General features: G+C 46.4%; 63 protein-coding genes, 2 tRNA genes and 1 other annotated feature (1 of these 66 cut by a window edge). Of the genes, 45 read left to right on the top strand and 20 right to left on the bottom strand.

The window, feature by feature from the left end:
- Window positions 1-340 carry the 5' portion of a methyltransferase family protein gene (locus LCM29_RS13190; protein ID WP_224863334.1) on the bottom strand. It extends 215 nt beyond the left edge of the window, so 340 of the gene's 555 nt are visible here — the first part of the coding sequence; it begins with the start codon at window positions 338-340; its stop codon lies off the left edge, out of view.
- Between the two features lie 179 nt (window positions 341-519).
- On the opposite strand from LCM29_RS13190, the gene LCM29_RS13185 reads away from it, so the two are divergent.
- On the top strand, window positions 520-1,566 hold the full coding sequence (locus LCM29_RS13185; protein ID WP_224863332.1) for an NAD(P)/FAD-dependent oxidoreductase: 1,047 nt from the start codon (window positions 520-522) through the stop codon (window positions 1,564-1,566).
- 12 nt (window positions 1,567-1,578) lie between these two features.
- On the opposite strand, the gene LCM29_RS13180 is transcribed toward LCM29_RS13185, so the two are convergent.
- Window positions 1,579-1,992, bottom strand: coding sequence for a VOC family protein (locus LCM29_RS13180; protein ID WP_412093991.1), 414 nt, complete (start codon window positions 1,990-1,992; stop codon window positions 1,579-1,581).
- Between the two features lie 102 nt (window positions 1,993-2,094).
- On the opposite strand from LCM29_RS13180, the gene LCM29_RS13175 reads away from it, so the two are divergent.
- Window positions 2,095-2,466 carry a hypothetical protein gene (locus LCM29_RS13175; protein ID WP_074033021.1) on the top strand — a complete coding sequence of 124 codons (372 nt, stop codon included), beginning with the start codon at window positions 2,095-2,097 and terminating at the stop codon, window positions 2,464-2,466.
- 66 nt (window positions 2,467-2,532) lie between these two features.
- On the opposite strand, the gene LCM29_RS13170 is transcribed toward LCM29_RS13175, so the two are convergent.
- Entirely contained in the window at window positions 2,533-3,402 is an 870-nt protein-coding gene (locus LCM29_RS13170; RefSeq protein WP_224863328.1) for a hypothetical protein, read from the bottom strand.
- A gap of 274 nt (window positions 3,403-3,676) precedes the next feature.
- Here LCM29_RS13170 and LCM29_RS13165 point away from each other — a divergent pair, with 274 nt between their 5' ends.
- Window positions 3,677-3,904, top strand: a complete 228-nt coding sequence (locus LCM29_RS13165; protein ID WP_214785729.1) for a hypothetical protein — start codon at window positions 3,677-3,679, stop codon at window positions 3,902-3,904.
- A gap of 185 nt (window positions 3,905-4,089) precedes the next feature.
- Here the strand turns inward: LCM29_RS13165 and LCM29_RS13160 are convergent, their stop codons facing one another.
- Window positions 4,090-5,004 carry a hypothetical protein gene (locus LCM29_RS13160; protein ID WP_224863326.1) on the bottom strand — a complete coding sequence of 305 codons (915 nt, stop codon included), beginning with the start codon at window positions 5,002-5,004 and terminating at the stop codon, window positions 4,090-4,092.
- A 196-nt stretch (window positions 5,005-5,200) separates the two neighbouring features.
- Here LCM29_RS13160 and LCM29_RS13155 point away from each other — a divergent pair, with 196 nt between their 5' ends.
- The 3 genes from LCM29_RS13155 to LCM29_RS13145 all read left to right on the top strand — a co-directional run bounded on the left by LCM29_RS13155 (window position 5,201) and on the right by LCM29_RS13145 (window position 7,450).
- Window positions 5,201-6,424, top strand: a complete 1,224-nt coding sequence (locus LCM29_RS13155) for an LCP family protein (RefSeq protein WP_224863324.1) — start codon at window positions 5,201-5,203, stop codon at window positions 6,422-6,424.
- Window positions 6,425-6,503: 79 nt separating this feature from the next.
- On the top strand, window positions 6,504-7,211 hold the full coding sequence (locus tag LCM29_RS13150; RefSeq protein WP_074033026.1) for an NAD(P)-binding oxidoreductase: 708 nt from the start codon (window positions 6,504-6,506) through the stop codon (window positions 7,209-7,211).
- Between the two features lie 20 nt (window positions 7,212-7,231).
- Window positions 7,232-7,450, top strand: a complete 219-nt coding sequence (locus LCM29_RS13145) for a PspC domain-containing protein (protein WP_074033027.1) — start codon at window positions 7,232-7,234, stop codon at window positions 7,448-7,450.
- A 37-nt stretch (window positions 7,451-7,487) separates the two neighbouring features.
- Here the strand turns inward: LCM29_RS13145 and LCM29_RS13140 are convergent, their stop codons facing one another.
- A complete protein-coding gene (locus tag LCM29_RS13140) occupies window positions 7,488-8,342 on the bottom strand; it encodes an aldose 1-epimerase family protein (RefSeq protein WP_224863323.1) in 855 nt (284 codons plus the stop codon).
- A gap of 74 nt (window positions 8,343-8,416) precedes the next feature.
- On the opposite strand from LCM29_RS13140, the gene LCM29_RS13135 reads away from it, so the two are divergent.
- Window positions 8,417-8,983, top strand: a complete 567-nt coding sequence (locus LCM29_RS13135; RefSeq protein ID WP_224863322.1) for a TlpA family protein disulfide reductase — start codon at window positions 8,417-8,419, stop codon at window positions 8,981-8,983.
- Between the two features lie 48 nt (window positions 8,984-9,031).
- Here LCM29_RS13135 and LCM29_RS13130 read toward each other — a convergent pair whose 3' ends face one another.
- From LCM29_RS13130 to LCM29_RS13115, 4 genes are all read right to left on the bottom strand, one after another.
- The gene (locus tag LCM29_RS13130) at window positions 9,032-9,238 is read right to left on the bottom strand and encodes a DUF3006 domain-containing protein (protein WP_015880796.1); all 207 of its coding nucleotides are present in this window, start codon (window positions 9,236-9,238) and stop codon (window positions 9,032-9,034) included.
- Window positions 9,239-9,645: 407 nt separating this feature from the next.
- Complete coding sequence (locus LCM29_RS13125) at window positions 9,646-10,446, bottom strand: MBL fold metallo-hydrolase (protein ID WP_224863321.1); 801 nt, start codon at window positions 10,444-10,446, stop codon at window positions 9,646-9,648.
- A 156-nt stretch (window positions 10,447-10,602) separates the two neighbouring features.
- A tRNA-Gly gene (locus LCM29_RS13120) sits at window positions 10,603-10,676 on the bottom strand.
- A 14-nt stretch (window positions 10,677-10,690) separates the two neighbouring features.
- Window positions 10,691-10,764, bottom strand: a tRNA-Gly gene (locus LCM29_RS13115).
- 130 nt (window positions 10,765-10,894) lie between these two features.
- Here LCM29_RS13115 and LCM29_RS13110 point away from each other — a divergent pair.
- From LCM29_RS13110 to LCM29_RS13100, 3 genes are read left to right on the top strand one after another with little or no spacing between them, the layout of a single operon-like run.
- The gene (locus LCM29_RS13110) at window positions 10,895-11,254 is read left to right on the top strand and encodes a hypothetical protein (RefSeq protein ID WP_224863320.1); all 360 of its coding nucleotides are present in this window, start codon (window positions 10,895-10,897) and stop codon (window positions 11,252-11,254) included.
- A gap of 2 nt (window positions 11,255-11,256) precedes the next feature.
- Window positions 11,257-11,811: a hypothetical protein gene (locus LCM29_RS13105; RefSeq protein WP_224863319.1), complete on the top strand. Its 555-nt coding sequence runs from the start codon at window positions 11,257-11,259 to the stop codon at window positions 11,809-11,811.
- The gene (locus tag LCM29_RS13100; RefSeq protein ID WP_224863318.1) at window positions 11,808-12,221 is read left to right on the top strand and encodes a DUF3805 domain-containing protein; all 414 of its coding nucleotides are present in this window, start codon (window positions 11,808-11,810) and stop codon (window positions 12,219-12,221) included. The genes LCM29_RS13105 and LCM29_RS13100 overlap by 4 nt, the downstream gene beginning before the upstream one ends.
- 51 nt (window positions 12,222-12,272) lie before the next feature.
- Here LCM29_RS13100 and LCM29_RS13095 read toward each other — a convergent pair whose 3' ends face one another.
- Together LCM29_RS13095 and LCM29_RS13090 are read right to left on the bottom strand one after the other, a co-directional pair.
- Window positions 12,273-13,175, bottom strand: a complete 903-nt coding sequence (locus LCM29_RS13095; RefSeq protein ID WP_224863317.1) for an alpha/beta fold hydrolase — start codon at window positions 13,173-13,175, stop codon at window positions 12,273-12,275.
- A 14-nt stretch (window positions 13,176-13,189) separates the two neighbouring features.
- Window positions 13,190-14,875, bottom strand: a complete 1,686-nt coding sequence (locus LCM29_RS13090) for a formate--tetrahydrofolate ligase (protein WP_224863315.1) — start codon at window positions 14,873-14,875, stop codon at window positions 13,190-13,192.
- 242 nt (window positions 14,876-15,117) lie between these two features.
- Between LCM29_RS13090 and LCM29_RS13085 the strand changes: the two genes are divergently transcribed.
- From LCM29_RS13085 to LCM29_RS12965, 25 genes are all read left to right on the top strand, one after another.
- The gene (locus LCM29_RS13085) at window positions 15,118-16,023 is read left to right on the top strand and encodes a carbohydrate ABC transporter permease (protein WP_412093990.1); all 906 of its coding nucleotides are present in this window, start codon (window positions 15,118-15,120) and stop codon (window positions 16,021-16,023) included.
- A complete protein-coding gene (locus tag LCM29_RS13080) occupies window positions 16,020-16,922 on the top strand; it encodes a carbohydrate ABC transporter permease (RefSeq protein WP_224863313.1) in 903 nt (300 codons plus the stop codon). Before LCM29_RS13085 ends, LCM29_RS13080 begins: the two co-directional genes overlap by 4 nt.
- A gap of 105 nt (window positions 16,923-17,027) precedes the next feature.
- Window positions 17,028-17,268 (top strand) — a binding site (T-box leader).
- A 69-nt stretch (window positions 17,269-17,337) separates the two neighbouring features.
- Complete coding sequence (gene asnA, locus LCM29_RS13075; protein ID WP_224863311.1) at window positions 17,338-18,318, top strand: aspartate--ammonia ligase; 981 nt, start codon at window positions 17,338-17,340, stop codon at window positions 18,316-18,318.
- 160 nt (window positions 18,319-18,478) lie between these two features.
- Window positions 18,479-19,771, top strand: a complete 1,293-nt coding sequence (locus LCM29_RS13070; protein WP_214785719.1) for an ABC transporter substrate-binding protein — start codon at window positions 18,479-18,481, stop codon at window positions 19,769-19,771.
- A gap of 146 nt (window positions 19,772-19,917) precedes the next feature.
- Window positions 19,918-21,102, top strand: coding sequence for a NosD domain-containing protein (locus tag LCM29_RS13065; protein WP_224863308.1), 1,185 nt, complete (start codon window positions 19,918-19,920; stop codon window positions 21,100-21,102).
- Window positions 21,089-21,649, top strand: coding sequence for a nitrous oxide reductase accessory protein NosL (locus LCM29_RS13060; protein ID WP_224863306.1), 561 nt, complete (start codon window positions 21,089-21,091; stop codon window positions 21,647-21,649). The genes LCM29_RS13065 and LCM29_RS13060 overlap by 14 nt, the downstream gene beginning before the upstream one ends.
- Window positions 21,650-21,667: 18 nt before the next feature.
- Window positions 21,668-22,444: a hypothetical protein gene (locus tag LCM29_RS13055; RefSeq protein ID WP_224863303.1), complete on the top strand. Its 777-nt coding sequence runs from the start codon at window positions 21,668-21,670 to the stop codon at window positions 22,442-22,444.
- Window positions 22,441-23,160, top strand: a complete 720-nt coding sequence (locus tag LCM29_RS13050; protein WP_224863301.1) for an ABC transporter ATP-binding protein — start codon at window positions 22,441-22,443, stop codon at window positions 23,158-23,160. The genes LCM29_RS13055 and LCM29_RS13050 overlap by 4 nt, the downstream gene beginning before the upstream one ends.
- Window positions 23,161-23,223: 63 nt before the next feature.
- A complete protein-coding gene (locus LCM29_RS13045; RefSeq protein WP_214876513.1) occupies window positions 23,224-24,684 on the top strand; it encodes an MDR family MFS transporter in 1,461 nt (486 codons plus the stop codon).
- Between the two features lie 37 nt (window positions 24,685-24,721).
- The gene (locus LCM29_RS13040; RefSeq protein ID WP_224863299.1) at window positions 24,722-25,819 is read left to right on the top strand and encodes a PQQ-dependent sugar dehydrogenase; all 1,098 of its coding nucleotides are present in this window, start codon (window positions 24,722-24,724) and stop codon (window positions 25,817-25,819) included.
- 97 nt (window positions 25,820-25,916) lie between these two features.
- A complete protein-coding gene (locus tag LCM29_RS13035; protein ID WP_224863297.1) occupies window positions 25,917-27,134 on the top strand; it encodes a M48 family metallopeptidase in 1,218 nt (405 codons plus the stop codon).
- Between the two features lie 101 nt (window positions 27,135-27,235).
- Window positions 27,236-28,987, top strand: a complete 1,752-nt coding sequence (locus tag LCM29_RS13030; protein WP_224863294.1) for a sensor histidine kinase — start codon at window positions 27,236-27,238, stop codon at window positions 28,985-28,987.
- Window positions 28,984-29,694 (top strand): response regulator, encoded by a 711-nt coding sequence (locus LCM29_RS13025; protein WP_214696432.1) that lies wholly within the window; start codon window positions 28,984-28,986, stop codon window positions 29,692-29,694. The genes LCM29_RS13030 and LCM29_RS13025 overlap by 4 nt, the downstream gene beginning before the upstream one ends.
- 15 nt (window positions 29,695-29,709) lie before the next feature.
- On the top strand, window positions 29,710-30,423 hold the full coding sequence (gene deoD / locus LCM29_RS13020; RefSeq protein WP_074033044.1) for a purine-nucleoside phosphorylase: 714 nt from the start codon (window positions 29,710-29,712) through the stop codon (window positions 30,421-30,423).
- Window positions 30,424-30,544: 121 nt separating this feature from the next.
- Window positions 30,545-31,690, top strand: a complete 1,146-nt coding sequence (locus tag LCM29_RS13015; protein ID WP_412093989.1) for an MFS transporter — start codon at window positions 30,545-30,547, stop codon at window positions 31,688-31,690.
- 149 nt (window positions 31,691-31,839) lie between these two features.
- Window positions 31,840-33,225 carry an aldehyde dehydrogenase gene (locus LCM29_RS13010; RefSeq protein ID WP_224863292.1) on the top strand — a complete coding sequence of 462 codons (1,386 nt, stop codon included), beginning with the start codon at window positions 31,840-31,842 and terminating at the stop codon, window positions 33,223-33,225.
- Between the two features lie 153 nt (window positions 33,226-33,378).
- On the top strand, window positions 33,379-34,089 hold the full coding sequence (locus tag LCM29_RS13005) for a Crp/Fnr family transcriptional regulator (protein WP_214790605.1): 711 nt from the start codon (window positions 33,379-33,381) through the stop codon (window positions 34,087-34,089).
- Window positions 34,090-34,267: 178 nt separating this feature from the next.
- Complete coding sequence (locus tag LCM29_RS13000) at window positions 34,268-34,387, top strand: cytochrome c oxidase subunit 2A (RefSeq protein WP_224863290.1); 120 nt, start codon at window positions 34,268-34,270, stop codon at window positions 34,385-34,387.
- Window positions 34,388-34,411: 24 nt separating this feature from the next.
- Window positions 34,412-34,882 (top strand): cytochrome c oxidase subunit II, encoded by a 471-nt coding sequence (locus tag LCM29_RS12995; protein ID WP_074033048.1) that lies wholly within the window; start codon window positions 34,412-34,414, stop codon window positions 34,880-34,882.
- Complete coding sequence (locus LCM29_RS12990) at window positions 34,883-36,568, top strand: b(o/a)3-type cytochrome-c oxidase subunit 1 (RefSeq protein WP_214696425.1); 1,686 nt, start codon at window positions 34,883-34,885, stop codon at window positions 36,566-36,568.
- 51 nt (window positions 36,569-36,619) lie between these two features.
- Window positions 36,620-37,210, top strand: coding sequence for a kinase (locus LCM29_RS12985; RefSeq protein WP_224863288.1), 591 nt, complete (start codon window positions 36,620-36,622; stop codon window positions 37,208-37,210).
- Between the two features lie 139 nt (window positions 37,211-37,349).
- Window positions 37,350-37,742: a GntR family transcriptional regulator gene (locus tag LCM29_RS12980; RefSeq protein WP_224863286.1), complete on the top strand. Its 393-nt coding sequence runs from the start codon at window positions 37,350-37,352 to the stop codon at window positions 37,740-37,742.
- A complete protein-coding gene (locus LCM29_RS12975; protein WP_214747250.1) occupies window positions 37,720-38,400 on the top strand; it encodes an ABC transporter ATP-binding protein in 681 nt (226 codons plus the stop codon). Before LCM29_RS12980 ends, LCM29_RS12975 begins: the two co-directional genes overlap by 23 nt.
- The gene (locus tag LCM29_RS12970; RefSeq protein WP_224863283.1) at window positions 38,397-39,203 is read left to right on the top strand and encodes a hypothetical protein; all 807 of its coding nucleotides are present in this window, start codon (window positions 38,397-38,399) and stop codon (window positions 39,201-39,203) included. The genes LCM29_RS12975 and LCM29_RS12970 overlap by 4 nt, the downstream gene beginning before the upstream one ends.
- A gap of 9 nt (window positions 39,204-39,212) precedes the next feature.
- A complete protein-coding gene (locus LCM29_RS12965; protein WP_224863281.1) occupies window positions 39,213-40,319 on the top strand; it encodes a hypothetical protein in 1,107 nt (368 codons plus the stop codon).
- Between the two features lie 22 nt (window positions 40,320-40,341).
- On the opposite strand, the gene LCM29_RS12960 is transcribed toward LCM29_RS12965, so the two are convergent.
- The 3 genes from LCM29_RS12960 to LCM29_RS12950 are packed head-to-tail and all read right to left on the bottom strand — an operon-like array spanning window position 40,342 to window position 42,625.
- A complete protein-coding gene (locus tag LCM29_RS12960) occupies window positions 40,342-40,986 on the bottom strand; it encodes a hypothetical protein (protein ID WP_224863279.1) in 645 nt (214 codons plus the stop codon).
- Window positions 40,983-42,149: a DEAD/DEAH box helicase gene (locus LCM29_RS12955; RefSeq protein WP_224863278.1), complete on the bottom strand. Its 1,167-nt coding sequence runs from the start codon at window positions 42,147-42,149 to the stop codon at window positions 40,983-40,985. The genes LCM29_RS12960 and LCM29_RS12955 overlap by 4 nt, the downstream gene beginning before the upstream one ends.
- A gap of 53 nt (window positions 42,150-42,202) precedes the next feature.
- Window positions 42,203-42,625, bottom strand: coding sequence for a hypothetical protein (locus tag LCM29_RS12950; RefSeq protein ID WP_214696410.1), 423 nt, complete (start codon window positions 42,623-42,625; stop codon window positions 42,203-42,205).
- 361 nt (window positions 42,626-42,986) lie between these two features.
- Between LCM29_RS12950 and pflB the strand changes: the two genes are divergently transcribed.
- Window positions 42,987-45,233: a formate C-acetyltransferase gene (pflB, locus tag LCM29_RS12945; protein WP_224863276.1), complete on the top strand. Its 2,247-nt coding sequence runs from the start codon at window positions 42,987-42,989 to the stop codon at window positions 45,231-45,233.
- A 56-nt stretch (window positions 45,234-45,289) separates the two neighbouring features.
- On the top strand, window positions 45,290-46,006 hold the full coding sequence (gene pflA / locus LCM29_RS12940; RefSeq protein ID WP_026826768.1) for a pyruvate formate-lyase-activating protein: 717 nt from the start codon (window positions 45,290-45,292) through the stop codon (window positions 46,004-46,006).
- A 40-nt stretch (window positions 46,007-46,046) separates the two neighbouring features.
- On the opposite strand, the gene rsgA is transcribed toward pflA, so the two are convergent.
- Window positions 46,047-47,012 carry a ribosome small subunit-dependent GTPase A gene (gene rsgA / locus LCM29_RS12935; protein WP_224863274.1) on the bottom strand — a complete coding sequence of 322 codons (966 nt, stop codon included), beginning with the start codon at window positions 47,010-47,012 and terminating at the stop codon, window positions 46,047-46,049.
- 245 nt (window positions 47,013-47,257) lie between these two features.
- Here rsgA and LCM29_RS12930 point away from each other — a divergent pair, with 245 nt between their 5' ends.
- The 7 genes from LCM29_RS12930 (at window position 47,258) to LCM29_RS12900 (ending at window position 52,298) form a co-directional block, all read left to right on the top strand.
- Window positions 47,258-47,647, top strand: a complete 390-nt coding sequence (locus tag LCM29_RS12930) for a hypothetical protein (RefSeq protein ID WP_224863272.1) — start codon at window positions 47,258-47,260, stop codon at window positions 47,645-47,647.
- Window positions 47,648-47,669: 22 nt separating this feature from the next.
- Complete coding sequence (locus tag LCM29_RS12925) at window positions 47,670-48,314, top strand: PspA/IM30 family protein (RefSeq protein WP_214696394.1); 645 nt, start codon at window positions 47,670-47,672, stop codon at window positions 48,312-48,314.
- 78 nt (window positions 48,315-48,392) lie between these two features.
- Entirely contained in the window at window positions 48,393-49,082 is a 690-nt protein-coding gene (gene liaF / locus LCM29_RS12920) for a cell wall-active antibiotics response protein LiaF (RefSeq protein WP_015880836.1), read from the top strand.
- On the top strand, window positions 49,079-50,101 hold the full coding sequence (locus tag LCM29_RS12915; protein ID WP_074033063.1) for a sensor histidine kinase: 1,023 nt from the start codon (window positions 49,079-49,081) through the stop codon (window positions 50,099-50,101). Before liaF ends, LCM29_RS12915 begins: the two co-directional genes overlap by 4 nt.
- Window positions 50,102-50,103: 2 nt before the next feature.
- Window positions 50,104-50,739, top strand: a complete 636-nt coding sequence (locus tag LCM29_RS12910; RefSeq protein WP_015880838.1) for a response regulator — start codon at window positions 50,104-50,106, stop codon at window positions 50,737-50,739.
- Window positions 50,736-51,275, top strand: a complete 540-nt coding sequence (locus LCM29_RS12905; RefSeq protein WP_224863269.1) for a GNAT family N-acetyltransferase — start codon at window positions 50,736-50,738, stop codon at window positions 51,273-51,275. The genes LCM29_RS12910 and LCM29_RS12905 overlap by 4 nt, the downstream gene beginning before the upstream one ends.
- Before the next feature lie 93 nt (window positions 51,276-51,368).
- Window positions 51,369-52,298 (top strand): NADP-dependent oxidoreductase, encoded by a 930-nt coding sequence (locus tag LCM29_RS12900; RefSeq protein WP_224863267.1) that lies wholly within the window; start codon window positions 51,369-51,371, stop codon window positions 52,296-52,298.
- An 83-nt stretch (window positions 52,299-52,381) separates the two neighbouring features.
- Here the strand turns inward: LCM29_RS12900 and LCM29_RS12895 are convergent, their stop codons facing one another.
- From LCM29_RS12895 to LCM29_RS12875, 5 genes are all read right to left on the bottom strand, one after another.
- A complete protein-coding gene (locus LCM29_RS12895) occupies window positions 52,382-54,280 on the bottom strand; it encodes an ABC-F family ATP-binding cassette domain-containing protein (RefSeq protein WP_224863265.1) in 1,899 nt (632 codons plus the stop codon).
- The gene (locus LCM29_RS12890) at window positions 54,277-54,978 is read right to left on the bottom strand and encodes a lysophospholipid acyltransferase family protein (protein WP_214696387.1); all 702 of its coding nucleotides are present in this window, start codon (window positions 54,976-54,978) and stop codon (window positions 54,277-54,279) included. Before LCM29_RS12890 ends, LCM29_RS12895 begins: the two co-directional genes overlap by 4 nt.
- A 78-nt stretch (window positions 54,979-55,056) precedes the next feature.
- Window positions 55,057-55,317 carry a hypothetical protein gene (locus LCM29_RS12885; RefSeq protein WP_026826759.1) on the bottom strand — a complete coding sequence of 87 codons (261 nt, stop codon included), beginning with the start codon at window positions 55,315-55,317 and terminating at the stop codon, window positions 55,057-55,059.
- Window positions 55,318-55,404: 87 nt separating this feature from the next.
- A complete protein-coding gene (locus LCM29_RS12880; protein ID WP_074033069.1) occupies window positions 55,405-55,647 on the bottom strand; it encodes a hypothetical protein in 243 nt (80 codons plus the stop codon).
- A 129-nt stretch (window positions 55,648-55,776) separates the two neighbouring features.
- Window positions 55,777-55,929: a hypothetical protein gene (locus LCM29_RS12875; protein WP_015880844.1), complete on the bottom strand. Its 153-nt coding sequence runs from the start codon at window positions 55,927-55,929 to the stop codon at window positions 55,777-55,779.
- Between the two features lie 288 nt (window positions 55,930-56,217).
- Between LCM29_RS12875 and LCM29_RS12870 the strand changes: the two genes are divergently transcribed.
- The gene (locus LCM29_RS12870; protein ID WP_224863263.1) at window positions 56,218-57,069 is read left to right on the top strand and encodes a S1 RNA-binding domain-containing protein; all 852 of its coding nucleotides are present in this window, start codon (window positions 56,218-56,220) and stop codon (window positions 57,067-57,069) included.
- Window positions 57,070-57,093: the final 24 nt, after the last annotated feature.

The raw sequence follows: 57,093 nt of genomic DNA, 5'->3' as shown, positions 1-57,093 counted from the left end.
AGAAACGATAGGGGCCAGAGCTGACGAGCTCGTCTTGAGGACGAACGACAACGTGTCGGGTGAATTGATGACGAAGGTGGAAAATTCCCCAATACCGTAATGATACACCCGCTATGTAAAACGAAAGAGCAAGTATGCGTTGAGCCATTGATGGACGCGCCTCAACAAAGATTGAATAGATGATAGACAAAGAGAACATGACAATCATCGTCGACGCTACGAAATAAAAGCTTTTTCGCTCGACGGAACCGTCCGTTGCCTCTTTTCGATTACGAAATTTCCATGTCTCCACAAGCCAAAAACAGGACACGATGATCAATGCAAGATCCATCCACTCCATAGCGCACATCCTTCCTTTTGATTCATCTTTCCTTACCCGACCTTCGATGAAGAAAAACCAAAGGCGAATGGTGTTGGGAAAAAGTTTGTCAAAGACAAAGAAACGGGTTATCATCTAATGAGAATGATTATCATTTTTAAGGTGAGTAGATCATCTACATAGAAGGGAAGGATACGACGATGGGCGAAGAACAATTCGACGTGACGATTATCGGTGGGGGTCCGGCAGGGTTATATGCTGCTTTTTATAGTGGATTACGAGGCATGAAAACAAAAATAATCGAATTTCAACCTCAACTAGGTGGAAAGCTGCACGTTTATCCAGAAAAAATGGTGTGGGATGTAGGGGGGCTCCTTCCGACGACGGGAGCAAATCTGATCGATCAACTCGTCCAACAAGGCCTCACCTTTTCGCCGACAGTCATCCTAGGGGAGAAAGTGGAGTCGATTTCAAAACGCCAGGATGGATTATTCGGGATCGACACGTCGAATGGTCATCACGTATCCAAAACGGTGATCGTCGCAACCGGGAGCGGTATTTTGAAACCACACAAGGTCGAAATCAGCGGTGCAGAGCGATTTGAATTGTCAAACCTTCATTATACGGTCAAGTCACTAGAACGATTCAAAGGGAAGCGGGTCTTGATTTCAGGTGGCGGAAATAGTGCCGTTGATTGGGCCAATGCGCTCGAGCCGATTGCGGAGCAAGTCATTTTGGTTTACCGAAAAGAAGAGCTCGGAGGTCATGAAGCGCAAGTCGACAAGATTAAAGAAAGCCGAGTCGATTGTTGCCCCCAGTCAAAAGTCACGGACTTGATTTCTCATGATGGGCAATCGATTCAGCAAGTGCTGTTAACACAGATTGACACGGGAGAAACGAGTGTGGTCGATGTCGATGAGGTCGTCATCAATCATGGGTACGAACAAGATGCAGAACTTCTTCGAAACAGTGAATTAAACGTAGAAATGGTCAATGGATTTTATGTGAAAGGGAACGCGGGGAGTGAATCGTCCGTTCCGGGATTATATGCTGCAGGTGACATTCTGACGCATGAAGGAAAGGTCCATTTGATTGCAGGGGCATTCCAAGATGCGGCGAATGCGGTGAATCGGGCCAAAACGTATATTGACCCGAATGCGACCGCTACGGCAATGGTCTCTTCTCATAACGAACGTCTAAAAGAAAAGAACCGTCAAATCATAGAAGATACTTTATTGAAGCAGTAAGAGAGACGTCTCTTACTGCTTTTGCGTAGGATAATCACAAAGCTCGGTGATGACACCACCTGAATGACGTGGGTCCATATAGATCAAACGTCGACCTTTTGCGGTCGTACGTAGTGTATCTTCTAAAAAAGTGATGCCATTTTGTTTGTGTGTAGCGATGGCGATGTCTAAATCTTCTACACGATATGCGATATGATGGACGCCTTTTCCTCGTGCTTTCATGAAACGCGCGATCGGACTCGTATTACTTGTTGGTCGCAACAATTCGATGACATCTTCACCGATGTGAATGACAGCTAGCTCGGTTTCCACCCCAATGGCTGTATTCGTATAACGGTCAATCAGTTCTCCACCAAGCGCAGTTGTATAAAATGTGATCGCTTCGTCTAAATCACGGACGGCGATTCCAGTATGATCGATTTGCATAAACATTCCTCCTCAATCTTCAGTTTGCCTAAAGTTGAACAAAATGTCACTTCACAACGTTTCGACCATATCCGATATAATAAGAGAGGGAGGGACAGCGAAATGAACGGAAAAATCACAATGGGATTGGTGGGCATGTTCGCCCTAGTATCATTTGTGTTTGGACTCTCGCTTGCGACGTTTGTCGATTATCGCATCAATGAAGAGCAAGTTGTGCTCGAACGGTTAACCACCCATAAACAGATTGGTCCGACAGAGTTGCTGTCTACCGAGGTCGATTTTCATTTGAATGGATCGAATTATGCGATTCGTTTCAAGGATGAACCGAACATCACGTATTGGTTCAGTGTCGTAGATCGCCAAATCAAATTTGATCGGATTGAATCGCTCGATTTGAGAGACACGGGACTCCGGACAGAACTGTTTAAGGAAATGCCGCCTTTGGCGATGGAGTCGACAACTGCTGCAGAATAAAAGACGTCGAATGAACAACTTTTTCGTGTGAGAACGAGTTGATACAATCGACGTCTTTTTTATTGATCAATAGAGTGGAGCCGGCAGCACTTGTTGTGTAAGCATATATATCCCGCCTGACGACACTTGAGCACCTTGCTTTCGAAGTGCAAAATTCAAGTCAGATTGCAGGTTAGTCGTAGAAATACGAGCCTCGTCGATATATCTGAATGCATCGTAAAATTTTTGTTGAAGAAAGGAAAGGGCATCCTGCAACATAGACTCGTCACAATCTAATTGAATTTCTTGGACGCACACGTGATACATATGTAGTCGTACTTTCATGATTCCGATTGGTTGGTGACACCAGTTTAATGTGTAGAACAGTGTTTGTTGCCGAGTTGCATGTGCGAATTGTTCATCCGTCATCGGGATGGCGCCCGGCAAGACATGACAATGCGCATTACGAAAGGTGAGCCAATCCGCTCTTCGTGAATAGTCTATCAATTCGAGGGTCCAGTACGTATGCGATGCTTTCTCACAAGGAATGAATGGCAAGTGATACGTATTCGTTTGATGGAATACTTGAAACCCAGTTGCCTCATATATTCGAAGCTTATCTTGATTATGATAGTCCTCTTCCTGAAGATAGTACGTAATCGGGTGTGTGGTTTCTCGACTTCGTTCATACATGATTCGGTCAAGCAACCCGCGAAACACATGACGATCAATATATGAGACCTTTGAGAGTTGAATGATTTGAAACGCTTCTAAATGCTCGTCATTCGCAACAAAAGCAGCTAATGGATTATTTTTGTTTAAAGCGATGTACACGTGCTGATGAGGAGGTAAGGAAAGGAGCGGGGGTGTCTTTGATAAGGGGTATAACGACTGAATGGAGATGCGTTCCTGCATAGCTAATTGCCTACATTCTACAAAGCGTAGCGCTCGTTTCAAGGAGAATCCTTCTTTCTGAATGAGTTAATAAGTACAATTAAATTGTAAGCGCTATCTTACTTAAAATTGTATGGCATTCTCATGAAACCTGATTGATGAAAATAATCAACAACTTTCATAAAAACATGAAATTAAATAGATTGTAAGCATCCGATTCAGAAAAACTGATTAGTTACGCTGATAGATCTGTGAGTTTCGTCAAATGTCAGACGTGACGTGCGTCGAAGACATGATATACTTAATCACAATGAAACCAATCAATTAGGAGTTTATGATGAAATATATTTATCAACTGATTCTCGTATCTATGTTGTTCATGATTGGTGCGCCCACGACGGTTATGGCCGAAACAGAACCGGTAGTGATTCACGAGAACATCATTGTCGAAGAAGAGGTAGAGATTCACGAAGGATTTCAATCACCCAATGAGATGGTGTATGTCTTCGTATTAATCGTGTTATTATCTGTCGTTGGTTTAGGAATCATGAACACGATCGAATAACGTGAAAACGTTCACAAAAACGCAATAAGTCGTTTGGTAACGGTTACAAACGTTGCTTTATACTTATATGTGTAGGAAGGAAGTTCTGCACCAACTTTCTGTCCTCCTTTTCAAATGAACACCCCTCGTTCATATCATGTATTGGAGTCAACCGATGTCATCGATTGACTCCCTTTTTTGTCTATCTAAAATCGAATACGTTTTTCTTTTGCTAATCGTTTTAATCGTTTTGTTTCATCCGTATGGCCATGGCTCTCTAAGAAATCGACGTAGACACGGAACGGTTCGGAACGATGTGAAAAGAAAGGGATATACTCTGAAAATAGCTTCTGTTCGGCTTCTTGTAAGTTACCTTCGGCGACGAGGAGGCGGAGCTCTAACATTTTAAGAGCTTGATAGTTTTCAAGTGCGGTATCTTCTGTCTGGGATTTTTCCAACATCCGCTCACACAGTTTGAGAATGCGTACGTGAAGAATCTTTCTCGTGTTGGCTTGGCTGTGTTCAATCGGCAAGGTTGATAGTAAGTCGATTCGTGTGGAATCCACGTCTTTTGGCACGTGGAGGGCAGTATATAAAGCGCGGTCAATCCAGACGGTATCAATGGGTGCGTCTAGTTGGTAGTAGTGGATGAGTTTTTGGAGCATCGTGACTTGTGAGATTTTCAATAGGCGAAACGGGTCGCTCGTTGAAAAGAGAGGTTCTTCTCCGGCTGACGTTGACAGAAGATAAAACATCTCTTCATACATCGTGCGTGCCTCAGTATATTCTTCGGCATAGTGGGCTAAATCACGGATGATTTTTTTGGCGTGGATATACCAATTTTTTTGATCACGGTCGGACATGACTTGATTGGGACGAATATATAAATGTTCATATGCTGAATCGACAAAACGTTCAGCTAACGTAATCGTTTGTGAGAGCGAATGACGCTCTTCCGAATGTTTTTTTTCTTTATAGCGTGTGAACTGGCTGATCATAAAATCAAAGTCTTGATCATCAATCACATCTTTTGGAGTATGACGATACATCTCGACCAATAAATCACGTAACGTCGCCTCACCATATTGCTCCAACAGCATGCGTAATTTTCCGATGCGCATCAGCTCTCCTCCTTTCATTAAAACTTGTTGTATGCATCTCTGATTTGGGCAGACACCAATTATTATTCCTTTCCCGGATTTCATCTGAAACAATCATATGGTCTCATGCTTAAGACGGATTTTCCTTAGAAACGTTGTCAGATCAATGCGGGTTCGGGATAATAGAGAAAAATTGATAAAGTTGAGGATTGAAAATATGAAAGATGATCAACGTTTATCGCGTGTAGAACGTAGAAAGCGCGAACTCGAACAACAAGAACTCGAAGCGTCTCGTTTGAATGATGAGCAATCATCGGACGAGCGACCGAATATAAATGAAGTTTCCGAACGAAATCGACAACACGAAGGAACATCTCCTCAATCGGAGCATCCTTTCTTAAACGAAAAATCGTCAGAGTCGTCGAAACCAAATCAGGGAACATCGAAAAACCGACGAAAACGGATGCCTCGAATGCTGTCATTCTCAAAACCAAAGCGCAAAACGTCTCGTCCGAAGTCAAATCATGCGGCGCAGCAATCGAGACCATCTAATCCGTCAAAACCATCAAAACGTGAAGTCGATCAATCAGCAAAACCAACAAATAAACGAAAGCGTAAATGGAAAGGGAAAGTGGCCGTTTTTCTCATTTTGATGTTACTTGTTGGAGGATATGTGGCGACTTCCCCGTTCACGTTCCTCATTATGGGAAGTGACGCACGGGTGGGGGAATCCCTCTCGGGGTCCCGCACAGATTCTCTACAATTGATGGAATTTGTCCCTCGTTCACGTACTGTTCAAAACGTGTCGATTCCACGCGATACGTATACGGCCATTCCATGTGAGCCAGACCGGGATGGCGATAAAATCACCCATGCTTTCGCTTATGGTGGTGCAACGTGTACGGTAGGTGCTGTTGAAGGACTGACCGATGCGTCGGTTGACGGACAAGTCGTGATCACATTTGAGTCGTTCATGGAATTGATTGATTTGATTGGTGGTGTCAATGTGACGGCAACACACTCGTTTAGTGAGAAAGGGTTTAACCAGACGTATGAGTATACGGAAGGTGTCTCTTACGCGATGGATGGAGACATGGCACTTGCCTATGCGAGACACCGTAAGTCGGATACGGACGGTGCCCGTTCGAATCGTCAAACCGAAGTTATGACAGCCGTCGCAGAAAAATTGGCTAGTCCTTCGGGCTGGACGAAGATTCCGGCAACGTATCGTTTCATGAAAGAGGAAATGGGTCTTGAGATGAATGTCTTACAAATGGCATCTGTCGGTCTGACGATGATCTCGAACCCGGACGTGAATAAGATGCAAGTTGAAGGACAAGATGCCTATATCAACAACGTCTATTACTATGAACCGTTAGAAGAGAGTGTGCAATCCATTCGGGATGCCCTCGATTTATCGATGTGGGGAACGGTCAGATAATTTTAAGAAAAGGGTTTGATTCTGACTTGAAAGAGGAATTTTAAACAAATGAACTACTCTTTTGAGGAGGGAAATTTGAATGAAAGTATTAGTCATTGGAGCAACAGGAAAGATCGGGAAACGTGTATTGAAAAGTCTAGCGAAGACCCATCAAGTGACCGCTTTAATTCGTTATCCTGAACTACAAGCAGAGTACGAGAAAATGGGTGCGCGCGTATTGACGGTTGATGTCGAGAAAGAACTTGAGAAAAAAGTTCATGAGGCGACAAGTGGACAAGATGCAGTCATCATTGCGGCGACTGCTGGCGCAGACGGATCGAGTACCGAAATTGAACTGCTCGACCGAAACGTCGCGATGAACGCGATTGATGCTGCTAAAAAAGAACGAGTACGTCACGTCGTCTTGCTCAGTGCATATGGCGCGGACCAACCGAATGCCGCACCAAAGGAACTCTTTAACTTTCTGTCAGCCAACAATGCCGCCGACGAATACATCGAACATAGCGGTTTGAACTATACGATCATTTGCCCAGTGACCATTGTCGATGAACCGAGTAAAGGTTCCATCGAAGCATCTGAAGACTTGAACGATGCGGACGGTGCGACGATTTCCGAGACAGATGTCGCGACTGTCATCTCTGCATCTCTTGACAACCGTGGACTATACGGTCGCCGAATCGAAATCAAGTCGGGTAGTACGCCGATTAATGAAGCGCTTGATTTTGAAGGCCGTGGAGAAGTGGCGAACGGAGGTAGAACGACGTTACGCCGACCACAACGATCATAACGAGTTGAGGAGAAGATGACATGGAACGAAAATTGTATAAAGATCAGAATAATAAAATGATTGCCGGAGTCTGTTCGGGGCTCGGGAACTATTTAGGAGTGGACGTCACAATCATGCGTGTTCTGTTTGTGGCAATGGCACTCTTAGGTGGTCCAGGGCTTCTGATTTATATCGTTCTGGCCATCATCATGAAAAAGCCGCCATCAGAATATGAGGCGGAACAAGAAGATCGTTTTTAACGAAATCAAGCAATCCGACAGTCATGTCGGATTGCTTTTATTTTTCGATGTATAAGGTGTAGCTTGCTTCGAACGTCTCGTTTGGGGCAAGGAGCTGAATTCCTTCTTTGTGTAGAAAATCTTTTCGGTGTCCTTTATAATCTGCGTGACCGAACCACGGTTCAAGACAAACGAATGGAGCATCCTTATGGGGTGGTGACCAAATGCCAAAGTGAGTAAATGAAGGGCTTTCCATCACGATTGCCGTGCCTGACGGCTGATGACGTAGTGCAGCGTACTCCACATTTTCGAAAATCAATGCATCGTCGTCAAATAGGGAACGGGTAAGCGGGATGTATTGCCGATCACCTAGTGGTTGATAGGCCCCTGTCAAATACGGTCCCTCTAATAGATAGCGGTCAAGTGTACGTACTTCTCCGAAGTCGATCGTATAGTCCTCGAACGCACCACCCTTGAAAGGGATGTTGAATGCGGGATGACCACCGATACTGAACGGTAACACGGTTTCGCCCGGGTTATGGACACGATAGGTGACAATGACTTCTTCTCCTACAAGTTGATACGATACGTTCAGAGTAAACGGGAAAGGGTAATGTTGACGTGATTCAGGCGTATCTCTCAAGGTGAAACGAGCGGAAGTTTCAGTCGATGATTCGATGTCGAAAATCGCATCACGAGCAAAGCCGTGTTGACTCATCGTATACGTGTTGCCTTCATATACATATTGATCATCCAATAATCGCCCGACAATCGGGAAAAGAATAGGGGCTTGTCGTCCCCAGTACGTCGGATCACCTTGCCATAAGTATTCCGTTTCGGCTACTTTCCAACTAGTCATCTCAGCACCCTGTGCTTTTAACGTAATCTGAACATTTTTGTTTTGAAGTTGCACAATACATACGCTCCTTTACGGTTTGTGATAAGTTAAGTGTAGAAATCTTAAGTAAAACAAACAAGGGGTAAATGATGCGCTTACAAAGAATCGTAATCGGAACGCTCATCCTTCTATTGATTGCTGGGCTTGCCTACAAGGGCTACGAAGAATATATGATGACACAAAAGAAAGAAGAGGCGGTTCCAATCGTCCAAAATGAATCGGTATTAGGAGGGCTCGAAGTGGGGCAACAAGCTCCGGAATTCACCTTGAATACGCTAGAGGGGGAGAGTCTGACCCTTTCACAGTTCCAAGGACAGCCGGTAGTCATTAATTTTTGGGCTTCTTGGTGCCCGCCTTGTCGAGATGAGTTCCCTGAACTGGTTTCGTTTGAAGAAGCGACAGGCATTCCGGTTCTCGGTGTGAATGTCACCAAAAATGAACGACGAGGAAAAGCGGACGTCGAGGCTTTTTTACAGGAGTACCCGGTTGATTTTCCAATCTTGTTAGATGAAGAAGCGGTCGTAGAGCAACAGTATCGTGTCGTCGCGCTACCGACAACGTACGTGTTAGATGAACAAGGAGTCATTGTAGCGAAGCAGACAGGTCCCGTCGACGAAGCGTGGATTCAGCAACAGATTGAAAAGACGTCAATGTGATATTTCAAAAAAGCTGAACGATCTGCCCTTAATGGGAGGGCAGATCGTTCAGCTTTTATAGTGTTGCTTGATCAATGCATCAAAATTTGGGGTCATATCTTCTTCAAGATAATAATGATGATTGTCTCGAATGATTGTATCACCAACACGTGCTTCGGAAGGTAAGAATCGTCTAGGAATGAAACTTGAGCCGTTATTCCATCTCAATACGGCATATTTTCCCTCGATTCGCACCAATGTACCGTACTTAATCATGCCTCTTCCTCCTCGACGAGCAGCTTCTGTCTCTTTTTATCCTTACATCATGTATTCCCACATTCCACAAAAGCTACACATTTTTACGAGTGTCTGTCCAATCGGATAAGGGAAGTTATTCCAAGAAACACAAGAGGATAAATTTGATAAATGTGAAGGAAGTTTGAAGAAAACGCTTTCTTTTTTTAAAATGGTCTTCTATAATGAAAGCACGGGGTGATTATGACGAAACTGTGAACAATGGGGGGATGGTCATGTTTTCTTCTGCAATGATTGGGTTACTCGCTCTGACGGGAGTAACGATCTATGGGGTTGACCGTATGTTCACGGTCCGCTCAGAACGCGTCACAAAGAAATAGGTCTACATAGGGGGAAATCGCAACGTCTTGGGGAGACGTTGCGATTTTTTAATAGTCTTGTTGACGAGACCGGCGATCGGTCTCTTTTTGTTCCACCATTTTTCGATTACGTTCATGGACACGGTCGAAAAAAGAATGTTCTGGCCACATAGGAGACCAGTGGCGCTCTTCGGGAAGTGCTAAGATGTATTCTTCTGCCGCACTCAAACGTTCAATCATTTGGCTACGATTGTCGCATAGGTCACCATGTCCAGGCACGAACCATTGAACTTCATGTTCATAAATGAGAGTTTGCAACGTTTGTAATGTTTCGAGATATGCGGTCGGATCATGCTCGATAAAAGGTGGCTCGATATTCGAACCGTAATCTCCGCATACGAGTAGGTGCATCGGCTCGATTAGAACAGATAGGTGAGTTGCATCATGACCCGGTGTCGAGATGAACGTAACGGGTAACGATCCAAGTAGAAGTGTCTGATTCGATTGGACCACGATATCGATATCAGGCTTTTGAATCGGGCGATCGATGTAGTGCTGTTCATAGAACTCGCGAATCTCATCGAGCTGATCGGACGAGTCGGCATCTACAAATGCCTGTGAGGCAATCGTTGTCGCATCCTTAAAACCATAAGCCCCAATAATATGGTCGAAATGATGATGGGTGAAGATGACGTAAAGTGGGCGATCATCGCGTCTTAGCTCGATATCCCGACGAATCGTGGCAATTTCCTCAGGAAGCCACGTGGGGTCAATCAAAAGAATGGCGTCTGGTGTATCGATCAAGGTGGATGTCGTTCGCATCAATGCACTTTCATAAATCGTGAATGATTGAAGTTTCGCTTGAATCAAAAGAGTTCCTCCTCATCTGATTAGAGTCATTCACTCTTTTCCCCAAAACAATCAATGGAACAACAAAAAAGCAGAAAGTCAGAAGACTTTCTGCTTTTGCAAGGTCTCAACCGTGCATTGTATGTGTGCGAGAGGTTCTCGCGTATATGTCGATATTGGAGCGGGTGAAGAGAATCGAACTCTCGTCATCAGCTTGGAAGGCTGAGGTTTTACCATTAAACTACACCCGCATGAAGAAAAAATATGGAGCGGGTGAAGGGAATCGAACCCTCGTCATCAGCTTGGAAGGCTGAGGTTTTACCATTAAACTACACCCGCGTTACGTCTTAACGTTACTTTGATATAATAGCATATCAGATTCTATTTGCAAACCCTTTTTTAAAAAACTTTTTAGGTTGCAGAATCCTATCCACAACGAAGATAATAGAAAAAAGGGGAGAAATCAAATATGAGTGAACGAAAATCATATTTACAACTGATGGGCGAAGGATTTCGAATGTTGAAGCAGTCCAAACAAACGGATCAAACAGTGTCTCTTCGAAGCTGGACGTTCTCGATTCATCACGATAATGAATGGTATGTCGTGTTACGTTCGAATCGGGTCAAGTGGGTCGGATTGCCGAGTCATACATTTGATATTGCTCTTGATTCGATTCAAATTGGGAATCTTCGAATCGTACGTCACCCTGAATGGAACGAAGTACGTTTGACAATCGATGAAGAATGGGGATTGGAAAATAAGGTTGTTTGTGACAACCTAGAATGGGAAACATTCGTCGATGCGCTCAAACAAGTGAAGGGGGAGTAAGCGTGAGTGAAGAGAGGTTGTATCGAATGGAAGCGGAAGCACGAGGGAGTGCTTGGCGGGCCCGGGTTCTAACAGGAATTCAGCGATTTCGATTTTACAAAGGCGAATTGCTCGCACCATCGAACCGGCCGTATGTCGTCTTGAGCATTTCGCAAGATGAAGGGTCTTTACCTGATCTGATTGAAACCGATATGGGCATCCTCTTGATTCATGAGCGAGTCAGTCCAATCTTTATGAATGTCTGTCCATATGACGTTCAGCTCGTCCGTGTCGAGCTTCATACAAGTACAGGGAAGACTGATCGGTATTGCGCGCTTAATGTGCTCCGACGCTTTGAAATCGAATACCTCGAACACTCGAACGAATTTCGCCCGTTGAGTACGGATCGATTCTATTTTCTATCCAATCAAACGGTTCGAATGAACTTATTTGGACATATGATTGCCCAAGATGTAAATAGCCAACGTCTGTATGTGACCGAACGACTAAAATATGCACTACAAGCAAAAATGGTCACAGGACTGGCATTTAAGCAAGTAAAGGAGAAAACAGCATGAAAGAGTATGAAATTGATGGGTGGTTCCGCCTGACGTATCCGGAACATTACGAATACAGTGAAGAAGAAGACTACGTGAGCTTCTATTCAACAGAAGAGGATGCGCAAGGAACGCTTCAAATCTCCATCTATGAGTCTGAGGATTCACAAGAACCAAGAGAAGCCGTCTTACGCGAGTTAAACACCTTTTTAGGAGAGTTCCCGATTGACGTAAAAATTGCGCCAAGCGTGACTGACGAGACGGGTGACATGACGACGGCTTATGCAAGCGGGATCGAAGACGGGATGCATCTAGATGTGTGGTCGTTGACGGACGGAAAACGTCTCTTGTTCTTGACGTATGTCGCCGATCAAGTGACGAATGAAAAAATGGAGATTGAATCCATCATCGACTCAGTCGAATGGACATAAAATGAGACACGACGCCAAGTTAGAGGCGCGTGTCTCATTTTTCATGTCTAGTTATCTTATTTGTTTCATCCACATGAGTATGTCTGACCATACTTGTTCCCGATCCGCTTCACGCAAAATTTCATGTCTGGCATCGTCATATGTCGCAACGGACAGTTCGACGTCCGCATTGCGATATTTTTCGATGATTCCGTTCAACCCTTCCCCATCATGAATGACAGGGTCGTCCATCCCGGCAACGAGCAACATCGGAAGAGACTTCGGATGCTCATGAATGCGTGCGACGGTCGTGACATCAAGTGAGGCACGGGTCACTTCATGTAAAAATCCGAGTGAGGGAAGCCCCCCACAATTCGAATCATCGATGTACGAATCAACTTCCTCGGGGACGCTTGATAGCCAGTCACTATCCGTTCGAGCAGGCAAAAACTTAAGGTTGTAGCGCCCGAACAAAAGGCGTTCAAAGAAACGTGATTGATGCGTGGCACCTTTACGTTTCATGACGGAAGCGATTAAACGATGCCCGACTTCGCCTGCAACCCCAGGATGTGGGGGAGGCGCGACGACAATCACTCCAGCCAAGGCATGCCCCATGATTTGACCAAGTCGACGAACGAGCAGAGAACCGAAACTGTGACCTAATACATAAGCAGGGCGTTCATCCTCGTAGCGGTTAATCAGATATTGAGCATCCTCGACAAGTTGCAAAAAGCCCTCGCCCGGAGAGAGGTGTCCATAAGTCTGTTGTTCGTGGGCGCTTGAACCGGCCCCTCGTAAGTCGCATATGAACACATCATATCCATTTTCTGTTAGAAAACGAGCGAACTCAATATATCTTTCATGATGCTCAAGCATTCCGTGAAAGATGAATATTTTTCCAATGGACTGTTCTGCTCGAATTTCCATTACTTCTGTCTGATATCCGTCTGGATACGTCAACTCCGAAAGAACCATGTGTCATCCTCCTATTAGAAAAGTCCGATTGCTTTTCCAGATTCATCAATGCCCATGTTGAGGGCAGCCGGATGTTTCGGTAAGCCCGGCATCGTTAAAACGTTTCCTGTGAGAGCAACGAGGAAACCTGCTCCTACTGATGGTTTTAATTCGCGTACCGTAATGGTGAATCCTTGTTGATAACCGAATTTGGAAGGGTCGTCCGATAGAGAAAACGGTGTCTTCGCCATACAAATCGGTAGGTCTGTCCAACCTTTCTGTTCAATCTCAAGCATTTGTTTTTTAGCTTTTGCTGTAAACAAGACATCGGCTGCACCATATACTTCCCGGGCAATCGTTTTAATCTTTTGTTCAATCGAATCGGTCAATTCGTAAAGTGGTGATAGTTTACTTTCGTTTGACTCAACCGCATCAATGACAGCTTCAGCGAGTTGTTGCCCACCGAGTCCGCCGTTCGCCCATACTTCGCTCAGTGAAGCACGAATCTCATGTGCTGTGCACCAGTCAAGTACCGCTGCAATCTCTTCTTCGGTATCTGAATTGAAACGATTTAAGGCAACGACGGTCGGAAGACCGAGTTTTTTCATCGTGTCGATATGTTTCGCAAGTAGTTTCATTCCTTTACCGACTGCACCGACATTCTCAATATGGAGCTGGTCTTTCGCCACGCCGCCATGCATCTTCAAAGCACGAACGGTCGCAACGAGTACAACTGCATCTGGATTTAACTCCCCGACACGAGACTTGATATGACAGAACTTTTCAGCCCCGAGATCGGCTCCAAACCCGGCTTCTGTCACAACGTATTCTCCTAGTTTTAATGCTGTTTTTGTCGCAATGAGCGAGTTGCAGCCGTGGGCGATATTCGCGAACGGCCCCCCATGGACGAGGGCAGGGGTTTGTTCAATCGTCTGAACTAAATTTGGCTTGAACGCTTCTTTCAACAACAATGTTGCAGCCCCAGCAGCGCCGATTTGTTCAGCAGTGATTGGTTCTTGTTGGTGATCATAAGCAACGACGATTCGCTTAATCCGATCTTCAAGGTCTTTTAAAGAGTCTGCGAGACAAAGGATCGCCATAATTTCAGAGGCGACAGTAATATCGAATCCTTCTTCACGTGGTACGCCATGAGCGGGGCCGCCAAGACCAACAGTGACGTGACGAAGGGCGCGGTCGTTCAAATCGAGGACACGTTTCCAAACAATCCGACGAACATCGATGCCGAGGTCGTTTCCTTGGTGAAGGTGATTGTCGATCATGGCGCTGATCGTATTATGAGCTGACGTGATGGCATGCATGTCTCCTGTGAAGTGGAGGTTGATGTCTTCCATCGGAAGGACCTGACTGAAACCACCGCCAGCCGCTCCGCCTTTTAAGCCCATTGTCGGTCCGAGTGAAGGTTCACGGAGACAGACGATTGCCTGTTTATTCAATTGGTTTAAGGCCTGGCCGAGTCCGACCGTTACCGTCGACTTTCCTTCTCCGGCTGGCGTTGGATTGATGGCTGTAACAAGCACGAGTTTTCCATCTTTTTTTGTCTTCAGACGATCGAGGACATCGTAAGAAAGTTTGGCTTTATATTTTCCATAAAGATCAAGATCGTCTTCTTGAAGTCCGATTTTTGCTGCAATCTCTTTAATGGGCAATGTTTTAGCTTGTTGCGCGATGGTTAGATCGGATAATGGTTTGGTTGTTGTCATAGGAAAGTACCTCCGTTTTCGAACGATGTGTATTTATATGTCGTTTAATATTCGGTTTTAACGTTTTTGAGTACGAAAGGAATCGATTGATATCCAACCCGTTCGTAATATCATTGATTTTATCATAACTCATCAGATCGTGAAATTCATTCATTCCGTTCAATATTTTCCACCCTTTCCGTCAAATGTATCCGTTTTCATAAAAGGTTCTTCAGGATACATTGATAGTGGAGGCGATACACATGACTGAAACTTCGAAACGGATGAAACGAAGACGAAATTGGAAGAAACCAGCGAGTTTTGTAGCATTTGTCGGACCTGCTTTTCTAGCGTTCGTCGCCATCGTTCTCATTCCGTTCTTCAATGGGATCTACTATAGTTTTACGGATTGGAACGGTGTGACTGGAGAATTGAATTTTATTGGATTTGATAATTATCAGCGATTATTCTTTGAAGATGAGCAGTTCCGCGCTTCATTTTGGATTACGACAAAGTACACAATCATCTCTGTCTTACTGACGAACATCGTTGGATTCTCATTAGCATTGCTGTTGACGATGAACATTAAAACACGAAATTTCTTGCGTACGATTTTCTTCATGCCGAACTTGATTGGTGGGTTGATTCTCGGATTCATTTGGCAGTTCATTTATGTAAAAGGCTTTGCATCAATCGGAGCGTTGACGGGTTGGAGTTTATTTGAACTACCATGGCTCGGGGATGCGCAAACAGCATTCTGGGGAATCGTGATCGTCGCGATCTGGCAAGGAGGCGGTTATGTCATGGTCATCTACATCGCAGCGTTACAAAATGTACCGACGGATTTGATGGAGGCGGCTCGGATTGACGGAGCCAACCGCTTCAAAATGTTTCGTCACATCACGTTGCCGATGATTATGCCGTCCATCACCATCTGTTTATTCTTGACGATTTCTTGGTCGTTCAAAGTGTTTGATACGAACTTATCACTCACAAACGGCGGACCGTTCAAATCAACGGAGATGTTAGCCTTAAATATTTATACGGAATCTTTTGTGAATAATAACTATGGTCTTGGGTCAGCGAAAGCGGTCATCTTCTTCTTGGTCGTGGCTGCGATTACGGTGACACAAGTGTACGTGACGAAGAAACGGGAGGTGGAAGCATGACAACTGAGAAATTGGAACATGTCGAGAGAAACGTAGAGAAGACACCAAAGCGTGTTCCGCAGCGTCCACTTCGCTCGGGGGCATATTCTTTGAACCTTGGAATCATTGAGCTTGTCGCCATCTTGCTTGGACTTCTCTATTTGGTCCCGTTCTATTACGTTGTCGCCAATTCGTTCAAATCGATGGCTGAAATCTTTACGAACACATCGGCGTTGCCGAGTGAGTGGTTGACGTCAAACTATACGGAAGCATGGGAAGCGATGAATTATGGCCGTGTGTTTTTAAACTCACTTCTCATTACAGTCGGAGCGAATGCAATCATCGTCATCTTCACATCGATGGCAGCGTGGAAACTTGTTCGGACAAAGCATTGGATTTCCACGATGATTTTCTTCTTATTCGTGGCGGCGATGGTCATCCCGTTCCAATCCATCATGATCCCGCTTGTGAAAGTCTCAAGCATTCTAGGGTTACTTAACAGTCATTGGGGACTGATGGTCATGTATCTCGGATTTGGTTCAGGAATCTCTGTGTTCCTATACCACGGATTCATGAAATCGATTCCGGAAGAGATTGAAGAAGCCGCAATCATCGATGGTTGTTCAACATGGGGCGTCTTTTGGCGCATTGTCTTCCCATTACTCAAACCGATCACGGTGACGATCGTCATCTTGAATAGCCTATGGATTTGGAACGACTTCTTATTGCCATCACTTGTTCTCCGTGATGTGGAGTTGCGGACGATCCCGCTCGCGACGTTCTATTTCTTTGGGCAGTACACGAAGCAATGGGATCTTGCGTTAGCTGGTTTAGTATTAGGAATCGTTCCACTTTTAGTCTTTTTCTTCGGTATGCAAAAACATATCATCAAAGGGATTACAAGTGGCTCGATTAAATAACCCTCCCAAGGGAATCCTCCGTTCGCTACACGGAGGATTAATTTTTTTTGAAAAAAGTCGTTGACATTAGTCTGAATATTTATAATAATGAACTCAATTCAATTGTGAACGACGTCGAAAGGACGAGTACACGAAGGTAGTGAGTCAAGCGATCCGGGGGTGGTGTGAGCCCGGTCTTAACCCTTCGTCGAAAAACTTCCTGGAGTCGCTACCCGAACGCTTTGCCAGTAGACGTAGCCGGACCGCTCCCCGTTATCGGAGTTACGAGATGATTGTCTCGAAAAAGTGAGTAGATTCGTCTACTAATTTGGGTGGCACCGCGGAACCGAAGTCTTCCGTCCCATGTTCAATGGGAATGGAGGGCTTTTTTTCATGGCTTCATTTTCAAATATTCCACAATTGGAGGAAACGGAAAATGACAACAGCAACAAGCACGATGAAGGAAAGACAGCAGACAATCGCAGCAGTAAAGGCACTCTTCGAGGAGAAGGTCTCACGTGAACTCGGACTCACGCAAGTACAGGCACCGCTATTCGTTGAATCGGCAAGTGGTGTCAACGACCATTTAAACGGCGTGGAGCGCATCATTCAGTTCGATACAATGTACCCAGGACATGAACTTGAAATCGTTCAATCGCTTGCGAAATGGAAACGTGAGGCACTCGGACGTTATGGATTCGGAGTCGGAGAAGGGTTATACACGCAAATGCGCGCCATTCGCCGTGATGAAGAACTCGATGCGACACACTCTCTCTTCGTCGATCAGTGGGACTGGGAGCGAGTCATCGCTCGAGAAGAACGGACGATGGAATATTTAAAAGCAACGGTCGAGTCGATCTATGCGGCACTCCGTGAAACAGAATCGGAAGTGGAAACAACGTATGGCATTGAAGCGATTCTTTCGGAAGCCATCCATTTCATCACGAGTCAAGAGTTAGAGGACGCATATCCGACGATGACACCGAAAGAACGTGAGAGTGCCATCTGTAAAGAACATGGCGCCGTCTTTATCTCGCAAATTGGTGACCTTCTCGCATCTGGCATGAAGCACGATGGACGTGCGGCTGATTATGACGACTGGTCACTCAACGGTGACATTCTTGTCTGGCATCCAGAACTCGAGTCGGCATTTGAATTGTCATCGATGGGGATCCGGGTAGATGAAACGGCTCTTGACGCACAGCTGAAAAAAGCGGATGCGGACGAGAAACGGGCATATCCATTCCACCAAGGTGTTCTCGAAGGAACGCTTCCGCTGACGATTGGCGGAGGAATCGGTCAATCACGTGTGGCGATGTATCTCTTGCGTGCGCGTCATATCGGGGAAGTACAAACGTCGGTCTGGCCACAAGAAGTGATTCAGTCGTGTGAAAAAGCTGGCATCAGCTTGTTGTAATATAATATGAAGAAACACGGAACAGGACTCCAAACGTGAGTCCTGTTTTTCTGTGCAACATTTTCCACCCTATTCGTCAAATTTGACACCTACATTATGGAAGCGTTTTCATTTAAAGTTGATTTTGTAAAGAATGGATCAGGTTAAGGGAGGAAATGAAATGAAACGGAAGTGGAAATTGTCGACTGCAGTCATGACAGCTGGAATGGTACTATCATTAGCAGCTTGTGGAGGAGGATCTCTTACAGACGAAGGGTCTTCTGAAGGAAGTGCGGATAGCGGTGATAAAAAAGACGTTACGTTAAATGTCTTTCAGTTCAAAGCGGAGATCGCCAAAGATCTTGAAGCAATGGCGAAAGAGTATGAAGAAGAGACTGGCGTCAAAGTGACCGTTCAAACGGTCGGTGGCGGTGCGGACTATGGTGCGGCCCTCAAGTCTCAATTCGCTTCAGGCAACGAACCGGACATCTTCAACAACGGTGGCTTCACAGAAGCACAAACGTGGAAAGACAAACTCGAAGACTTATCGAGCGAGAAATGGGTCGGTGATTTGACGGAAGTCGCCAAAGAGCCGATGACGATGGATGGTAAACTTTACGGAATGCCGATGAACCTTGAAGGATACGGTTTTATTTATAACAAGGCACTGTTTGAAAAGGCCGGCATCGATGAGTTACCAAAAACGCTTTCTGAATTGACAGCAGCGGCAGAAAAATTAGAGAAGGCGGGGATCACACCATTCTCTGTTGGTTATGCAGAGTTTTGGATTTTAGGCATTCATCTCTTAAATATTCCGATGGCGCAGCAAGACGATCCGGACGCGTTCATTCAAGCATTGAACGAAAATAAAGCGAAATTTGAAGACAACGAACAGTTCCAAGAATTTTTGAAGCTGTTTGATTTGACGATCAAATACGGGAATAAGAATCCATTGACGACAGACTATAATACACAAGTCACACAGTTCGCCCAAGGAGAGACAGCGATGCTCCAACAAGGGAACTGGGCACAACAGATGATTCTCGATGTGAATCCGGATATGGAGATGGGCTTCGTTCCAATCCCAATCAACGATGATGCCGAGAAAATGGACCGCCTACCGGTTGGTGTCCCGAACAACTGGGTCGTCAACAAGAACTCGAAGTATAAAGAAGAAGCAAAAGATTTCTTAGAATGGATGGCGACATCTGATACTGGGAAAGACTATATGGTCAACAAGTTCAAGTTTATTCCTGCATTCAAGTCGATTGAAGCGAACGACCTCGGACCGCTCGCGGATGACATCCTCGCATACTCGAATGAAGGAAAGACCATCTCGTGGAACTGGTTCAAGTACCCGGATGGTGCGGTGAATGAATACGGTGCCCTCATGCAGGCATATGTCGGTGGACAAAAAACAGGTGAAGAGATGCTACAAGACTTCACGAAAGTATGGCAAGACAAAGTGAAATAAGCGACGCACAGACGGTGAAACGACCCCTTCACTGTCTGTGTTTTTTTTATGAAGAAACTGTCACAAGAATCCCATATAAACCACACACATACCCACGGGGGTTTCAGTAGAATAAGTGATGTAAGCGGTTGAGAGAAGGAGGGGGCATGAAACGATTACTAGTAGGGATTCTATTTATGTGTTGGGTGCCGCATGTGAATGCGGAAGAAACGCTGACTCCATTGACCGAACCAATCGTCATCGAATCAAACGAAGTATTTGATGGGGCTGGAAAAACATATACGAGTTGTGGACATCCGGCGTTCATTCTTCGAGGAACGGGTGCTCTTCTTGAACGTGTATCGGTTCAACAGTGCGAGAGTGATCGTGTACCCGCCGTTCAAGTATCGGGTCTCGGACACCAACTAATCGATGTGTCCATCGAATCCTCGGGCACTGGACTATTGATTAAGAATGGTTACGGCGTACGTGTCATTCGAACATCAATTCAAGGAAATGGACAGGCAGATGGGGTCGTTCTTCTCAATAGCGAAGCGTCAGAGCTTAGAGGAGTCGTCGCAAAAGAAGTGCGAGACGGGATATACATAGAAAATGGATTTCAGCACACGATTGTGCGACCAGTCGTCTCGCATTCACGTTATGGCATTCACTTGATGTTTCCGACTGACGTTATGATTTCTGTACCTGAACTTCATCATAACCTGACGGGTGCGATGATTATGGGTACGAATCGAGTCACTTTTCAAAATGGAAATGTGCATGATCAAGTCGGTGGAACGGCGACGGGACTGATGTTATATGAAGCCATCGATACAACAATTGAGAAGACGAGTATTTATGGGAATCATATCGGTTTATATGCGGAGCAGTCGACTGGGACGACACTCGAACAGAATGCAATTAATGGAAATGACATTGGCTTTCAATTGAAGCAAGCAAGAGGGATGATGATTCTCCAAAATAATCTATTGGGGAATCGAGAACCCGTAACGATGGTCGAGTCATCTGAAAACATCGTGCAAGGAAATGTGTGGGGTGACATAACCCTTGACCTGAATGGCGACGGCTATAGTGAGGTTCCATTTCGCACAGACCCATATTTATTCTTATTGACAGATTCATATGAGGCATTCGAATTATTGTATGGGTCACCTGGTCTTCTTTTACTAAAAAGTATATTAAGGAGCCCGAAAGACGTATCGTTGACAGATGTTTCACCACAAACTTATTCTCCGATGTGGAAATGGAACGGTTCGGTCTGGAATGTAGGAAGTATTTTATTGCTCATGATCATTTGGAGATTTGGGAGGAAACGACATGAAATCGTATAAACAAGTAGCAGGACTATTATCAGTAGCAGGATTATCGTTAGCACTTGGTGCATGTTCAAGTGCGTCGGCAGAACCGTTTGAAATCAAATGGGGCGAAACGGAATGCGAAGTGTGTAAGATGAAAATCATGGATGAGCAGTTCGCAGCGGAAGCAATCATGGAGAATGAAAAAGGATATGCGTTCGATGATATTGGATGCTTGATGCGTGATTGGTATCCAGAACAAAAAGAAGACGATATTGCAGCCATGTATGTGAAAGATTTCAATACAAAAGATTGGGTCGAATTAGACGAAGCGATGTTTGTTTACGACAAAGAGTCGAAAACACCGATGGCTTACAATATTCTATCGTTCGCAAAAGAGGCGGACGCGGAAGCGTATATGGAAGAGAACGGCGGCAAGATGATGAACTTCGATCAATTGAAAGATCATACATGGGAACGTGGCGAGATGAACATGATGATGGATGGCGAAGGCTCGATGGACGGAATGAATCAAGATAGCGAGATGGACATGGAGATGGATACGGAAGAAGAAGGGCAGTAACCGATGTCTCTATGGAGGATGGAATGGGCACGCAGCCTTCGAAAGCGAGAGAACTATGCCTTTCTCCTGACGTGGATTCTCACACTCGTTCTACTTGGAGGACTTGGACAAGCACTACCGATTGCTGCCGACTATACGAACATAAGCGCAACGTTGATCACGGTGCTCGGTCTATTGCTTCCGCTTTTCATCTTACTGACCACGGCAATCCATTGGGGACAAGAACAAGAATCGAAACGACTAAGTTTGCTTTCGACATTCACGTATCCAAAGTGGAAATTCATTTTCATCCGCTTCAGTTCGTTTTTGGTTACACAAGTACTTGTTCTATTATTGGCATTCTTCATCGCGTCACTCGTTGTCGGTCAATCGTTTACAACGTGGTTCATCTTATTTGTCTACGCGACCGGATTAACAATATATGCGACGGCACTCGGTACGTTAATCGGACTATTCGGTCGTACAAGGATCCGAGCGATGTTACTCGCCTTTTTAATGTGGGTCGTCCTCGTACTATTATGGCCGACGATTCTTGTGGCGATGATTTCCTGGCTTCCTTATGGCATGCAGATGAATGGAATGATCCTTGCACTGTTTGTGAATGGATTTGATTTGATGCGCATTTGGGCCAGTACAACAGTATCATCTCCAGACGTGTTTGGAGAGGTGTATCTTAACTGGTTAAATTGGATGAATCGCCCGATTGGATCCATCGTCGTCTGGGCTATCTTGATGGCGATGAGTAGTGTCTTGTTGTGGTTTGCTTCGAAAGTGGCTTGGAGGAAAACATCATGATTCACTGTATAGACGTAGGAAAAAAATATGGCGATACGTGGTCGCTCCATCCGATTCGTGAAGAGATTACCTCAGGGAGAATTATTGCTTTATGCGGGAGTAATGGGGCGGGGAAATCGACGCTTTTAAATCTGATGAATGGAACGATTGAACCAAGTACCGGCGTCATTCAGTTGAATGGCTTCACGACAACTGAACGAATGAAATACAATCAAAGCTTTGGTTATATGCCAGACGACTTCTCATTTGACGATACATGGACGGTTGAAGAGACGTTCGCCTATTACGCGATCTTGCAAGGCGCACGTCCGACTCCTGAAGTTCTAAAACGGGTCGGATTATATGAACATAAGCGCAAGAAAATCACCGAACTATCCAAAGGAATGCGACAACGTCTCCTCTTGGCACAAGCGCTCGTCAATGAGGCGGCCATCCTTTTATTAGATGAACCGACGAACGGTCTAGACCCGATCTGGGTGCGAATGCTTCAAGATTTACTACGTGAAGAGGCGGAGCGAGGGACGACCATTGTATTTTCAACTCATCAATTAGATGTTGCCGCTATGTTGTCAGATGAAGTCTGGATGATGAGAGCGGGTTCTATTTGTGGGAAGGTGCATGTCGATGACGAACAAGCCGCGTATGAACGTCTAAGAGAATTCTTTTTCGAATCAGAAGATGACACTTGTCAAATGGACGTGGCTCGCACAAAATAATAGACAGTTGAAGTGGTGCTCGGAACCTTCCGACGCCACTATTTTTTTGGGGAGATGGAACGGATGAGAAAAAATGTGACGGTTGCTCTCTTATTGGCAACCTTTTTAGCGGCGATCGAAGGGACGGTCGTATCAGTTGCGACGCCTGTCATTGCCAGTGAGTTGAACGGGGCGACGCTCGTCAGCTGGGTATTTGCTGCCTTCTTACTATTTACAGCAGTATCAACACCGATTTATGGAAAAGTAGCAGATTTATTCGGGCGAAAGCGTGTCCTCTTATTTGGAATCGGATTGTTCACGCTATCCTCACTCTTATGTGGGTTAGCCACGTCGATGGAACAGCTGATCGTTTTTCGGGCGCTACAAGGTCTAGGGGCCGGTGCCGTCCTTCCGATTTCGATGACGATTATCGGAGACCTATATAAATACGAGGAGCGCGGAAAGATTCAAGGGATTTTAAGTGCCGTATGGGGTGTGTCGGGTGTGCTCGGTCCGGTCATCGGAGGCTTTTTAGTCGAAACGTTATCTTGGCGCTACGTCTTTTTATTGAACGTACCATTTGCGTTACTCTCGTTTATCATGATCATCATCTTCTATAAAGAGAAAGTCGCTGAGACGACTGAACGAATCGACTTGAAAGGAGCGCTCTTGTTCGCAGGTGGGACGACAGCATTCTTATACGCCCTGATCACATTCAGTGAAACGAATGAATGGACGACGACCATTGTTGCCAGTGGGGTATTCAGTATCATCTTATTGGTTGGTTTCTTCGTATCTGAACGAAAAGCAAAATCTCCGTTATTGCCGTTTGAATTACTCAAGCAACCAACGATTGCTGCCATCAACGGCTCGGTCTTTTTTGCGGCGTGGGTGCTCGTCTCCATGTCCGCTTACATTCCAATTTGGGCACAAGCTGTGTTGGGAAAATCGGCGACAGAGGCTGGATTCATGTTGATGCCACTTTCGGTCGCGTGGACGTTCACGTCGATTATCGGGGGGCGTTCACTCGGAGTGGCTTCTCCGAGACGACGCGCCTTGATCGGGATGGGATTGCTCATCATCGGGACGCTGACGTTAACACTGTTATCCCAGTCGAGTTCAGACGTATGGGTGTATGGGGCAGTGGCGCTAATCGGTGTCGGATTTGGATTGTCTCAACCGATGTTTATCGTCGTCCTGCAAACTGTCGTCTCTTATCAACAGCGTGGAACGGCGACGGCGACCAACTCATTTTTAAGCACGGTTGGTCAAACGCTCGGTGTAGCGGTGTTCGGAGCAGTCTTTAACTTTGTTGTTCTTAACGACTTTAAAGAGAGCAGCGCGTTATCTCAAGTTTCGTTAGAAGACTTCTTCAATCAGAGCGTCACGGAGACGTTGAACGCTTCGGTTCGACTTCAAGGAGAACAAATCATTGCGACCGGATTGAACAGCATCTTTATCGGAGCGATGGTCGCCGCAATCATCGCGTTCGTCATCGCGTCCCGCTTGCCGGCTCGCCCACCGGAACCTTCACAACGCTCTTGAAACAAGGGTATGATGAAGGAAAGGGAGGCGAACCGACATGAAACGTCAAATTGGGATTGTGACACTGTTGTTTCTGATGGGATGTACGCCGGAATCGACGAACGAAGGAACAGAACCACCTACTTTAGAAGAGACACGTAGTGAGTCAGAGACTGATCGTGAGACGAGTACGACGGAAGAGTCGAATCTTGAGATTGGAGAAGTGACCGCCATTGCCGAGAACTTGTCCATCCCGTGGTCACTCGCTCGAACAGAGGAGGGGTGGCTCGTATCCGAACGCGGTGGTACCATCACCGTGATTGACAGTTCGGGTCGCGCAACCCGACAAGACGTGAACTTCAAGGAAAGTGTATTCGAGATTGGTGAAGGAGGGCTCCTTGGCCTTGCGTTAAGCGAAGATTTTGAATCGAGCGGAATCCTTTACGCGTATCACACGTATGGATCGTCTGGAAGAAATGTTCAAAATCGTGTGGTCGAGTTGACGTGGGATGGAGAACGCTTTGAAGAGACGGACGTCTTGCTTGACGAGATTCCAGGTGCACGTTTCCACAACGGAGGTCGCCTATTGCTGGACGGTGAGCATCTTTGGGTGACGACGGGAGATGCGCTCGTGCCTGAACTCGCACAAGACGAATCATCATTAGCCGGAAAGATTCTACGAATCCCATTATCGGGTGAAGGTAAACCGACCGACTGGATCTATTCGCTCGGTCACCGCAATCCTCAAGGATTGAGTCAAATTGATGAAGTTCTTTATGCGAGCGAACACGGGGCGAGCGGACATGACGAGGTAAACGTGATAGAAGAAGGAAACAATTATGGATGGCCGATCATTGAGGCGAATCAGGAACAAGATGGCCTTGTCACACCGTGGTTTGAAGTAGGCGAGACGTCTTGGGCACCTTCTGGTATCGCGACAGATGAACAGTACGTCTATATGGCGACACTTCGGAACGAGCGGCTTGTTGCCATCGACCGGGAAACGAAACAAGTGACGACGATTGTCGAAGATGTAGGTCGGATTCGTGATGTGTGGTTAGAAGATGACACCTTGTATTTTATTTCGAACAATACGGACGGACGAGGCAACCCACAACCTCAAGACGATCAACTTTATCAAGTAACGATTCGCTAGAAACTGACGACTTTGTCAGTTTCTATTTTTTTCGTTGTTTCTTCTGGAAGTAACGGTATAATTAAACATGTATTTTGGAAAAAGAAGGAGAAAATAGATGAATCATTCAAACTTGGTACATAAACGAGAAAAACTATACTTCTCACTATTAGTTGCAGCAAGCGTGCTCATGTTAATCCTCGGGATCGTGCTGACAGTAGCCTCATTCGGTCTCTTTTTATGGATCATCGGTACAATCGTATCGCTCTCGCTCTTTACTCACTGGATTCAAATCGGGTACATTCGGACGAACGGTGTCAAAGTGACGGCTCGTCAGTTTACAGAACTTCATGAGATGGTTCAACGCGTCGGGGCAGATATGGGCATCCGCTTGTTGCCAGATGTGTATATTTTACAAGCGGGTGGTGTATTAAACGCTTTTGCCACACGTTTCTTCCAGAAGAACATGGTCATTCTGTATTCGGATGTCGTGGAATTAACACGGACGGGACAGACGAAAGAAGTGGAGTTTGTCATCGCACACGAGCTGGCACACATTCGTCGTAACCATGTCCAAAAGCAGTGGGTCGTCTTGCTCGGTAGTATCATTCCTTTCTTAGGTTCTGCCTATTCACGTGCTTGTGAATATACGTGTGACCGGATGGCTGCTCATTACATTCAAGATTTCGGGGCGACGAAGCGTGCGTTAACGGTTCTTGCAATCGGGGGACCGCTCGCGAAAGAAGTGAATGAGTTCGACTATATGTACGAAGCAAGTCGAGAGAACGGGTTTATCGCGAAGTATAGTGAGTTGTTGTCGACGCATCCAACGTTACCGAAGCGAATCGCATCGATTGCAACAGCTGCAGGTGAAGAAAACATTCCGGTATTCAAGACGGCTGGATATGTGAAAGCTTCTATCATTTCGATGGTACTGTTGACGGTCATCGGGAATGGAGTCATTATCGCTTTTCTAGTTATGAGCGACGATTTGACGGAGATTGTATCTGCGGCGATGAGTGAGGACCTTGCAGATGATTGGGCGTTGGAATGGGAAGAACCAATCCAAGAATTGACGTATAATAATGCGAGCTATGAAGAGATCGAAGCAGAATTACAAAATGGTGCTGACGTGAATATTCAAGACGAGTATGGCGAAACGCCACTTCACAACTTGTTCTACAATGATGAGGTGGATTCGGAGATCGTTCAATTATTATTAGACAACGGAGCTGACGTCACGATTGAGAATGAAAGCGGGATGACGCCAATCGATACAGCAAAAGAGTGGGGACACGGTCCTCAAGTCATTGAATTAATGGAAGCATATGAATAAAAGAAATTTCCTCGTTTCAAAAGAGACGAGGGAATTTTTTTGTGGTTTTTTGCAAACGTTTGCATAGAGCGTGATATACTGTTTGGGTAGGAGGGATATCGGTGAATAGCATACGGACAAAGTTAACGGGGATGATTGCGTTGACCATCATTGTACCGGTCATATTAGCGACGATTGTTTCATTTTGGTACGTGCAAGATCGGGAGCGTGAACGTGGTCTTGAGATGACCGAATGGTCGCTCGAGCGGGGGACACGTCAGATGGAACGCTATATCTCTGATTTGAGTCGATTGCCAACGAGTTTATACGCTGATCGTGACGTGTTAGACATTTTGGAATATGGACCGGGACTTTCGTTAAGAGAAACGGAGATTGAAGTGCGGCGCGCGCTACTCGCGATGTATCTGTCCCGAGAAGACGTGGCGCAAATTCAGCTGTTAATGCTCGAAGATATGGATTCGTTTGCGGCTTATAAAATGAAAGTGTCACCACGATCGAAAAAAGAGCCGAGCGTCGTCCAACAACAGCTCTTGGATAATCCGAAAAGTCGTGTCTTATTGGAAGCATCCCATCCACTTGTTGCTTATCATGATTTTGGACCGATCATGACACAAGAAGACGTCGTGACGCTTCATTTCAGGCTCGACAAGATTGAAACGGATGAACCACTTGCTATTCTTTCGCTCGATATCCCTGAAAATCTATTCATCGGGCAGCTGGCTTCTTTACAGAATAGTCCGGATGAGAGTTTATGGTTCGTCGGTGAAGACAACCGTGTGTTTGCCCATCTCGGTGAGGGAGAAATTCCGTCTTCATTTCAGCCAAGATCCATCTCGACCGATGGGAAACATCATCAAATCACGAAAACATTCGAATTCGATCATCAGCAGTTTTATGTCGGTAAATCGATTCCAGATGAACTCCTGACCGAACCGGCTTCACGAACGTCATTCATCATCTTGCTTGTCGGGATGGTCTCGCTCATTTTGGCACTGATCGGAGCGACCTATGCTTCGATGAAATTGACGACACCGATCAAGACGTTGACCTCGAACATTTGGCGAATCGAGCAAGGGGACATGACCGTCTCATTTGATTCCCTCGGAAATGATGAGTTCGGCGTACTCGGAAGACAGTTCAAGCGAATGATTGAACGGATCGATGATTTGATTCAACGAGAGTATAAGCTCGCTTTAGAGAATCGGACGAACGAGCTTCGTACACTTCAGGCGCAAACCAATCCACATTTCTTATTTAACACGTTACAGTCGATCGGAACATTGGCATTGAAGGGAGATGGCAAGACGGTCTATCGATTGATCACGCAACTGTCTTCGATGATGCGGTATACGATGCATCCAGAAGAGTCGATGGTGACATTGAAACGAGAGATCGAGCATTTGAACTCATACATTCGTCTTCAAGACGTACGATTTCCAAATCAGTTTCAAGTGACCGTCTCAGTTCCTGAAGACCTCTATGAACTGATTGTTCCAAAAATGATTTTGCAGCCGTTGGCAGAGAACTTTTTCAAGCATGGGTTCGAGCGGGACGGCTCTGCTTTAGCGAATCGGTTTGATGTGACGGCCTGGATGGACGGCACGTCACTCGTGATTCGTTGTGAGAACAGTGGTCGTTCGCTGACGACCGAGGAATGGGAACGAGTCATGTCACGGATTGAACAAAGTGATTCGACATTTTATGACACGGAAGGCACAGGATTACGAAACATTCGCGATCGACTCATGTTAAACTATAATCGGGAGGCAGAATTTATGTTGGCTACACCTGAAACAGGCGGTTTTCGAATTATGATGCGTTTCCCGGCTTCTTCTGAGGGGGTGGCGTCATGACGAAAGTGTTGATTGTAGATGATGAATCTCCGGTAAGGGAAGCGGTGAAATTACTCGGTGAATGGGAACGGTTCGGTGTGACGACGGTTCTTGAAGCAACAGATGGGCGTGAAGCACAGGCGCTCATCGAACAAGAACGTCCAGCGCTCATCTTATCCGATATTCAAATGCCCCATTGTGATGGGATCGAGCTGATGGAGTGGGTACACGACCATGCTTCATTTTCTAAGCTTGTTGTGCTGACAGGATACGATGAATATTCGTATATGCGACGGGCCATCCAGTATGGGAGCTTTGATTATTTGTTAAAACCGATCGACCCGGATGTATTGAATGATACGTTGGCACGCGCGTTAGGGGACGTGGTGGATCGATCGAGTGAAGACCCGATTTCTCAGATTGGAACGTTCATTGAACAGCATTTTTCGGAAGAACTGAGTTTGCAAGGGATGAGCGAACGATTTTACTTAAGTCGAGAGTACATCTCGCGACGTTTTAAACAACAATATGGCGTGAATTTGTCTGAATACGTATTGACGATTCGGATGAACGAAGCGAAGCGCCTGTTAGAGACGAGTAGACAGCGTATCTATGAAGTCGCCCAAGCAGTCGGCTTTTCGGACGATAAGTATTTCCGGAAGGTCTTTAAAAAACAAGTCGGTGTTACTCCGAACGAATTTCGGGAAAAGGTTCAACGACAAGCTTAAAGGAGGAATTCAAACATGAGTGTACACATTGGAGCTCAAGAAGGACAAATTGCAGAAACGGTATTACTTCCAGGGGATCCGCTTCGCGCCAAGTATATCGCGGAGACGTTTTTAGAAGACGTTGAATTATATAATGAAGTTCGTGGTATGTACGGCTTCACAGGTACGTACAAAGGAAAACGCATCTCGGTCCAAGGAACGGGGATGGGTGTGCCTTCGATGTCGATTTACGTGAATGAACTCATCATGTCGTACGGTGCAAAAAACTTGATCCGTGTCGGAACTGCCGGCGGAATTCAAGAAGACGTCAAAGTGCGTGATGTCGTCATCGCCATGAGCGCATCAAGTGAGATGGGTCAAAACCGTGTCCGCTTCAACGGAATGGACTATGCACCAACAGCGACGTTCGACCTCCTACATCGTGCATATATGAATGCAGAGAAAGCCGGAATTCCGGTCAAAGTGGGACAAATCTTCACAGCAGACCAATTCTATCAAGATGACTTCCACCACTTCAAGAAGTGGGCAGACTTCGGTTGCCTCGCAATCGAGATGGAAGCAGCGGGTCTTTACACGCTTGCGGCGAAACATAAAGTAAACGCGTTGACAATCCTCACGATCTCTGACCACTTGTTGACAGGTGAAGAGACGACTTCAGAAGAGCGTCAGACGACGTTTGATGAAATGATTCGTGTCGCTCTCGATACAGCGGTTGAAGTGACGAACTAAACAGTTTTCCCTACAGTCTTTGGCTGTAGGGATTTTTTGTGTCCAAACCCATTCATCCCTATGAAACGGTTGGAGCTCCAGCTAGACTAAGGATAAGATACCGAGAAAGAGGAAACGTCTAATGAAAACTCCATCACGTTTTATATTATATGCAATTGTATTTTTTGCTTTTTTTGATCTGTTCGCCCAACTCCCAATCATGAGCACGTTTGCGTTGTCCGTTGGGGCATCTTCGTTTATCGCTGGTTTTTCCATCGCAATTTATTCGTTGACGAACACATTTGGAAATGTGCTGTCCGGTATATGGACTGACAAGAAAGGTCCATATCGCGTATTGGTTCTCGGTTTGTTCCTGACGAGCTTAAGTTTACTCGCTTATCAATTCGTCGACTCACCATCCATATTACTGATTGTCCGATGTGTCCACGGCTTTATGGCTGGACTCATCGTCCCGGCTGCTTTTACGTTGTCTGCGAACATCACCGCAATGAATCGTCAAGGGAAGAAAGTCGCCATCACCGGTAGTTTCGTCGGATTGGCGGCCATCATCGGTCCTGCGTTCAGTGGAATTGTCGCCAGTATCACATCACCACCGACCGTCTTTTTATTTGTTTCTTTATTCGGCTGGGTGATTCTGTTCGTGACAATCGTAACGATGCGACGGAGTCAAACGGCGGATTCGAAGAAAGATACCCATACAGCACCGATAAAACCAGACCCGAAAGTGATTCGAGCCTACTGGGGGGCATTCTTCCTCATGTTTTCCCAGGGGGCACTTGCGTTTTTATTACCGGTCCATGTGCAGGAGCTTGGATATGATTCACGATTGAGCGGGACATTGCTCAGTATGTTCGGCGTGGTCGCCGTTCTATTCTTTTTACTACCGACGAACCGATTGTTCGATCGATTTTCACCGACAAAATTGACCGCACTTGGGGTGGCGATTATTGGAACGTGCCAGATGTTAATTGGACAGGCGGGTATACAAACTAGCCTTTATGGGGTACTTGCCTTATATGGTGTCGGGTTTGCGATTCTTTTCCCGGCCATCAACACACTGTTGATTCAATCTACTTCTCCTCAAAATCGAGGGAAAGCATATGGAGCGTTCTATGCCTTCTTCTCTCTTGGGACGGTAGCGGGATCTTCTTTTTTAAGCGCTCTGCCACTTTCAGTCGTAGAGCAGTTCACGCTGACTGGTTTGATTTTATGGGGGGCGAGCCTTCTCTTTCTTGTCAGTGTGGTAAAGGGAAGACGGATATTTTGACACGATAGAAGTAATGTATTACTCTATGATTAAATGTTTAAACATTTAAACGTTTAGTTAACTTACACCGATGAAAGCGTTATTTTAGATTCGTTTTTCACTCGATGATAAAATGAAATCAATGTGATGAATCATAAGGAGGAAAGTTCATGCTGGCACCGATTGAACAATTGACGATTGACGAGCTTGTCCAAAAACAACGTCGTTTCTTTAAAACACAGGCGACGAAATCAATGGCATTCCGTTTAAGTATGCTGACGTTTTTAAAGGAATCGATCAAGCATCATGAAGCGGACTTGCTAGAAGCGCTTAAAGAGGACTTGAACAAATCGGAGATGGACGCATATACGACAGAAATCGGATTCATTTATGACGAGATTTCTCGGACGACACGTGAATTAAAACGATGGATGCGTCCGAAGCGTGTGCGTGGAACTGCCATCCATCTTGGAATGAAGAGTGAAATTCAATATGAGCCATACGGTACGGTATTGATCATCGCTCCGTGGAATTATCCGTTCCAACTAGCGGTCGCGCCACTCATTGGTGCCATTGCCGCGGGAAACACAGCGGTCGTCAAACCTTCAGAACTGACACCGAACGTCGCGCGTGTCCTGACACAAGTGCTAGAACGTGCTTTCACCGATCGATATATAGCCAGTGTCGAGGGGGATAAAGACACAGCCCAAGAGCTCTTGAATCAAAAATGGGACTACATTTTCTTTACGGGTTCGACGCAAGTCGGTCGAATCGTAAATAAGGCGGCAGCAGAACATTTAACACCCGTCACACTCGAACTCGGAGGGAAATCACCTGTAATCGTTCACGGAGATGCGAATGTCTCTATCGCAGCAAAACGTGTCGCGTGGGGGAAATGGATGAACGCCGGACAAACGTGTGTCGCGCCAGACTATGTGCTCGTGCATGAATCGCAGCAAGAAGCATTTTTAGAGGCAATCAAACAAGAGGCGTTTGCGATGTTCGGGAACGGTGTCGGTACGAAACGATACACTCGTATCGTCAACGAATCGCATTTCGACCGTTTGTCTCACTATTTGACAGAAGGTGAACTTGCTTTTGGTGGGGAAACGAACCGGGATGAGCTAAAAATCGCGCCAACCGTCATGACGAATCTCGAAGAAGATGCCGATGTGATGAAAGATGAGATTTTTGGCCCGATTTTACCGGTCATTCCGTATCGTCAGCTAGATGAAGTGATTGAGTTCATCTCTGACCGACCGCATCCACTTGCGCTCTATCTCTTTACGGAATCGAAAGATGTGGAAAGAACGATCATGAAACACCTCTCCTTTGGAGGAGGGTGTGTGAATGATGTCATCATGCATTTGACGAACCCGAATTTACCGTTTGGTGGAGTAGGCGAGAGCGGTATGGGGGCCTATCACGGACGTACGAGCTTTGAGACGTTTAGTCACGCGAAGTCTATTTTGAAAAACACGACAAAATTTGATTTACCAGTTCGGTATCCGAACTTCAAACCGGCTGAACAATTGATTCGATTGATTCAACGATAAAGCTATAGAGACTCGGTACAAATGCCGGGTCTCTCTTTTTTTGAAAAAGATTGTTTGAAATGTCACATACTTTTCTGATACTCCCTGTCACACTCCTGTATAATAAAGTCATAATTGGAACGTACGAATGAAACGTGGAGGGAGCACCGACCTATGTCAATGCAATGTGGAACGACCCAACCGAACAGTTTTGTATTCTCAGATGAAACGAAACAATTGCTACTGGAAATGATGACGATTCAACATCATCCGAAAGCGAGTATCGTATGTTGGGAAGGTGAGAAGTGTGATAAGTTCTTTTACTTGAAGAGTGGTTCTGTCAAATTCACAAAAATCACAAAAAAGGGAAATCCACTCGTCATGTTCATGTATGGTTCGGATGATTTCTTTGGTGAGTTTGACATTGTCGAAACTTTCCCCAGCTCGTATAGCATTGAGACGACTGAGGAAAGTACGATCGGGACCATTTCAAAACGCGAGTTGGAATCGCTCATGCAACGTGACATCCGCTTTGCCGGAGAAATTTTACGATGGACATCGATGATGCGCAAACATTCAGAGATGAAAGTACGCGACTTATTGCTATACGGCAAACCAGGCGCTTTGGCTTCGACACTACTCCGTATGGCAGCCATGCATGGGGTGGAGGAAGAGGGGACAATCGTCATTCCTCGTCATCCGTCAGATGGAGAACTCGGGCAGTTGATTGGAGCGCCACGCGAGACGGTGAATCGATTGATCAGTCAATGGCGAAAAGAAGGAGTCATCAGCACGACAGCCAAATCGATTGTCATTCATGATGTTGATTTTTTGAAAGAGCTTTGTCACTGCGAGGGTTGTCCTGCAGGAATATGTCGTTTATGAACCGCCTCATGTGAAGGCGGTTTTTTTGTGGCCTACTTTTATCAAAATGTGAATTTTGTGTGTTGAAACTACGCAAATTTGATGTGATTGTCACTTTTGGAGTGATAAATATCACATATTATCCCCTAGACGATTGCATACAATGAAAGTGGAAAAACAACCGAAAGGGGTCTTACACGTGGAACATAAAGATGGGCAAGAACCGAACCTAAAAGGAACGTTTACATCGGTCATGATCGTTGCAGGTGTCATCATCGCCATGTGGTCATCAGTCTTTTACTTATTCGTCACACGATAAACATGTAGGGAGGAGGGTCTCATCGTGCATATTCATAAACTAGAAAAGTATTGGCTTACATTTGGTATTATCCTACTCGCGGTCTTCTTGACTGTTCTCGGGGTATCGGCATTCGCGGCAGGGAACCAGCCAGCATCGGATGCGGATTTGATTGACCCGGCCAAAGTAAATCAGACGGCTCCATTCGACAAACCAGGACTTCATCAAATTGGTGAGAATGAATACGAACTCGTCATGATCGCACAAGCGTTTACGTTCACACCAGGGAATGTTGAAATTCCAAAAGGCGCAAAAGTAACATTCCTTGTGACGTCACCTGACGTTGTCCACGGATTCCAGTTGACAGGTACTCCGGTCAACATGATGGTTGTCCCTGGACATATTAACTCATTGACGTACACGTTCGAGGAAGCTGGCGAATTTTTGATTCTTTGTAACGAATATTGTGGGACAGGGCATCACATGATGTCGACTAAAATCAAGGTGGTGGAGTAAATGAACGACGTATCATCTAAACTGAAACAATGGGAGATGGAGCGAGGGGTTCCTGTTCCAAGTATCGGAGCGAAAGAGGCGCGTCTTGCGTACGGTCACGTTCTCGTATCAATTCTCGCCGTCTTGATCGGTGCGTTGGCCGGTTTGACACAGACGCTAATTCGGACCGGAGTCATTCCTGAAATCTTTGGATATTATCAATTACTAACGGCTCACGGTATTATGCTCGGGATCGTCTTCACGACGATGTTCATCATCGGTCTCTTATATGCGTTGCTTGCGAAGTCGTTCGGTCGTTTTGAATCATTCCCGACACGTGTCGCTTGGCTCGGTTTTTGGACGATGATTATCGGTGCCGTCATGGTAACGGTCATGATCTTGGCCAACAAAGGGACAGTATTGTATACGTTCTATGCACCGCTCATGGCAGATCCGCTCTTCTATGTCGGACTCGTCCTATTCGTAGTCGGAACGTGGTTGTCGTCATTCGCGATGTTCCGTATGTATGCGGACTACAAACGTGACAATCCTGGTGTTCATCCGCCGCTCCCGGCTTATATGAGTATCATGACGATGCTTCTTTGGGACATTGCGACACTCGGTGTCGCAGCAACGATTCTGTTCCAACTCCTTCCTCTCTCGTTAGGATGGACAGATACAGTCGGAATTGAGTTATCTCGTACCTTGTTCTGGTACTTCGGTCACCCGCTCGTTTATTTCTGGCTCATGCCGGCATATATTGTATGGTACACAGTCGTGCCGAAAGTCATCGGTGGGAAGATCTTCTCGGATGCGTTGGCACGGATGGCGTTCTTGTTGTTCTTGCTCTTCTCATTCCCGGTCGGCTTCCACCATCAGTTGACAGAACCGGGGATTGAACCGTTCTGGAAGTTCGTTCAAGTTATCTTGACGTTCTTGGTCGTCATCCCATCGTTCATGACAGCATTCTCGCTCTTTGCGACGTTCGAACTTCGTGGACGTGCGCTCGGTGCGAAAGGATTGTTCGGATGGGTGAAGAAAATGCCGTATGGCGATGTTCGTTTCCTTGCACCATTCGTCGGAATGTTATTCTTCATTCCAGCCGGTGCAGGTGGAATCATCAACGCGTCTCACCAATTGAACGCGATGGTCCACAATACACTTTGGGTCACAGGTCACTTCCATATTACAGTCGGGACGGCTGTCGCCTTGACGTTCTTCGGAACGGCATACTGGCTCGTACCAGTACTTCGTGGTCGCACGTTGACGAAGGCGATGAACAAGCTTGGATTGATTCAAGCAGGGACGTGGGCGTTCGGTATGGCCATCATGTCATATGCGATGCACATTTCAGGATTGAATGGTAACCCACGTCGTACGGGTCCAGCAACTTACTTCTCGGATGCGTTGACGCGTGAATGGATTCCGTACCACGTCATGATGGCGATCGGAGGAACGATTTTATTCATCTCGGTTCTGATCTTCGTCTACTCGATGTTCAACTTGTCATTCCTCGCTCCAAAAGGCGAAGAGGAATTCCCGCTCGCTGAGACAGAAGAGGCGGCGATGGATACACCGCGCTATTTCGAAAACTGGAAATTGTGGATTACGGTAACGTTCGTCTTGATCGCATTTGCATACACGGTTCCAATCTGGCACTTGATTGAGAGTGCGCCTCCAGGAGCGCGTGGTTGGGTACTCTGGTAAACTAAAGTCAGCTCATACGTGAGCTGACTTTTTTGTGTGGGGAGGAACGATATGAACGTACTAGACGTCATCCATGCAGCGCGTTCGATGCATTCAGCCAATCGACCGTTTGTCGTAGCGATTGATGGATTGAGCGGAGCGGGCAAGACGACGTTCGTCTCGCATTTGAATGGAGAGTCCGATTTACTTGTGCTTCATATCGATGATTATATCGTCGAACGTGCAAAACGCTATGAGACCGGACAATCTGAACCGACCGAGTATTATGCACTCCAACGGGACGTGTCGCGTCTTGAGTGTGAACTGTTTCGTCCCTTAACAGAAGGAGTTACGAAGTTAATATTACCGCGATATGATTATGAACGAGATGTCATCGTTGAAGAAGTGATCGATGTGTCATCTGCTCATACCGTTGTCGTGGAAGGGATTTTTCTACAACGATCGGAATGGCGACCATATTACGATTACGTGATTTATCTTGATTGTCCCCGCGATGTTCGGTATGAACGGGTATTGAATCGAGATACATATCTCGGCGTCCCGGAGGAACGGCTTGCGAAATACAAGCGGCGTTATTGGCCAGGGGAAGATCTTTATCTCCAACTCGTCGACCCGAAAAGAGGAGCAGATATCGTGCTCTGACTAAACGTTTTAACATCTGACGCATACGTCAGATGTTTTTATTTTGGAGAAAATTTGAAAAAATGATTGACGTCTAACTGTATTACGCTAATAATACAGTTAGAAAGTGTATTAACCATGTCATACACTTAGAAAGGTGATGAACATGCAATTCAATACGAGGGCACCGGTTTACCTGCAAGTCGTCGACTACTTCAAGAAGAAGATGGCGCTCGGTGAATTAAAAGCCGGGGATGAGATGCCATCCCGGCGTGAGCTTGCGAATGATTTGAAGATTAATCCGAACACGGTTCAAAAAGCGTTCAAGGAAATGGAGGACCAACAATTGATTACGACCGAACGAAATCGACCGAGTCGCGTGACGACAGATGACGTCATTCTCAAACACATTCGCTCTGAAATTGTAGATGACGCGGTCGCCGTATTTGTAGAATCGATTCAAGAACTTGATGTCTCGGTAGACGAACTTGTTGAAAAAATCAAACGACAGTACCAGGAGGGGATGTACGATGATCGAAGTGTTGGGAGTTAAAAAACGTTATCGGCGGAAACAAGTCATTGAAGACGTTTCGTTCACAGCGAATAAAGGTGAAATCACGTGTCTCATCGGCTTGAACGGTACGGGGAAGTCGACGTTGTTGAAAGGCATCATGGGATTGACACCTTTCGATAAAGGTTCGGTATTGATCGATGGGAAACCGATTGATTTGAATCGTGTCGCCTTCGTCGCCGATCATGCGATGTTCCCGATTCACTTTACAATCGAACAATGTGAGGCGTTCATGAAAGATTTTTATCCGACATTTGATTCGGCATTATTTGCCCGTCTCGTCGATGATTTCAAGTTGTTTCCGGAAGATAAGTTGAGCGAGTTATCGAAAGGGACGCTCGCGAAAGCGAACCTCGCACTCGGGATTGCCCAAGACCCGGACTATTTATTGCTTGATGAACCGTTCTCAGGAATCGATGTCTTCTCAAAAGAACAGATTGTCGAACTATTTTCGAGCGAGGTCATGGAGAATCGTGGCGTGCTCATTACGACACACGAGATTGAAGATATCGAGTACTTGATCGACAAGGCCGTCATGTTGAATAACGGAAGAATCGTCCGTGAGTTTGATGTGGAAGATGTCCGTTTCATTCATGGGAAGTCCATCGTCGATGTGATGAGAGAGGAGTACGGGGCATGAATCTATTGAAACTATTGAGTTGGGAAGTCGAGCGTGTCACAAAACCGTTCTTGATGTTAGTTACTGGCCTCCTCGTCGTCCAGTTTGGATATCTCGGTTACTTTTTATGGGACGAGACGAACTTTTATGAACAGTTGAGACGTACAGGAGATGCAGACTATCAAATGTCATTTTCAGACTATCTTGGAGGTACACCATATCTCTTGTCACTCGGGATTGCGGTCGCAGCGATGTTACTATACAGTGCCTGGATCTGGTATCGCGATTTCCAAGGACGAGGGACGTTCATGTTGCGACTACTCACAATGCCACAAAAACGGATGACTTTGTTTTTCGCCAAGTTTGCTACAATTTTGATGATGACGTTGGGGTTATTGGCCATCGAATGGATTGCTCTCAAATTACAGTACATAGCGTTCACGAGTTGGTTCGATGGGAAGATGATACCGATAAACGGATCATTTGATCAAGCTTTATCTATTAACGGAATATTGGCCATGATATATCCTACTTCAGTCGTCAACTTTGTCATCCATCAATTGTTTATTGTCATCGTCGTATTATTTGTTTTCACATTTGTGTTGATTGAACGGAGTTTCTGGCAACGGACGATGTGGTCACCCGTACTTAGCTTATCTATCTTGATGGTCATACTGACTATTCCGATATTGGGCTATGCCCTTTTGTCGAATCGATTGATTTATGATGAGACAATCGTATATGTGGGTGTTGTGTTAATCGTATGGGCAAGTGTGACAATTTGGCTCAGTCGAAGATTTTTACAAAGCAAATTGAATGTGTGAGGTGAGAAGATGAAGCGAATGTGGAATGTGGTCGCACTTGGTGCGGTCATTGTGATAGGGCTTGGAACATTTGCCGTTGACGCAATGGAACCAAAAGCGAAGTGGTCGTTAAACATTAGTTCGAATCCATCTGTTTGGAAAGACGCGGTCGTTGAATTTGGTTATAACGCAGAGAATGATGTTGCTCAAAGGTTTGAAGTCACTTCTGAGGAGAGTCGAGTCACCTCGAATTTGAATTATATCGCTGAAGGAATTCGTTATCGAGATCGTTTAAACAAAGAAGAGCGCTCGATGCACCGACAAATGAACGGATTGACGTTTGCACAATCAATTCAAACGGAAAATGGATTCATAGGAATTGGCCAAAATAGAAATGAAGAGCTCATAATCTTTAACCAGTTAGACGGAAAAGAGATAACCACTTATGAGTTCGATGCAAAGGATCGTCAAATTTATGAGATCTTGACAGGTGTGTGGGCAGGTTTGTTCATAAATGATGGTCAACTAAATTTGATTTATCGAGAAGGCTATGATGGTGATGAAACGACGATGCTTGCGACATTCAATCAAACGATGGATGACGTCACTGTCAAAGAAATAAAGATGGAAAATGGATTTATCACGCACGTAAGTGGAACAAGTCGTTTTTATGAAACAAGTGGATCCCCGTCCAAGTTCGAAACACGCTATGTCCCAGTCGGCGTCAGTGCCTATGAGACAATTAGAGAAGGGGAAGAGACGTACTATAGTGGAATTACGATGCCGGGGCAATTCGCTTACGATACGGAAACAGGAAAAGTTGTCCAGTTGGCAGGAGACCAAGACTTTTGGGACTATTCAGTCTTCGAAAATACACTATTCACACTAAATGCGGATGGCGAAGAAACTGTCATTGATTTAGGTACCGGGAAGCAGATGACTCGGAAAGTTCTCGACTCAGTAGATCACGCCTTCTATTCAAACGGTCGCCTGTACCAAACGCGCCAAGCGAAAGACGGTGTCATCATCGACGTTTATGAGGATGGAAAACAAGTCTCTAGTGCGGCGGTTACACCTGAAAACGAGGAAGCGCAAGCGATGCTCGATCAGATTGACGTGTACGTCAGACAAAAATAAGCAAAGGGCCGCGGCCCTTTGCTTATTTTGATGGTTTCGGTATGATGACGCCTTCTTCTAAATCAAGCAATAAGTCGATCAGTTCCGCGCAGAACTCCGGGAATTGCTCCAAAAAGGCACCGGGTCCGACTTCATCTGTAAAGTCGATATATAGATCAGACACGTTTCCAGACATCTTCGCAGGTAAGGCGAGAAACGCCGAACCGAAGCGCCAGCTGCCTCGGATGTCGAGTAACTTTCCGAGGACGAGGTCGCCGGTCTCACGTTCTTCGGGTAACTGAACAGCGTATGTCTCTTTGGACTCCCAGTCTTTCAACTGGCCGTCCTCCGTCACTTCAAAGATGCTACAGCGCGGGACAGCTAGTCCGCGGAGTGCGTGATAAAGAGCAGGTGACATGTCGCCCTTATGGTCAGCCAAATAGCGACCGTGTGGTGTCATGCCATCTTCGTCCGTTTCAAAGAAGACGGCCCAATCAATGAAGAGGTCACGGAAGAGCTCGGCATCTTTTAAATGCCATGTCCCTTCCGACGCAATCTCTTGAATATAGTTCGTCCATTGTGTGCTTCGCGCAAGAGCGGCTTGCTCATATAACTTTTTCAGTTCGGCAAGCAATTCGGACTCTTCGACGAGCAAAGGGAAGGGAATTACTTTCCGGTCTTTTTTCATCGGCGCGGTCCTCGCTTGTTCGCAGGACGTTTGACGACAGGAGGCTTTTCCTCAATCCGTTTCTCAATCACGTCGCCACGATAAATTTCAAGTTCTTTCAATTCGACACCGAGTTGACGCGCGAATGATTTCAAGTGTGGTAAATCGTCCGTTGTCACGAGAGAAAGGACGGTCCCGCCTGCGTTACCACGAGCCGTACGGCCTGAACGGTGGATAAAGTCATCGATGGATTCTGGTAAATCGAAATGGACGACGTGCGTCACATCTTCGATATCGAGACCACGCGCTGCGAGACCCGTCGTGATGAGGAGCGGGTATTCGCCTTTACGGAATTCACGGAGCGTCTCGACGCGTTCGCGCTTTCCTTTCAAGCTGTCGAGCATGCGGTAGTCCACTTTCAACTTTTCAAGCTCCCCACGAAGTGGTGGCAAGAACGAGCGGTTATTGATGAACGCAAGTGCTTTCACGCCATCGACGTGTGAAAGACGGCGTAACAGTTCTGGTTTGTAGCGACGCGTCGTCAACAAGTAACCGTATGTCACTTGATCGCTGACAGCACGTTCGATTTTGATATGTGCCGGCTCGTTCATGAACGGTGCCGACCACTCTTTGAGTGAATCAGTGAGTGTTGCCGAGACGAGTGCAAGTTGACGCTCATGCGCAGTATGCTTGATGATGCGCTCAGCCGCCTCTGTCAAACCGCTGTCGATGATTTGGTCGGCTTCGTCGAGAATGACGGTATGTGTCTCATGGAGCTTCAGCTTTTTCTTGTCAATCAATTCGACGAGACGTCCCGGTGTCCCGACGATTAAATGCGGTTTTTTCTTGATTCGATCGATTTGACGTTTCAATTCGACACCGCCGATGAACGAGCCGATGCGGACATCGCCTTTTTCGGTGAAACGTTGTGCGACCTGTTGGATCTGCATGACAAGTTCACGAGTTGGAGCGACAATGACGACTTGGATTCGGTCGTTCGAGGGATCGATTTTTTCAATCGCTGGGAGCAGGTAAGCGAGCGTTTTACCCGTTCCGGTCGGTGCCTCGATTGTCACGTCTTTTCCATCTAATAGTAGGGGAAACGCCTCTTTTTGGACCGGCATCGGCTCGTTAAAGCCCATCCGTTCCCACGTCTCGTTAATAAAAGGTTTTGTAAAATTCATAATAGGTCTCCTTATCTTTAGGCAAAAACAAAGGAAGCGAAAGCGCTCCCTCGTCAAATATAGCGAACATGCTCCTGACCATCTTCCATTGAAGAACGTAACGTCTGTGTATACGTTTGACCGTCTTCGATGAGTTGGATGTGGGCATCCGCGCCTTCTGCTGTCAATTCCACTTTCTCAATCGTGAATCCTTGATAAACGCGATACTGTAACTCGGACGTCATTTTCTCGAACGGTTTCAGTTCCGGATGTGTCGTGATGACATGGATCGGACGCGACAAAAGTCCTGCAAGTAATTGGTCGCGATAATCGATAAAATCTTCGTTCTCGATGTCATCGTCAAAGCGAATCCAAAACCCTCCATCTTCAAATTCTGTGATAAATCCATCACGCTTTTCACCGGCTTCGTCGACCTTCAACGAGATGCGATCGCCGACTTGAAAGGCGTGGCTTGGTGTTAATGGTTCGTACGTCATGAGTAGAACCCCTTCCTCTTATACAATGTTCTGCCTTCATTGTGTCTGATACGACACAAAAATTCAAGTTCTAACCGAGTGATGTGAGATTTATCACCCACAAAACTGTATAGTTCGTCACAGAACAATCAAATTAGTACAGACCATAGTTCGGCCCTAATGAAATGGGATTCAGCTGTTTCAAACTATATAATTAATCGAATATAACAGTTTGTAAAACGCTTTCAAAAACGGCTATTTCATCACGTTCATAAGATTGTTACAAGTTTCACAAGACTGTAAAACATATTGTTCACGTTTTCACGTACACTCACAGTATAGATAACACGCAATTACTTTCGAGAATGAGGAGTGAATCAACATGGCAACCGAAATCAAATCCGCATGGTCAGGTTTTATCCCTGGTCAGTGGACGAATGAAGTCAATGTCAGTGAGTTTATCCGTTTGAACCGTCATGAATACACAGGGAACGATACGTTCTTAGCAGGTCCGACAGAAGCGACAAACGTTCTTTGGAATCGTGTGATGGAACTGACAAAAGAAGAGCGTGAACGCGGAGGCGTTTGGGACGTTGATCAACACACACCATCGACAATCGTGTCGCATGGACCAGGTTACTTAAACAAAGAGTTAGAGAAAGTCGTTGGCGTTCAGACGGATGAGCCGTTCAAACGTTCGATTCACCCAAATGGCGGGATTCGCATGGTGGATGCCGCACTCGAATCATATGGTTTCGAACCAGATGAAGAAATCACAAAAATTTATTCAGAGATCCGTAAAACACATAACCAAGGTGTCTTCGATGCCTATACGCCTGAAATGCGGGCCGCTCGTAAATCAGGGATTATCACAGGTCTTCCGGATGCGTACGGTCGTGGACGCATCATCGGTGACTATCGACGCGTCGCGCTCTACGGAATTGACTTCTTGATGGCAGAGCGCAAAAAAGACTTGGCGAAACGAGGTGGATTCTTATCTGAATCAGACATCCGTGACCGGGAGGAACTATCGGAACAACTTCGTGCCCTCCAAGAACTCAAACAACTCGGAGCCGCTTATGGATTTGATCTCGGTCGCCCTGCGGAAAACACGCAAGAAGCGTATCAATGGGTGTACTTGGCATACCTTGCTGCGATCAAAGAACAAAACGGTGCCGCGATGTCACTCGGACGCGTCTCAACATTCCTTGATGTGTACGCTGAACGTGACCTTGAAGCTGGTCGTTTAACAGAATCAGACGTTCAGGAAATCGTCGATCACTTCATCATGAAGCTTCGGATCGTCAAATTCTTACGGACACCGGACTATAACGAATTGTTCTCAGGTGACCCGACTTGGGTAACGGAGTCAATCGGTGGGATGAGTGAAGATGGTCGCTCGAACGTCACGAAGAGCTCGTTCCGATTCTTACATTCACTCACGAACCTCGGTCCTGCTCCAGAACCAAACTTGACGGTCCTTTGGTCGACGAAACTTCCAGAAGGATTCAAACAATACTGTGCGAAAATGTCGATTGAAACATCGGCGATTCAGTATGAGAATGATGACTTGATGATGCCACAATTCGGTGATGACTACGGCATCGCATGTTGTGTGTCACCGATGAAGATCGGGAAACAAATGCAGTTCTTCGGTGCGCGTGCCAACATGGCGAAAGCCCTTCTTTATAGCATGAACGGCGGACGTGATGAGAAGAGCGGCGCTCAAATTGCTCCTGCTTGGGAGATGAATACAGAAGATGTGCTCACGTACGATAAAGTATATGCCGACTTTGACCGTACACTCGATTGGTTGGCAGAGCTATACGTCAATACGCTCAACGTCATTCACTTCATGCATGACAAATATGCGTATGAACGTATCGAAATGGCGCTTCACGATCCAGAAATCTTACGGACGATGGCTTGTGGGATCGCGGGTCTCTCCGTAACGGCAGATAGTCTTTCAGCAATCAAATATGCAAGCGTCAAACCGGTTCGTAACGAAGAAGGAATCATCGTCGATTTCGAAACGGAAGGCGACTTCCCGAAATTCGGTAACAATGACGACCGTGTCGACACGATTGCTGTGGAACTCGTCGAATCGTTCATGGAAAAAGTACGGAAACATAAAACATACCGTGACGCGCTTCATACGCAATCGGTCCTCACCATCACATCAAACGTGGTGTACGGTAAGAAAACAGGGAATACGCCAGACGGTCGCCGTGCTGGTGAACCATTCGCTCCAGGTGCCAACCCGATGCATGGACGGGATACGAAAGGTGCGGCTGCATCGCTCTCATCTGTTGCGAAACTTCCGTTTGAACACGCACAAGACGGGATCTCGTATACGTTCTCAATCGTACCGAAAGCACTCGGAAAAGAAGAAATCGCACGTGAACTCAACTTGGCGGCACTTCTTGATGGGTATATGAGTGGAGAGCACAAAGGACATCATTTGAACGTCAACGTCTTCAACCGCGAGACGCTTCTCGACGCAATGGAACATCCGGAAGAGTATCCACAACTCACAATCCGCGTATCTGGATATGCGGTCAACTTCATCAAGTTGACACGTGAGCAACAGATTGATGTCATCAACCGTACGTTCCACGGTTCGTTGTAAGTAAAGGCTTAGCGGCCTTCCACGGAGGGCCGCTCATTCGTTAGGAGGTCATTTCGATGACAATGGGATATGTACATTCGGTCGAATCATTCGGAACAGTTGACGGCCCTGGTATTCGCTTCATCGTCTTTTTACAAGGTTGTGCGTTACGTTGCCTCTATTGCCATAACGCGGACACGTGGGATTTCAAAAAGAATAACCACCGCTCGGCTGAAGACGTCATTCAAGAAGCGCTCAGTTACCGACCGTTCATGGAGGCATCGAACGGCGGCATCACCATCTCAGGTGGTGACCCACTCGCGCAACCTGAATTTTTAGAGGCACTGCTGCGTGAAGCGAAAAAGCATGGGCTCCATACGACACTCGATACGTCCGGTGCGCTCCGTCCTCCTAACTTGGATGCGATTTTAGATCACACCGATCTCGTCTTACTCGATATCAAGCATATCGACGACGACATGTGTAAAAAATTGACGGGACGTAGCAATGCCAACACGCTCGCGCTTGCCGAACACCTTTCCGAGCGCGGAACGAAAATGTGGATTCGCCACGTCCTCGTACCTGGATGGACGCTTGAAGAAGGGGCGCTTCGTCGCACCGCCGCGTTCATTCAAAAACTAGACCATGTCGAGAAAGTCGAGATTCTGCCTTACCATGAGATGGGCGTCTATAAATGGGAGGCGCTCGGACTCGATTATCCGCTCAAAGGAACAAAACCCCCGACGTCTGATGAAGTCGAATGGGCGGAAGGAATCTTACAGGGAACTGTATAAAAAACAAGCGCAGACCGGTGTGGTCTGCGCTTGTTTGACGTTATACTCGCTTTTTCTTCTTTTCTAAGACGCGGGCGTGCTCTGCCTGTTTCTTCTCCATATAGAGAAGTTCCCGTTCTAGTTTGACGAAGCTGGCATAGCGTTTCGCATCTAACGTACCGTTCGTTAGCGCTTCTTGGACGGCGCAGCCCGGTTCTTTCTGATGTGAGCAGTCGCGGAAGCGGCAAGTCTCGGCAAGCGCTTCGATGTCACGGAACGTCTCATCGAGATGCTCGCTTCCTTCCCATAGTCCGAACTCGCGCATCCCTGGTGTGTCGATGACGTATAAGTCATCGATTCGGAACAGTTCGCGATGTGTCGTCGTATGTTTGCCGCGCTCGTCCTGCGTCCGGACAGCTTGCGTGATGGCAAGTGTCTCGTGGGCTAGGGCGTTCGTCAGCGTAGATTTCCCGACTCCGGACGAACCGACGAAGGCAATCGTACTTTCACTCGGTAACGCCTGACGAAGTTCAGCAACCCCTTCTCCCGTCACAGCACTGACAGGAAATACTTGAATTCCAGGTGCGTTTAGCTCAATGTCTTCGAGCAGTGTCTCGACGGATTCGACTTGGTCGGTCTTTGTCAGGACGATGATGGGGATGGCCCCGGTGTCCCACGCAGCTAGCGTATAGCGCTCAAGGCGGCGGATGTTGAAGTCGTGTCCGCATGCCATCGTGATCAAGACGTAGTCGACGTTCGCACAGATCAATTGTTCACGCGTCTCGTTGCCGGCGGCCGCTCGTGATAGAACGGTCCGACGCTCAAGGAGATGGTGAATCGTACCTTGACCATGCTCGCGAACTTGAATCGTGACATAATCGCCGATGACCGGGTAATCCCGTTCGCTCGTCGCCTCATGTCGAAATTTTCCGGAAACCCCGCACATGTAGGCGTTTTCTCCGATTGATACAGTATAAAGATGTTGGAACTGTGCCGTGACACGTCCCGTTTCAGTTTGTTGAAACAAATTAGAATCCTCCTTTTAATGATGGAGGACGACAGCCCTCCGATTCGCTGACATTTGGTGACGTGCATGCATCATGTTGCTCATAAAACATCATCCTTTCATTGTTCGATAGCATCAGTGTACCACAGTTATTGGAAACGGTAACATCTCAGTCTAAAGACCGAGGCGAAACAAGCCTTCCGCTCGTCGACCTATACAAAATAACGTATTATGATAAGAGTGTACTTAACAAGGAGGGATGACAGATGAATCACCAAGTGAAAAAGGTGTTGTTCATCGTAGCCGCGATCGCTCTAGTGCTCGTGTTGATCGGTTCTTTACCGAATATGATTTTATTCGGATTAGGAGCGCTCTTGACGCTTTGGGCTGGAGTCCGTTTTCAGGCTGTGACACACATCGGTGCTAAAGTTGGTTTCGGGATCCTTGCCGTCATCGGGATTGGGACGATGCTCTCAAACATTTGGGCGCTCGTCGGAATCATTGTCGCGTGGTTGTTGTTTAAAGGGTATATGATGTATACAGGTGTGAAACGCGACCCGGAAGTCGAGATTTTAAATGCCGACGGAACGCGTGCTAGCCGTAGCAGCTTCCAACAGTTCGATCAAGTGTGGCAAAAATTTGTTAATCGTCGTTAAGATTTCATAAGGAGGATTCACCATGAAGACACCGTTTGATCAGTTTCGTGAACTAGCGAATGAATTGACGAAAGAGATTTCAAAAGAAGTGAAGAAGTATCAAGATAAAGAGATGCCACGTTCGAGTGGAGAAGCGGAATTGAACCGTCATATCCGTGGAGCGGAGAAAGAAGCGTTATCGGTTGAGCGTCTCGTCGAACGTCAACGCACACTACTTGCAGAGCTTGCTGAAAAGCGTGATGATGCCAAAAAGATGGCAGATAAACGATATGAACAGACAGAACTGGCGAAGCAGGCTGGTGAAGAGAAGTTGGCAGAACGTGCAGCTCTTGAGTCAAAACACTACGGAGAACAGTATCGTTATTTCGAAGGGTTGATTGATGAAGGAGAGCGTGAATTGGATGCGCTAGAGCGTCGTGCACTCGAGATGAAACTCAAGCTCGATGAAATGCAAAACAAACGATATGAATTTGCGATGCGTGAAAATTTAGACCTTCTAAAAGGGGCACTTGACCAAATCTTCGGTCAAAACACGTCGCAGTCTCATCCGTTTACCGAGGAAGAGAAGAAAGAACAACCTGTTGAAGAGAAGAAAGACACGCAAGCAGATGAAGATGATTTTGAAGCAAAACTAAAAGAACTGGAGCGTCGCTTTAAACAAGAGTGAGGTGACGGTTCGGCGATGACCTGAACAAGGTCATCGCTTTCTTTGCTTCATACATATGAACAGAAAGGGGGAATGAACATGGAACGTTGGAACACACGTCAAATCATTGGATTCATGATTATTTTATTTTCAGTTGGACTCTTTATCGACATCGTGACGGGTGGGAATAGCGTCTTATTCAGCATGATCCTCCCATTGCTTCTTCTTTATATTGGAAGACGCTTCAGTCGTCGGGGCAAACAGTCGGCCAGCTATATCTTTTACGCCATCGGAGGCATTCTCTTGATTGGCTTGATCTTCTCGTCAGCCGCGTTTGGGTTTGTGCTCTCGGGTCTGTTGTTGCTTTTTGGGTACCGACTCTATAAGAATCGACCGGTCGAATCAAAAATTCGGACGCCGCTTCGTCAGGAACAAGCCTTCTCGTTCGGTATGAAAGAATCGGGACACTATGTGTTACGCGATACGAATGAGTTCTTTTTGCTACGTGATGTTGAGATGGATCTATCACAAGCCATCATTCCTGAAGGGGAGACGTTCTTGCTCCTAAATGGACTTGCGGGAGACATCCGTATCCTCATTCCGGCTGGTTATGATTATTCGATTGATGCGTCGATTGGATTTGGGAAAGTCCAAGTTGATGATTCGAACTATTCACCGGTTTTTAACCGTCGCTTCTATACGGCGTCTGATGATTATGTCCAGGCTACGCGGAAAGTTCGGATTCATATCGTGCTCATGAGCGGAAGTGTTGAGGTGATGACGGTATGAAAAAGGATTCTTATCCACGAACGGTCGTCTGGCATCAATTGTTCAGTAGCCTCTTGACGGCTTTCTTGATTACAGTAGCGTTTCTCATAGGTGACTCGACTTCACTGAGCGACTTATTTTCGCGTGAAGAAGGGTTGCCTTTCGGTGTGTCCATTTTGGTGATTGCCGTTTTGATTGGCAGTATCTTTGGAGTCGCATCATACTTTTACTTACGTCGAGACTTTCGAGAGGTCGCGAACGCCCTTTGGAAACTAGAGAACCAAAAAGAGATCACGTTCCGACCGTTGTCTCCTTACCGAGACACGCTCGAACGAATCGTTCGCGTCTCAAAACAACGTCAAGAGATGATTGAAATGGCGAAACGAGTTGGCGAACGCCCGGTCAGTGTCGAAGAGGCGCGTAGTGAAGCGGTCGTCGAAGAAAGACGTCGCGTCGCTCGCGAACTGCACGACTCCGTGAGTCAACAGCTTTACGCCATTTCGATGATGACGACTGCGGTCAAACAGACGATGCAAACGAAACCGGAATTAGCGAGTAAACAAATGGAGCAAGTGGAGCTCATGGCCCAAACGGCACAGGCAGAGATGCGCTCGTTACTCCTACAACTGCGACCGGTGGAATTAGAGGGCATGACGTTAAAAACCGGGATCGAACGCCTATTAGAAGAACTGTCGCGTAAACAGTCGACTGAACTCGTCTGGCGTCTAGAAGAAGTGAAGCTATCACGGCACACCGAAAACGAACTGTTCCGCATCGTCCAAGAGGCGATCAGTAACACGTTGCGGCATGCGAAGGCGACTCGCCTAGAAATTGAGATGCGAACCGTGCAACAGACGGTTATTTTAAAGATCAACGATGACGGAATCGGATTTAACGTGGACGATACACAAGTCGCCTCATATGGATTACAATCGATAAGAGAGCGCACGGCGGAAGTCGGTGGAACGTTGCGATTGGTCAGTGTGCCGAATGTCGGAACACAAATCGAAGTACGTGTGAAACAACAAGTGGAGGGGTAATGATGATTCGAGTTGTATTAATTGATGATCATGAAATGGTCCGAGCGGGCGTGTCTGCCTTTTTATCGACACAACCGGACATTGAAGTCGTCGGTGAGGCATCGGACGGCGCAACGGGAGCGGAGCTTGCGATTGCGGAAAAACCGGACGTCGTTCTCATGGACTTAGTCATGGAACCTGTGGATGGGGTTGAATCGACGAAACGAATCAAAGCAAGCTGGAAAGAGGCTAAGATTCTAGTCGTGACGAGTTTCTTGGATGACGAGAAAGTATACCCGGTCATTGAAGCCGGCGCGATGAGCTATGTGCTCAAGACGGCAAACGCCAATGAAATTGCCGACGCGATTCGTCAGACGGCTGCCGGCAACCCCGTTATGGCTGCCCAAGTGACAGGAAAGATGCTCGAACGTCTACGTCACCCGGAGATGACCCTCCATGAGAGCTTGACTGCACGTGAACGAGAAATTTTGCAACTCATGGCAGAAGGGAAGTCGAATCAAGTCATTGCGGACGAATTGTTTATTTCACTGAAGACGGTGAAGACGCACGTCTCGAACATCTTGACGAAACTTGATGTCTATGACCGAACACAAGCTGTCGTGTATGCGTTTCAACATAATCTGGTGAGTAAAGGATGAATCGGCTCCCGGTGATTGAAACGGAACGTCTTCGACTGCGCCCCCTTCAAATGGAGGATCGTCCACACGTATTCGCCATTTTTTCAAATGAACGCGTGCTCCAGCATTATGGGATGGAGCCGCATCAAACGCTTGAAGAGACGGAGCAGATGCTTACCCATATGCTCACCCAAATTGAGACGGGGGCAATCATCCGTTTTGCGATTGAACATCGAGAATCAAAAGCGTTAATTGGAACAATCGGTTTTCACAATCGGGCGCCGTCACACCGTCGCGCCGAAATCGGTTATGAACTCAGACCAGAATATTGGCGTTCGGGTTTTGCGACCGAAGCCCTCCATGCGGCCCTACAGTTTGCCGAGACATGTGAGATTGAACGTGTCGGTGCCATTGTCTATATCGACAATCTCGCGTCGCAACGCATGCTTGAGAAGAATGGATTCGTTCAAGAAGGTCGACTACATAATTACATGCGTCAGCGGGGACAAGCCCATGACGTCTATATCTATAGCTATATAACACATCAGTCAATCTAAGCACATCGCCTAACGGGCGGTGTGCTTTTTCGTTTGTGATGCGACTAAAATGGGAACCCAATAAAGGTGAATCATTCAAAGGAGGACGATGGGATGAAAGCAGTATATATCGAACAGTATGGCGGGTCAGACGAATTCAAAGTAGGGGAGCTTGACCAACCGACAATCGGTGCAGATGACGTATTGATTGAGGTTCATGCCGCAAGTGTCAACCCGGTGGATTGGAAGTTACGTGAAGGATACTTAAAAGAAATGCTTCATTTCGATATGCCGCTGGTCATCGGATGGGATGTATCGGGAGTCATCAAAGAAGTCGGGGCGAATGTGACCGAGCTTAAGGTCGGCGATGAAGTATTCAGCCGTTCGGATATTGCGCGGCAAGGCACATATGCCGAATATGTGGCGGTCGATGCCCATCTCGTCGTCAAGAAACCCAATTCATTGAGCTTCGAGGAGGCCGCGTCACTTCCGCTCGTCGCGCATACGGCATGGCAAGTCATGTTCGAAGTGATGGATGCGAAACCGGGTGACCGAATCTTCATCGGTGCTGGTTCAGGTGGTGTCGGAACGGTTGCCATCCAGCTTGCGAAAGCACACGGATTGTATGTCGTCACGTCAACGAGTACGCCGAACGTGGACTGGGTCAGCGAACTTGGGGCCGACGAGGTCATCGACTATAAACGACAAGATCCATCAGAGACAGTCCGCGATCTTGACTTCGTATTCGATACGATGGGAGGAGACGGACAGAGCAAACTGTATCGAATGCTGAAAGAAAATGGGATGCTCGTCTCCATCTCCACACCACCGAATCAAGAGGAAGCCAAACAAGCAAATGCCCGCGCCGAGTATGTCTTCATGCAACCGACAGGGGAGCGCTTGAAAAAAATTGCGGAAGCTGTTGAAAAAGGCGAACTGAAACCTGTGATTGACCGTGTCTTTGATTTAGAAGACACAAAACTTGCTCATGACTATGGAGAAGAAGGGCATGCCAAAGGGAAAATCGTCATTAAAGTGAAGTAATAAAAAAAGAGGTGGATTCCCGGAACGCGCGCCGAAAATCCACCTCCTTTTCATTTTATTTGAGAGGCTACCTCATGTGAAGATCAGCCCTTTTTCTGTGCTTGTATCTGTTCATCGATTTCAGACAAGTACGTCCAACGTTCCATCTTGGCATCGAGTGATTCTTTCAGTTCGGCGATTGTTGCGTACAATTCATTTACTTTTCCGAGGTCGCTGCCCGCGGTCGCAAGCGTCGCTTCTTGTGCTTCAATCTGTTCTTCAAGCGCGGCGATGTCTTCTTCAATCGTGTCCCATTCCTTCTGTTCTTTGAAGGTGAATTTCACGACTTCCGACTTCGCCCGTTCTTTTTTCTCTTTTGGTTCTTTCTCTTTCTTCACTTGACGAACCTCTTCTTGGCGCATCGTCAAGTAATCGCTGTATTCTGCATGATATACCTGGATGGTCCCGTCTTCAAATGCGATCAACTGTCCGGCAACACGGTCTAAGAAATAACGATCGTGGCTGACGGCGATGACGGTGCCAGGGAACGATTCTAAATAGTCTTCTAACACGGATAACGTTTCCGTATCCAAATCGTTCGTCGGCTCATCGAGGAACAAGACGTTCGGTTCGTCCATGAGAATCCGCAGGAGGACAAGGCGTCGTTTTTCTCCACCCGATAACTTCGCAATCGGTTTATATTGCGCGTCCGGTGAAAAGAGGAAGCGTTCGAGCATTTGACCGGCCGTGATTGTCTCGCCGTCCGGCGTATAAATCACTTTCGCAATCCGCTCGATTTCGTCTATCACGCGTCGTGATTCGTCTTCAAACTCGACTTGTTGACCGTAATAGCCGAGATGGACCGTTTCCCCGTGCACGATGGTACCGTTTGTCGGTTCCAAACGCTTGGCGAGCAGGTTCATAAGTGTTGATTTCCCGCTCCCGTTCGGTCCGACAATGCCGTAGCGTTCACGGCGTCCGAAAATCCAATTGAACTGCTGAATGAGGAGCGAATCGTCGTATCCAAAAGACAAGTCCTCGACTTCGATGACCTTTTTACCGAGTCGGCGTGATCCGACGGAAACGTCGAGTGACTCTTCTTCGGCCAAGCTTTCTTGATGTTTCAAGTCTTCGACACGTTGAATGCGTGCTTTTTGTTTCGTTGTTCGTGCTTTTGCGCCTCGACGTAACCAAGCGAGTTCACGACGTAAAATATTTTGCCGTTTCTGTTCCATCGATTGTGCCCGTGCTTTTCGTTCGGCCCGCTTCTCAAGGAACAGCTCATAGTTCCCGTTATAGAAGTAACTCGTCCCGTCCGCAATCTCTAAGATATGGTTTGTGACACGATTTAAGAAATAACGATCGTGGGTGATCAGAAGGATGGCTCCCCGATAATCGGCAAGCATCGTCTCGAGCCATGCGATCGTGTCGGCATCAAGTTCGTTCGTCGGCTCATCTAAGAGCAGTAAGTCCGCTTCGTCGAGTAACGCTGCGGCGAGAGCGACACGCTTTTGTTGTCCTCCTGATAAGGCGTTCACATCGACGGACACGTCAGGAAGACCGAGACGGTTCAAAATCGACTTCAGTTTTGCTTCCGTTTCCCAAGCGTCTGCGGCATCGACAGCCTGCTGAGCTTTCATGAAACGTTCGAGTAAATGCTCACTCGTCGGATCCGCTTCGAGCGCTTGGCGGGCACGTTCGAATTGCTTCAGTGCTTGAACGGACGGTGTATCGCTTGTGAACAAGGCGTCAAGAATCGTTTGACCTTCATCGAATTGGACCGTCTGAGTCAGATAGCGGATGCGGTAATCGTTCGGATGTTGCATCGTTCCCTTGTCCGCCGTCTCGGCACCAGCGATGATTTTCATGAATGTCGACTTTCCAGAACCGTTCACCCCGATGATTCCGATGCGGTCTCCTGGATGAATCGTCATCGTCACATCATCAAATAGGACTTTGTCGGCAAACTCTTTATGAATGCCCTCAATCATTAATAAACTCATGCGTTCTCTCCTTCAATCTGTTGACGAATGGCTGCTTCGACTGTTGCAGCGATTTCCTTATTCGGTAAGTCAGCCGGGTCGATCGCGGGTAAGAAGGTGACGTCGACCGTTGCCGGAGTGATTCGATTTTTGGCTTCTAACAATTTGTAGCTCCCTTGAATGGCAACTGGAACAATCTTCGCACCGCTTGACGTCGCAAGTGTCAAACTCCCGGCTTTAAATTCTTTCATAGGACCGCCTTTTGAGCGTGTTCCTTCTGGGAAGACGATCATTGACTGACCGGATTGGATTGTTTCGACGCCCGAGCGAATCGCTTTGATTGATTGACGACGATCGCTTCGATCGATAAAGATGCAGCCCATCAATTCCATCCAACGCGGGATGATCGGGAATTTTTGTACCTCAATTTTCGAAATGAATGCCTTTGGTCGTTTCGTGGCCGTCAACATGATGGGAACGTCAAAGTTTCCTTGGTGGTTCGATACGTAGACGACCGGTTCATCCGGAATGTGATCCTGTCCATGGACCCGAATGTCGGCACCGGCAATTTTCAACAAGAATTGTGCCCATTTATAAGCGATGTCTTGTACGTAGCGATAACGCTTTGGTGGATCAATTTTTTTCGCCTTTTGTAAAAATGGGACGGTGATCGGTAACACCGCAAAAAATGAGAAAAACCATACAGCTGTTCGAATCATTTTATTTTCTCCTCTCATAATGACAACAAGAAAGAGTCTTCTTCTCTTGACGAGAATCCGACCCTTCGGCATGAATCCTTATTCCCAAAAGCGAGAATCGCTCTCTTCTTCCTCTTCCTCAAGCTCGAACGTAATGCGTTTATTCACAGGATCGACGACGAAATAAGCGCCGTCTTGTTCAATACTTTTAATTTGCATGGCTTGGTCGTTCCCGATTTCAAGGGTGAGGCGGATGCGATTGTCGTCATCGACAAGTAAGATTCCATCTTCTTTTAACCAAAGCTCCATGACAGGTGAATAACGAAGTAGCCATTCGTTCGATAACGGAATTTCATTCATACGATTGTGTGCCTCCTGCGATTATAAATCCAATGTACGTTGTCTGTTCCTTCATAGAATACCAAATGTGGAGAGGGAAGACGAGCGTTATGTAGAGCGTTTCCGTGTCGTCGAATGCATTCTGGCCACGACACGTTTGATTCGTTTCTGGTTCCGTCTTTCCACAAAGAACTCGCTCGCTTGCATAAAGAGTTGTTTGAAAGAAGACAGTCCCATCGCAATCAAGACAGCAAATAGAAAAGTTCCAATCGGATCTTTATATAGTTCGGACTGGAACAAAAAAGCGAGGCCTGCAGTCGATAAGATGGTCGTAAGAAAATAGAAAATCATAGCGGAGTCTCCTTTTCTTATGTGGTAGTAAAGAAAAAGGCAAGGTCTTTTAATCGTATTCGACCTTTTGTAGGAAATTCCTGTTTGCGTTTGGCAAAGAAAAAACGCCTCCAGTAGCTCGGAAGACGTTTACTCTTGAGTCATATAAGTCGATGATGACGATACGTTTGTATCCACACCGTTTGAAAAAATGAAGCTGAGTGATGCGAGTAATGCGAAAAAGGCGACGAGTAGCCCTTTTGTAAAACGTTTTGCAAACGAACGAGACTGTATATCAAACATTTATTATCCCCCGATCAATCCTAAATGAAACCTTATCTATACCGGACACTTCCTATATAATAACGTTTTCAAAAATAGGATACTAGAAGAAAAAAAGACGTTCACAAAATTGTCACAAAATTTTAATAAATCATCTTCCTTCCATTTCTTGTGACGGGTTTCCCTTTTCACTTCACGTTCACAAATTCGTCACATTTATTCAAAATGTTGAAAGTGAACATGATATGATTAGGAACGTGTGTAGATAGGTATACTGACAGTAATAGATTAGAAAAGGATGTGGGTGTAATGGCATTGCGCGCAGGAGAAGTAGTAGACTTGGTCGCGGAACGTTCTGCTGATTTTGGAGTATTCATTAGTAACGGTCGCGAAGAGGTACTCCTTCATCGAAAAGAACAGACGGAAGAAGTGACGGTCGGTCAAACGGTTCGTGTCTTTTTATATCATGACTCAGAAGGGCGTCTCGCATCAACGATGACGATTCCGACGGTCTCTTTCGATGAGTATGAATGGTGTGAAGTGACTGGCGTTCGATATAACACAGGTGTCTTCGTCAATATCGGGATTCAAAAAGATGTTCTCGTCTCGATGGACGACTTACCAGAGAACCGGTCATACTGGCCGCAAACGGGAGACCAATTGTGTATTCGTTTGAAATATGACCAAAAAGGACGTTTGCTTGGGGATCCGGCACCTTACGCATACTTGAACTTGTTGGCACGTCCATCGAAAGAAGAATGGAACAACCAAGTTGTTCAAGCGACTGTCGTCAATAAACGTGAAGTTGGCGTCAACGTATGGGTCGAAGGGGAATCACTCGGTTTCTTACATGAAGCAGAAATGACACGTTGGCCACGTCTCGGTGAACAATTGACGGTTCGGGTGACCCAAGTGAAACAAGATGGAACGGTTCTCGTTTCTATGAAACCACGTGCCTATGAGGCGATTGACGGCGATGCGGCGAGCGTCCTCTCTTATATCGAGGAACGTGGTGGTCAAATGCCTTACGGCGACAAGACAGCCCCTGACGTCATTGACCGTGAGTTTGGGATGAGCAAAGCCGCGTTTAAACGGGCGCTCGGAAAACTACTAAAAGAAAAGCAAGTTGAAAAGCTCGACAACGGCTACAAATTGAAATAAGATAACTCATGTTCGGATGACATG

This window comes from Exiguobacterium aestuarii, assembly GCF_020171655.1.
Lineage (GTDB): Bacteria > Bacillota > Bacilli > Exiguobacteriales > Exiguobacteriaceae > Exiguobacterium > Exiguobacterium aestuarii_A.
The sequence above is the reverse complement of the archived record's forward strand: the minus strand, read 5'-3'. Positions and strand labels throughout refer to the sequence as shown.

Coding starts and splice junctions, on each gene's coding strand:
- LCM29_RS13185 (WP_224863332.1), top strand. CDS start 520: ATGGGCGAAGAACAATTCGACGTGACGATTATCGGTGGGGGTCCGGCA.
- LCM29_RS13180 (WP_412093991.1), bottom strand. CDS start 1,992: ATGCAAATCGATCATACTGGAATCGCCGTCCGTGATTTAGACGAAGCG.
- LCM29_RS13175 (WP_074033021.1), top strand. CDS start 2,095: ATGAACGGAAAAATCACAATGGGATTGGTGGGCATGTTCGCCCTAGTA.
- LCM29_RS13165 (WP_214785729.1), top strand. CDS start 3,677: ATGAAATATATTTATCAACTGATTCTCGTATCTATGTTGTTCATGATT.
- LCM29_RS13160 (WP_224863326.1), bottom strand. CDS start 5,004: ATGCGCATCGGAAAATTACGCATGCTGTTGGAGCAATATGGTGAGGCG.
- LCM29_RS13155 (WP_224863324.1), top strand. CDS start 5,201: ATGAAAGATGATCAACGTTTATCGCGTGTAGAACGTAGAAAGCGCGAA.
- LCM29_RS13150 (WP_074033026.1), top strand. CDS start 6,504: ATGAAAGTATTAGTCATTGGAGCAACAGGAAAGATCGGGAAACGTGTA.
- LCM29_RS13145 (WP_074033027.1), top strand. CDS start 7,232: ATGGAACGAAAATTGTATAAAGATCAGAATAATAAAATGATTGCCGGA.
- LCM29_RS13135 (WP_224863322.1), top strand. CDS start 8,417: ATGCGCTTACAAAGAATCGTAATCGGAACGCTCATCCTTCTATTGATT.
- LCM29_RS13130 (WP_015880796.1), bottom strand. CDS start 9,238: ATGATTAAGTACGGTACATTGGTGCGAATCGAGGGAAAATATGCCGTA.
- LCM29_RS13110 (WP_224863320.1), top strand. CDS start 10,895: ATGAGTGAACGAAAATCATATTTACAACTGATGGGCGAAGGATTTCGA.
- LCM29_RS13100 (WP_224863318.1), top strand. CDS start 11,808: ATGAAAGAGTATGAAATTGATGGGTGGTTCCGCCTGACGTATCCGGAA.
- LCM29_RS13095 (WP_224863317.1), bottom strand. CDS start 13,175: ATGGTTCTTTCGGAGTTGACGTATCCAGACGGATATCAGACAGAAGTA.
- LCM29_RS13090 (WP_224863315.1), bottom strand. CDS start 14,875: ATGACAACAACCAAACCATTATCCGATCTAACCATCGCGCAACAAGCT.
- LCM29_RS13085 (WP_412093990.1), top strand. CDS start 15,118: ATGACTGAAACTTCGAAACGGATGAAACGAAGACGAAATTGGAAGAAA.
- LCM29_RS13080 (WP_224863313.1), top strand. CDS start 16,020: ATGACAACTGAGAAATTGGAACATGTCGAGAGAAACGTAGAGAAGACA.
- asnA (WP_224863311.1), top strand. CDS start 17,338: ATGACAACAGCAACAAGCACGATGAAGGAAAGACAGCAGACAATCGCA.
- LCM29_RS13070 (WP_214785719.1), top strand. CDS start 18,479: ATGAAACGGAAGTGGAAATTGTCGACTGCAGTCATGACAGCTGGAATG.
- LCM29_RS13065 (WP_224863308.1), top strand. CDS start 19,918: ATGAAACGATTACTAGTAGGGATTCTATTTATGTGTTGGGTGCCGCAT.
- LCM29_RS13060 (WP_224863306.1), top strand. CDS start 21,089: ATGAAATCGTATAAACAAGTAGCAGGACTATTATCAGTAGCAGGATTA.
- LCM29_RS13055 (WP_224863303.1), top strand. CDS start 21,668: ATGGAATGGGCACGCAGCCTTCGAAAGCGAGAGAACTATGCCTTTCTC.
- LCM29_RS13050 (WP_224863301.1), top strand. CDS start 22,441: ATGATTCACTGTATAGACGTAGGAAAAAAATATGGCGATACGTGGTCG.
- LCM29_RS13045 (WP_214876513.1), top strand. CDS start 23,224: ATGAGAAAAAATGTGACGGTTGCTCTCTTATTGGCAACCTTTTTAGCG.
- LCM29_RS13040 (WP_224863299.1), top strand. CDS start 24,722: ATGAAACGTCAAATTGGGATTGTGACACTGTTGTTTCTGATGGGATGT.
- LCM29_RS13035 (WP_224863297.1), top strand. CDS start 25,917: ATGAATCATTCAAACTTGGTACATAAACGAGAAAAACTATACTTCTCA.
- LCM29_RS13025 (WP_214696432.1), top strand. CDS start 28,984: ATGACGAAAGTGTTGATTGTAGATGATGAATCTCCGGTAAGGGAAGCG.
- deoD (WP_074033044.1), top strand. CDS start 29,710: ATGAGTGTACACATTGGAGCTCAAGAAGGACAAATTGCAGAAACGGTA.
- LCM29_RS13015 (WP_412093989.1), top strand. CDS start 30,545: ATGAAAACTCCATCACGTTTTATATTATATGCAATTGTATTTTTTGCT.
- LCM29_RS13010 (WP_224863292.1), top strand. CDS start 31,840: ATGCTGGCACCGATTGAACAATTGACGATTGACGAGCTTGTCCAAAAA.
- LCM29_RS13005 (WP_214790605.1), top strand. CDS start 33,379: ATGTCAATGCAATGTGGAACGACCCAACCGAACAGTTTTGTATTCTCA.
- LCM29_RS12990 (WP_214696425.1), top strand. CDS start 34,883: ATGAACGACGTATCATCTAAACTGAAACAATGGGAGATGGAGCGAGGG.
- LCM29_RS12985 (WP_224863288.1), top strand. CDS start 36,620: ATGAACGTACTAGACGTCATCCATGCAGCGCGTTCGATGCATTCAGCC.
- LCM29_RS12980 (WP_224863286.1), top strand. CDS start 37,350: ATGAACATGCAATTCAATACGAGGGCACCGGTTTACCTGCAAGTCGTC.
- LCM29_RS12975 (WP_214747250.1), top strand. CDS start 37,720: ATGATCGAAGTGTTGGGAGTTAAAAAACGTTATCGGCGGAAACAAGTC.
- LCM29_RS12970 (WP_224863283.1), top strand. CDS start 38,397: ATGAATCTATTGAAACTATTGAGTTGGGAAGTCGAGCGTGTCACAAAA.
- LCM29_RS12965 (WP_224863281.1), top strand. CDS start 39,213: ATGAAGCGAATGTGGAATGTGGTCGCACTTGGTGCGGTCATTGTGATA.
- LCM29_RS12960 (WP_224863279.1), bottom strand. CDS start 40,986: ATGAAAAAAGACCGGAAAGTAATTCCCTTCCCTTTGCTCGTCGAAGAG.
- LCM29_RS12955 (WP_224863278.1), bottom strand. CDS start 42,149: ATGAATTTTACAAAACCTTTTATTAACGAGACGTGGGAACGGATGGGC.
- LCM29_RS12950 (WP_214696410.1), bottom strand. CDS start 42,625: ATGACGTACGAACCATTAACACCAAGCCACGCCTTTCAAGTCGGCGAT.
- pflB (WP_224863276.1), top strand. CDS start 42,987: ATGGCAACCGAAATCAAATCCGCATGGTCAGGTTTTATCCCTGGTCAG.
- pflA (WP_026826768.1), top strand. CDS start 45,290: ATGACAATGGGATATGTACATTCGGTCGAATCATTCGGAACAGTTGAC.
- LCM29_RS12930 (WP_224863272.1), top strand. CDS start 47,258: ATGAATCACCAAGTGAAAAAGGTGTTGTTCATCGTAGCCGCGATCGCT.
- LCM29_RS12925 (WP_214696394.1), top strand. CDS start 47,670: ATGAAGACACCGTTTGATCAGTTTCGTGAACTAGCGAATGAATTGACG.
- liaF (WP_015880836.1), top strand. CDS start 48,393: ATGGAACGTTGGAACACACGTCAAATCATTGGATTCATGATTATTTTA.
- LCM29_RS12915 (WP_074033063.1), top strand. CDS start 49,079: ATGAAAAAGGATTCTTATCCACGAACGGTCGTCTGGCATCAATTGTTC.
- LCM29_RS12910 (WP_015880838.1), top strand. CDS start 50,104: ATGATTCGAGTTGTATTAATTGATGATCATGAAATGGTCCGAGCGGGC.
- LCM29_RS12905 (WP_224863269.1), top strand. CDS start 50,736: ATGAATCGGCTCCCGGTGATTGAAACGGAACGTCTTCGACTGCGCCCC.
- LCM29_RS12900 (WP_224863267.1), top strand. CDS start 51,369: ATGAAAGCAGTATATATCGAACAGTATGGCGGGTCAGACGAATTCAAA.
- LCM29_RS12895 (WP_224863265.1), bottom strand. CDS start 54,280: ATGAGTTTATTAATGATTGAGGGCATTCATAAAGAGTTTGCCGACAAA.
- LCM29_RS12890 (WP_214696387.1), bottom strand. CDS start 54,978: ATGATTCGAACAGCTGTATGGTTTTTCTCATTTTTTGCGGTGTTACCG.
- LCM29_RS12885 (WP_026826759.1), bottom strand. CDS start 55,317: ATGAATGAAATTCCGTTATCGAACGAATGGCTACTTCGTTATTCACCT.
- LCM29_RS12880 (WP_074033069.1), bottom strand. CDS start 55,647: ATGATTTTCTATTTTCTTACGACCATCTTATCGACTGCAGGCCTCGCT.
- LCM29_RS12875 (WP_015880844.1), bottom strand. CDS start 55,929: ATGTTTGATATACAGTCTCGTTCGTTTGCAAAACGTTTTACAAAAGGG.
- LCM29_RS12870 (WP_224863263.1), top strand. CDS start 56,218: ATGGCATTGCGCGCAGGAGAAGTAGTAGACTTGGTCGCGGAACGTTCT.